General features: G+C 62.4%; 51 protein-coding genes and 1 pseudogene (2 of these 52 running past the window's edge). 17 read left to right on the top strand and 35 right to left on the bottom strand.

Annotated elements, in window-relative coordinates:
* The 7 genes from EYW45_RS04905 to nirB all read right to left on the bottom strand — a co-directional run.
* Positions 1 to 301: the beginning of a Bug family tripartite tricarboxylate transporter substrate binding protein gene (locus EYW45_RS04905; RefSeq protein ID WP_161134236.1), read on the bottom strand. The gene continues 680 nt to the left of window position 1, outside the view; the window shows 301 of its 981 coding nt (coding positions 1-301); it begins with the start codon at positions 299 to 301; its stop codon lies off the left edge, out of view.
* Positions 302 to 494: 193 nt separating this feature from the next.
* Positions 495 to 1184: a flavin reductase family protein gene (locus EYW45_RS04900; protein ID WP_161134235.1), complete on the bottom strand. Its 690-nt coding sequence runs from the start codon at positions 1182 to 1184 to the stop codon at positions 495 to 497.
* A gap of 240 nt (positions 1185 to 1424) precedes the next feature.
* Complete coding sequence (locus tag EYW45_RS04895; RefSeq protein WP_161134234.1) at positions 1425 to 2687, bottom strand: nitrate regulatory protein; 1263 nt, start codon at positions 2685 to 2687, stop codon at positions 1425 to 1427.
* A gap of 12 nt (positions 2688 to 2699) precedes the next feature.
* A complete protein-coding gene (locus EYW45_RS04890) occupies positions 2700 to 4451 on the bottom strand; it encodes a bifunctional protein-serine/threonine kinase/phosphatase (RefSeq protein WP_235938846.1) in 1752 nt (583 codons plus the stop codon).
* Between the two features lie 42 nt (positions 4452 to 4493).
* Positions 4494 to 5306 (bottom strand): formate/nitrite transporter family protein, encoded by an 813-nt coding sequence (locus EYW45_RS04885; protein ID WP_161134232.1) that lies wholly within the window; start codon positions 5304 to 5306, stop codon positions 4494 to 4496.
* A 29-nt stretch (positions 5307 to 5335) separates the two neighbouring features.
* Positions 5336 to 5689 carry a nitrite reductase small subunit NirD gene (nirD, locus tag EYW45_RS04880; protein ID WP_328703593.1) on the bottom strand — a complete coding sequence of 118 codons (354 nt, stop codon included), beginning with the start codon at positions 5687 to 5689 and terminating at the stop codon, positions 5336 to 5338.
* Positions 5686 to 8238, bottom strand: coding sequence for a nitrite reductase large subunit NirB (gene nirB / locus EYW45_RS04875; RefSeq protein ID WP_161134231.1), 2553 nt, complete (start codon positions 8236 to 8238; stop codon positions 5686 to 5688). The genes nirD and nirB overlap by 4 nt, the downstream gene beginning before the upstream one ends.
* A gap of 505 nt (positions 8239 to 8743) precedes the next feature.
* On the opposite strand from nirB, the gene EYW45_RS04870 reads away from it, so the two are divergent.
* From EYW45_RS04870 to pyk, 4 genes are all read left to right on the top strand, one after another.
* Complete coding sequence (locus EYW45_RS04870) at positions 8744 to 9937, top strand: MFS transporter (protein ID WP_161134230.1); 1194 nt, start codon at positions 8744 to 8746, stop codon at positions 9935 to 9937.
* Positions 9938 to 10000: 63 nt separating this feature from the next.
* Positions 10001 to 10300 carry an AzlD family protein gene (locus EYW45_RS04865; RefSeq protein WP_161134229.1) on the top strand — a complete coding sequence of 100 codons (300 nt, stop codon included), beginning with the start codon at positions 10001 to 10003 and terminating at the stop codon, positions 10298 to 10300.
* Positions 10301 to 10378: 78 nt separating this feature from the next.
* The gene (locus EYW45_RS04860) at positions 10379 to 11128 is read left to right on the top strand and encodes an AzlC family ABC transporter permease (RefSeq protein WP_407924901.1); all 750 of its coding nucleotides are present in this window, start codon (positions 10379 to 10381) and stop codon (positions 11126 to 11128) included.
* Positions 11129 to 11260: 132 nt separating this feature from the next.
* Positions 11261 to 12679, top strand: coding sequence for a pyruvate kinase (gene pyk / locus EYW45_RS04855; RefSeq protein WP_161134227.1), 1419 nt, complete (start codon positions 11261 to 11263; stop codon positions 12677 to 12679).
* Between the two features lie 43 nt (positions 12680 to 12722).
* Here the strand turns inward: pyk and ypfH are convergent, their stop codons facing one another.
* From ypfH to EYW45_RS04835, 4 genes are all read right to left on the bottom strand, one after another.
* Positions 12723 to 13397, bottom strand: coding sequence for an esterase (gene ypfH, locus EYW45_RS04850; protein WP_161134226.1), 675 nt, complete (start codon positions 13395 to 13397; stop codon positions 12723 to 12725).
* Between the two features lie 180 nt (positions 13398 to 13577).
* A complete protein-coding gene (locus tag EYW45_RS04845) occupies positions 13578 to 13895 on the bottom strand; it encodes an NIPSNAP family protein (protein ID WP_161134225.1) in 318 nt (105 codons plus the stop codon).
* Positions 13896 to 13929: 34 nt separating this feature from the next.
* Positions 13930 to 14904 carry a Bug family tripartite tricarboxylate transporter substrate binding protein gene (locus EYW45_RS04840; protein WP_161134224.1) on the bottom strand — a complete coding sequence of 325 codons (975 nt, stop codon included), beginning with the start codon at positions 14902 to 14904 and terminating at the stop codon, positions 13930 to 13932.
* A gap of 286 nt (positions 14905 to 15190) precedes the next feature.
* Positions 15191 to 16090, bottom strand: coding sequence for a helix-turn-helix domain-containing protein (locus tag EYW45_RS04835; protein ID WP_161134223.1), 900 nt, complete (start codon positions 16088 to 16090; stop codon positions 15191 to 15193).
* A 275-nt stretch (positions 16091 to 16365) separates the two neighbouring features.
* On the opposite strand from EYW45_RS04835, the gene EYW45_RS04830 reads away from it, so the two are divergent.
* Positions 16366 to 16851 carry a nuclear transport factor 2 family protein gene (locus EYW45_RS04830; RefSeq protein ID WP_202444580.1) on the top strand — a complete coding sequence of 162 codons (486 nt, stop codon included), beginning with the start codon at positions 16366 to 16368 and terminating at the stop codon, positions 16849 to 16851.
* 99 nt (positions 16852 to 16950) lie between these two features.
* Here EYW45_RS04830 and EYW45_RS04825 read toward each other — a convergent pair whose 3' ends face one another.
* The 4 genes from EYW45_RS04825 to EYW45_RS04810 form a co-directional block, all read right to left on the bottom strand.
* Positions 16951 to 17625 (bottom strand): RraA family protein, encoded by a 675-nt coding sequence (locus tag EYW45_RS04825; protein ID WP_161134222.1) that lies wholly within the window; start codon positions 17623 to 17625, stop codon positions 16951 to 16953.
* Between the two features lie 20 nt (positions 17626 to 17645).
* Positions 17646 to 18623 (bottom strand): D-2-hydroxyacid dehydrogenase, encoded by a 978-nt coding sequence (locus EYW45_RS04820; protein WP_161134221.1) that lies wholly within the window; start codon positions 18621 to 18623, stop codon positions 17646 to 17648.
* 2 nt (positions 18624 to 18625) lie between these two features.
* Positions 18626 to 19921: an alpha-hydroxy acid oxidase gene (locus EYW45_RS04815; protein ID WP_161134220.1), complete on the bottom strand. Its 1296-nt coding sequence runs from the start codon at positions 19919 to 19921 to the stop codon at positions 18626 to 18628.
* Positions 19922 to 20048: 127 nt separating this feature from the next.
* Entirely contained in the window at positions 20049 to 20948 is a 900-nt protein-coding gene (locus tag EYW45_RS04810; RefSeq protein WP_161134219.1) for a LysR family transcriptional regulator, read from the bottom strand.
* Positions 20949 to 21129: 181 nt separating this feature from the next.
* Between EYW45_RS04810 and EYW45_RS04805 the strand changes: the two genes are divergently transcribed.
* Both EYW45_RS04805 and EYW45_RS04800 read left to right on the top strand, forming a co-directional pair.
* Positions 21130 to 22098 carry a Bug family tripartite tricarboxylate transporter substrate binding protein gene (locus EYW45_RS04805; protein WP_161134218.1) on the top strand — a complete coding sequence of 323 codons (969 nt, stop codon included), beginning with the start codon at positions 21130 to 21132 and terminating at the stop codon, positions 22096 to 22098.
* Between the two features lie 13 nt (positions 22099 to 22111).
* Positions 22112 to 22996: an NAD(P)-dependent oxidoreductase gene (locus EYW45_RS04800; RefSeq protein WP_161134217.1), complete on the top strand. Its 885-nt coding sequence runs from the start codon at positions 22112 to 22114 to the stop codon at positions 22994 to 22996.
* 235 nt (positions 22997 to 23231) lie between these two features.
* Here EYW45_RS04800 and EYW45_RS24295 read toward each other — a convergent pair whose 3' ends face one another.
* Positions 23232 to 23402, bottom strand: coding sequence for a hypothetical protein (locus tag EYW45_RS24295; protein WP_202444579.1), 171 nt, complete (start codon positions 23400 to 23402; stop codon positions 23232 to 23234).
* A gap of 569 nt (positions 23403 to 23971) precedes the next feature.
* Here EYW45_RS24295 and EYW45_RS04795 point away from each other — a divergent pair.
* From EYW45_RS04795 to mqo, 3 genes are all read left to right on the top strand, one after another.
* Positions 23972 to 24394 carry a tripartite tricarboxylate transporter TctB family protein gene (locus EYW45_RS04795; RefSeq protein ID WP_161134216.1) on the top strand — a complete coding sequence of 141 codons (423 nt, stop codon included), beginning with the start codon at positions 23972 to 23974 and terminating at the stop codon, positions 24392 to 24394.
* A 10-nt stretch (positions 24395 to 24404) separates the two neighbouring features.
* Positions 24405 to 25910: a tripartite tricarboxylate transporter permease gene (locus EYW45_RS04790; RefSeq protein WP_161134215.1), complete on the top strand. Its 1506-nt coding sequence runs from the start codon at positions 24405 to 24407 to the stop codon at positions 25908 to 25910.
* Positions 25911 to 26359: 449 nt separating this feature from the next.
* Entirely contained in the window at positions 26360 to 28063 is a 1704-nt protein-coding gene (gene mqo / locus EYW45_RS04785) for a malate dehydrogenase (quinone) (protein ID WP_161134214.1), read from the top strand.
* 106 nt (positions 28064 to 28169) lie between these two features.
* Here the strand turns inward: mqo and EYW45_RS04780 are convergent, their stop codons facing one another.
* Both EYW45_RS04780 and EYW45_RS04775 read right to left on the bottom strand, forming a co-directional pair.
* Positions 28170 to 29486 (bottom strand): PQQ-dependent sugar dehydrogenase, encoded by a 1317-nt coding sequence (locus EYW45_RS04780; protein WP_161134213.1) that lies wholly within the window; start codon positions 29484 to 29486, stop codon positions 28170 to 28172.
* A complete protein-coding gene (locus tag EYW45_RS04775) occupies positions 29479 to 29922 on the bottom strand; it encodes a DUF2231 domain-containing protein (RefSeq protein WP_161134212.1) in 444 nt (147 codons plus the stop codon). Before EYW45_RS04775 ends, EYW45_RS04780 begins: the two co-directional genes overlap by 8 nt.
* Positions 29923 to 30087: 165 nt before the next feature.
* Here EYW45_RS04775 and EYW45_RS04770 point away from each other — a divergent pair, with 165 nt between their 5' ends.
* A complete protein-coding gene (locus EYW45_RS04770; protein ID WP_161134211.1) occupies positions 30088 to 30579 on the top strand; it encodes a luciferase domain-containing protein in 492 nt (163 codons plus the stop codon).
* A 63-nt stretch (positions 30580 to 30642) separates the two neighbouring features.
* Here the strand turns inward: EYW45_RS04770 and EYW45_RS04765 are convergent, their stop codons facing one another.
* From EYW45_RS04765 to EYW45_RS04740, 6 genes are all read right to left on the bottom strand, one after another.
* A complete protein-coding gene (locus tag EYW45_RS04765; RefSeq protein WP_161134210.1) occupies positions 30643 to 32682 on the bottom strand; it encodes a DUF4139 domain-containing protein in 2040 nt (679 codons plus the stop codon).
* 196 nt (positions 32683 to 32878) lie between these two features.
* The gene (locus tag EYW45_RS04760; RefSeq protein WP_161134209.1) at positions 32879 to 34009 is read right to left on the bottom strand and encodes a TIGR03364 family FAD-dependent oxidoreductase; all 1131 of its coding nucleotides are present in this window, start codon (positions 34007 to 34009) and stop codon (positions 32879 to 32881) included.
* A gap of 135 nt (positions 34010 to 34144) precedes the next feature.
* Positions 34145 to 35164: a putative 2-aminoethylphosphonate ABC transporter substrate-binding protein gene (locus EYW45_RS04755; RefSeq protein ID WP_161134208.1), complete on the bottom strand. Its 1020-nt coding sequence runs from the start codon at positions 35162 to 35164 to the stop codon at positions 34145 to 34147.
* 33 nt (positions 35165 to 35197) lie between these two features.
* Complete coding sequence (gene phnX / locus EYW45_RS04750; RefSeq protein ID WP_161134207.1) at positions 35198 to 36019, bottom strand: phosphonoacetaldehyde hydrolase; 822 nt, start codon at positions 36017 to 36019, stop codon at positions 35198 to 35200.
* Between the two features lie 59 nt (positions 36020 to 36078).
* On the bottom strand, positions 36079 to 37848 hold the full coding sequence (locus tag EYW45_RS04745; protein WP_161134206.1) for a putative 2-aminoethylphosphonate ABC transporter permease subunit: 1770 nt from the start codon (positions 37846 to 37848) through the stop codon (positions 36079 to 36081).
* 7 nt (positions 37849 to 37855) lie between these two features.
* The gene (locus EYW45_RS04740) at positions 37856 to 38929 is read right to left on the bottom strand and encodes a putative 2-aminoethylphosphonate ABC transporter ATP-binding protein (RefSeq protein WP_161134205.1); all 1074 of its coding nucleotides are present in this window, start codon (positions 38927 to 38929) and stop codon (positions 37856 to 37858) included.
* Between the two features lie 147 nt (positions 38930 to 39076).
* On the opposite strand from EYW45_RS04740, the gene EYW45_RS04735 reads away from it, so the two are divergent.
* The gene (locus tag EYW45_RS04735; RefSeq protein WP_161134204.1) at positions 39077 to 39940 is read left to right on the top strand and encodes a LysR substrate-binding domain-containing protein; all 864 of its coding nucleotides are present in this window, start codon (positions 39077 to 39079) and stop codon (positions 39938 to 39940) included.
* Positions 39941 to 39963: 23 nt separating this feature from the next.
* Here the strand turns inward: EYW45_RS04735 and EYW45_RS04730 are convergent, their stop codons facing one another.
* The 6 genes and pseudogenes from EYW45_RS04730 to EYW45_RS04705 all read right to left on the bottom strand — a co-directional run bounded on the left by EYW45_RS04730 (position 39964) and on the right by EYW45_RS04705 (position 46929).
* Positions 39964 to 40881 carry a DNA/RNA non-specific endonuclease gene (locus EYW45_RS04730; protein ID WP_161134203.1) on the bottom strand — a complete coding sequence of 306 codons (918 nt, stop codon included), beginning with the start codon at positions 40879 to 40881 and terminating at the stop codon, positions 39964 to 39966.
* Positions 40882 to 41081: 200 nt separating this feature from the next.
* Positions 41082 to 41321, bottom strand: a complete 240-nt coding sequence (locus tag EYW45_RS04725; RefSeq protein ID WP_161134202.1) for a hypothetical protein — start codon at positions 41319 to 41321, stop codon at positions 41082 to 41084.
* A 12-nt stretch (positions 41322 to 41333) separates the two neighbouring features.
* Complete coding sequence (locus tag EYW45_RS04720; protein ID WP_161134201.1) at positions 41334 to 42827, bottom strand: S8 family peptidase; 1494 nt, start codon at positions 42825 to 42827, stop codon at positions 41334 to 41336.
* Positions 42828 to 43072: 245 nt separating this feature from the next.
* Complete coding sequence (locus tag EYW45_RS04715; protein WP_161134200.1) at positions 43073 to 45274, bottom strand: FepA family TonB-dependent siderophore receptor; 2202 nt, start codon at positions 45272 to 45274, stop codon at positions 43073 to 43075.
* Positions 45275 to 45365: 91 nt separating this feature from the next.
* Positions 45366 to 45524, bottom strand: a pseudogene (locus tag EYW45_RS04710) (LysR family transcriptional regulator); the annotation flags it as partial.
* Between the two features lie 16 nt (positions 45525 to 45540).
* On the bottom strand, positions 45541 to 46929 hold the full coding sequence (locus EYW45_RS04705) for a GntP family permease (protein WP_161134199.1): 1389 nt from the start codon (positions 46927 to 46929) through the stop codon (positions 45541 to 45543).
* Between the two features lie 192 nt (positions 46930 to 47121).
* Here EYW45_RS04705 and EYW45_RS04700 point away from each other — a divergent pair, with 192 nt between their 5' ends.
* From EYW45_RS04700 to EYW45_RS04690, 3 genes are all read left to right on the top strand, one after another.
* On the top strand, positions 47122 to 48045 hold the full coding sequence (locus EYW45_RS04700) for a LysR family transcriptional regulator (RefSeq protein ID WP_235938845.1): 924 nt from the start codon (positions 47122 to 47124) through the stop codon (positions 48043 to 48045).
* An 82-nt stretch (positions 48046 to 48127) separates the two neighbouring features.
* Positions 48128 to 49105 (top strand): Bug family tripartite tricarboxylate transporter substrate binding protein, encoded by a 978-nt coding sequence (locus EYW45_RS04695; protein WP_161134197.1) that lies wholly within the window; start codon positions 48128 to 48130, stop codon positions 49103 to 49105.
* A gap of 57 nt (positions 49106 to 49162) precedes the next feature.
* A complete protein-coding gene (locus EYW45_RS04690) occupies positions 49163 to 50449 on the top strand; it encodes a M28 family peptidase (protein ID WP_161134196.1) in 1287 nt (428 codons plus the stop codon).
* An 82-nt stretch (positions 50450 to 50531) separates the two neighbouring features.
* Here the strand turns inward: EYW45_RS04690 and EYW45_RS04685 are convergent, their stop codons facing one another.
* The 3 genes from EYW45_RS04685 to EYW45_RS04675 are packed head-to-tail and all read right to left on the bottom strand — an operon-like array spanning position 50532 to position 53651.
* The gene (locus tag EYW45_RS04685; RefSeq protein ID WP_161134195.1) at positions 50532 to 51509 is read right to left on the bottom strand and encodes a Bug family tripartite tricarboxylate transporter substrate binding protein; all 978 of its coding nucleotides are present in this window, start codon (positions 51507 to 51509) and stop codon (positions 50532 to 50534) included.
* A gap of 52 nt (positions 51510 to 51561) precedes the next feature.
* Positions 51562 to 52437, bottom strand: a complete 876-nt coding sequence (locus EYW45_RS04680) for an enoyl-CoA hydratase/isomerase family protein (protein ID WP_161134194.1) — start codon at positions 52435 to 52437, stop codon at positions 51562 to 51564.
* Complete coding sequence (locus EYW45_RS04675) at positions 52434 to 53651, bottom strand: CaiB/BaiF CoA transferase family protein (protein ID WP_161134193.1); 1218 nt, start codon at positions 53649 to 53651, stop codon at positions 52434 to 52436. Before EYW45_RS04675 ends, EYW45_RS04680 begins: the two co-directional genes overlap by 4 nt.
* 95 nt (positions 53652 to 53746) lie before the next feature.
* On the opposite strand from EYW45_RS04675, the gene EYW45_RS04670 reads away from it, so the two are divergent.
* Positions 53747 to 54670 carry a LysR substrate-binding domain-containing protein gene (locus EYW45_RS04670; RefSeq protein WP_161134192.1) on the top strand — a complete coding sequence of 308 codons (924 nt, stop codon included), beginning with the start codon at positions 53747 to 53749 and terminating at the stop codon, positions 54668 to 54670.
* A 22-nt stretch (positions 54671 to 54692) separates the two neighbouring features.
* Here the strand turns inward: EYW45_RS04670 and EYW45_RS04665 are convergent, their stop codons facing one another.
* Complete coding sequence (locus EYW45_RS04665) at positions 54693 to 55661, bottom strand: Bug family tripartite tricarboxylate transporter substrate binding protein (protein WP_161134191.1); 969 nt, start codon at positions 55659 to 55661, stop codon at positions 54693 to 54695.
* A 42-nt stretch (positions 55662 to 55703) separates the two neighbouring features.
* The gene (locus EYW45_RS04660) at positions 55704 to 57035 is read right to left on the bottom strand and encodes an arylsulfatase (RefSeq protein WP_161134190.1); all 1332 of its coding nucleotides are present in this window, start codon (positions 57033 to 57035) and stop codon (positions 55704 to 55706) included.
* Between the two features lie 98 nt (positions 57036 to 57133).
* On the opposite strand from EYW45_RS04660, the gene EYW45_RS04655 reads away from it, so the two are divergent.
* Positions 57134 to 57671, top strand: the 5' portion of a protein-coding gene (locus EYW45_RS04655; RefSeq protein WP_161134189.1) for a LysR family transcriptional regulator. Its footprint extends 380 nt past the window's final position; 538 of the gene's 918 nt are visible here — the first part of the coding sequence; it begins with the start codon at positions 57134 to 57136; its stop codon lies off the right edge, out of view.

The raw sequence follows: 57671 nt of genomic DNA, 5'->3' as shown, positions 1-57671 counted from the left end.
GACCCGCAGACGTCCCCATCAGCAGCGTATATCCGTCGGGTTTGGCGCGGGCCACGAATCCGGTGCCGATCGTGGCCGCGCCGCCGGCCTTGTTCTCGACAATGACGGGTTGCTTCAGCCGCTCTTCCAGCGCCCGGGCCAGCGCTCGCGCCAGCACATCGGCCGGGCCGCCGGCCGCATACGGGTTGACGAGCGTAAGCGGATGCGTGGGGAAGGACGCGTCGGCCGCCATCGCCGGCGCACCCCCCAACGAGGCGCCGATCAAGGCGGCGCTGACAACAGAACGAAAGAACGCACGCATGGCATGTCTCCAGATCAATCGGGCCATCCCCAACTGCCGCAGTGGACGGCAGTCGGCCGCACGCGACCGCGCGCCGCTGCCGGTTCGTACAGGAAACGGGACAAGGCCTTCGGGGATAGCGATTAAGGAATAGCGCTTAAGGGATATCGACCGACTTAGGCGATATCGGGGTATTGGATTGCTGAAACCGGACTTATCGATCCCGCCCGCGGGAGGCGTCGGTCGCGCCCGCGGGAGGTGCCCAGCCTTCCGCGCCGGGCGGCTTCTGCAGCATGGGCCGCAGGAAAATCTCGCCCAACCCCGCATAGTACGGGCCGCCCAGGCGTGCAATCGGGCGCATCGAATCAGAATCGACGCGGCTGCCGTCATACACCTCGGACGACAGATGAAAGGCGACGACCTCGCCGATATAAAGCGTATTGACGCCGGTGCCCAGCACCACCGCCTGATCGAGTCGGCACTCCATTTGGACAGGCGACTGTGCAATGCGCGGCACCCGCACATGGCGACTTTTCAGCAAGGCGATATCCAGCGCATCCGTTTCGCTCACGCCCGGCGGATATTCCGCCGCGCTGCGGTGCATGACTTCCAGACTGGATTCGGTGGCCACGTTGACCACGAACTCGCGGGTGGCCATGATGTTGCGCGCCGTGTCCTTGATCGCACCGTCGCTGGCGCGCGCCGCGATGTTGATGGCCAGCATCGGCGGGCTCGTTGCCACGTAGTTGTAAGAACTGAAAGGTGCGGCGTTTACCCGCCCCGCTTCATCGATAGTGGTAATCCAGGCCACGGGCCGTGGCACCACGCATCCCACGAGCAGCCGATAGGCTGTCGCCGTGTCGAGGCGATCGCCATCCACACATGTAAAACGTTCGTCATCCACTGGCCGTCTCCTGCCGCGTGGGAGCGCGATCACAGCGCGGCCCCCGGTGTTATGCAGATGACTATAAGCAGATTGCGCGGCGGTCGGAAGCCCCGTTACACGCAAACGTGATTTGCGCCCGTGCGCATAGCTCGGCGTTCAGGTTTCAGAATTCGGGATTCGCGATGCGGGGCGCGGGGTGCGGGACTCGGGACTCGGGACTCGGGACTTGGGATCGGGAATCAGGTCATCGATCGGAGATCAGCGCTCGCCGAGCTCGGCCAGAATCTGCCGCGCCACCTCGCCGAACGACATGCCGCCGTCCATCGCGGCCTTCTGCATGCGTTCGTGGGCAGCTTGTTCGCTCAGCGCGTAGCGGCTGACCAGCAGCCACTTCGCTTTCTCGATGCGCTTGCGCTCGTCCAGCGCGGTGCGCACGGCGGCCAGCGCCTCTTCGGAACGCTGCATGTGCAGCGTCTGTTCGCGCATCACGTCCAGAATCGAGCGCTCCATGTCCTGGCCGACGCCGTCCGACGGCGGCACATCGACCACCCTCCCCTGCACATTGAAGAGCATGCTCGTCGTCTTGCCGCTGGCGTGCTCGGCAAAACGCTCGAGCAGCAGGCGCCGGTTGTCCATTTCCTCGCGTGTTTCGGCGATGCGCTTGTCGCACTGCAGCGCCAGCGCGGTGGCCAATGTGCTTTCAACCGCGCGCATGGCATCCATACGCTGCGTGCAGACGTCGAACCACAACTCGGCCAATCCGCCATCCACCCTGTGCGCGTCCGAGGTGTTGCGCGCCATCGCGCGCATCTGCACGACCGGCTGCGCCAACGGCGCGAGTGTCGACCAACCGGCCAGCGCCTCGTCGGGCGCGTATTGCGCGAATACATCGAAGCAGCGCGCCTGGCTGGCGTCCAATGCCTGCATGCGCGCTTTCATCGCATCGGTGAAGTATCCCGCGCGATAGCCGATCACACCGCACGCGCGCTCCTGGCCGCTCAGTTCCTTGCCCTGCATGAAGTTGAGCAGCGCCACGAGGATGCGCGTCACGCCAGGATCCAACGCGGAATCCGCCGCTTCGAAAACCACCGCCAGCAGACTCCCGATCAAACGCGTGAACGCGGCATTCGCCTCCTCGGCAGGGATGCGCCGATCGCGCAGCCGGCGGCGCATATCGGGCAGCTCATCGAGCCGAAAGAGCGCATGGGCCACGCAATTGAGCAGGCGCGCCTTCTCGGCGCTTCGGGCAGCGTCCGACTCCAACGCGTCGAGAAACCGCCGCACCCCTTCTTCCACCTCGATGGCGTCGCGGCTCAAGCCGGTCAGCGCGGCCAGCGGCTGCTCGTCGGCGCCGTAGAGATACAGGTTTGAATAGCCGCGCTCTTTCTGCAAGGCATGCACCAACGCGCTCACCAGCACCACGAGTTCACAGGTGCTCGCCAGCACTTCGAGACCATGCAACTCGCTGCGGCGGGCCGCCAGCAGAAAACGCAGCGTCGACGCCATGCGGTCCTTAGCCATGCCGCACGCCCTCTATTGCCGGGCGGCCATGACCGCGATCACGATGACGAGGATCAGGCACAGGCCTTTCCAGAAAGCGACAGGATGGCGCTCGATAAGGGGCAGGCGGTCGCCACGCGTGGCAAGTGTATCGGGGTGGCGCAAGTCATACGTCAACTCGGAAAGCTCCTGGTAACGCGCCTGTGGATCGGGGTGCAACGCACGACTGAGCACACGGTCGATCCAGGCCGGGATGTCGCGATCATGACCGACAACCGAGACATACGCCAGTTTAAGCTGCGCCGCGCGACTACGCGCACGCGCGACACTCGTGCCATACGGCAGGCGCCCCGACAGCATCTGATAGGCCATCACACCGAGCGAAAAGATGTCCGATCGCGACGTGCCCGACTCGCCCAGGAAGTATTCCGGTGCGCTGTATTGCGCGGTACCGAGAATGTCGCTGCGTTCGCCGTCGCGCGCGAGCTCGGCGATACCGGCCACCTGGATCGATCCCAAGTCAATGATCTTGACGACGCCCTTGCGGTCGATCAACACGTTGTCGGGCCGCAGATCCTGATGAACGATCTCGAGCCGATGAAACGCCTGCAGGCCGCGCGCGATCTGCTCGATGATGGGCAGCACTTGCGCCAGCGCCGGCGCGGGATGCTGGTGCATCCACTGCGTCAACGTGATCCCATCGATGTATTCGCTGGCGATATACAGAAACTGCCGCTCGCGGACGCGCGGCCAGGCGCGCACCACATGACGGCTGTCGATGCGGCGTGCAATCCACTCTTCCGTCAGCAGCCGTTCGAGGTAGGCCGGATCGTGCCGCTGATCCAGCGACGGGATCTTGAGCACCACGGGTGTGTCCGTGTCGATATCGTGCGCCAGATACACGTGGCTGCGATAGCTGGCGCGCAGTTCCCGCACGATTCTGAAGCCGTCGAATTCAGCGCCGTCCCGCTGCAAGGGCGGGCACGGCAGGGCCCCTGCATAGGCCGCGATCTCGTCAGGCTGACGGCTCGGTACGGCGTCGACACGCACGAGCTGGACCGTCAGGTTATCGTCGCTCCCCGCCTCATACGCCAGCGTCACCAACCGCTGCGCTGCGCGATCCAGCCCTTCCGGCGCTGCGGGCGTCACGTCAGGCGCACAGGTCAACGCATCGACGATCGCCTCAGCCGTCACATGCTCATACACCCCGTCGGTGGCCAGCAGGAACACGTCGCCCGGCGCCAAGGACTGCGTCTGATAGTCCAGTTCGAGATGGGGTGCGAAACCCAACGCACGCCCCAGATGGCTCCTGTCGCGCGAGACCCAGACGCGATGATCGTCGGTGAGTTGCTGCAGCACGCCCTCGCGCAGCCGATAGATGCGTGTATCGCCCACGTGCAGGATATGCGCCGTGGCCGACTTCAGCACCATCACGCTCATCGTGCACACATAACCGCGATCGGCGTCGTAGCGGTGCGGCCCCTGCCGGGTCTGCGCATGCAGCCAGGCATTGGTCGCGGCCAGCACCTGCTGCGCCGACTTCTTCACCGACCAGGTCTCGGGAGTGCTGTAGTAATCCTCCAGAAAACCCGCGACCGCAGTCTCGCTGGCGATGTGGCTGACGGTGCTGCTGCTGATGCCATCGGCCAGCGCGAAGGCGATCCCCTTTACCCCGAGAAGCGGTTCCCTAGGGATGCAGGCGCCGTGAAAGTCCTGATTGGTGGCTTTCCTGCCGGCGGACGTGCACTGGCCCACGGCAACGCGCAAGGCGTTGGCCGCAGTCATGGGCGCCGGACTATCCATGGCGCACGATGGCGACGCGCGGCATCAACTGAAGCTGCGCTTGGGCGCGGTGCGCACGTGCGTGGTGTACAGCGTGAGCCCCGTCAACGACAGGCCGCCGACCAGGTTGCCCAGCACCACCGGGATCTCGTTCCAGATCATGTAGTCCATGACCGAGAAGTTGCCCCCCATGATCAGCGCCGACGGAAACAGGAACATGTTGACGATCGAGTGCTCGAAGCCCATCGCAAAGAACAGCATGACCGGCATCCACATGGCGATGACTTTGCCGCTGACCGTGGTGGAGATCATGGCGCCCACCACGCCCAACGACACCATCCAGTTGCACAGCACGCCGCGGATGAAGATGGTGAGCATGCCGCCGGCACCGTATTCTTTGTAGCCCAGCGTGCGGTTCTCGCCGATATGCGAAATCATTTCGCCCACCTTGCTGGGCGGTGTCGAAAATCCATAGGTGAAGACGATCGCCATCAGGAATGCCACCAGCAACGCCCCGAGGAAGTTGCCGACAAACACGACGCCCCAGTGCTTGAGCACCGCGCTCAACGTTACGCCGGGTCGCTTGTCGAACAACGCCAGCGGCGTGAGCACGAACACGCCGGTGAGCAGGTCGAAGCCCATCAGATACAGCATGCAGAAGCCCACGGGAAACAATGCCGCGCCCAGAATGGCAGAGCCCGTTTGCACCGTCACGGTAACGGCGAAGACGGCCGCGATGGCGAGAATGCCGCCCGCCATGAACGCACGGATCAATGCGTCGCGCGTGCCCATGTAAATTTTCGATTCGCCCGCATCCACCATTTTGGTGACGAACTCGGCCGGGGCTAGGTAAGACATGATGTGTTCCTGTAATCAATGAAAGAGGATTAGCCGATCTCGACGGCGTCGCCGTTGAAACGTACGGGCCACGTGCGCAGGCGTTGCTCGGGAAACTGCACACACGTGCCGTCCACCAGCCGAAACTGTTGCTTGTAGAGCGGCGACGACACCACGAGATCGCCGCCAATCCGCCCGACCAGGCCGCGTCCAATCACGTTAGCGCCCGACCGGGGGTCCTGGTTTTCGACCGCATACAGTGTTTGCTCGCCGGCATCGGGCAGATAGAACAAAGCCACCTGCATGCCATCGATGAGGGCGACCACGCCCGAGTTGGCCACCAGATCGTGGCGAGTGCAGGCGTGGCGCCAGACGGGTGAGGCGTTATCTGCGGCCGGCATCATGCCATCTCCTCGGCAATGGGAATCACGCGCGAGCGGGCACGCATCGGGCTCGGACGGCGTTGGCCGCGTTCTTCCACGAATTCGATATCGGGGTCTGCGGCGCGGTCGTTCACGAACGTGCGGAACCGTTTGAGTTTTTCGGGATCGCTCAACGCGTTTTCCCATTCGCATTCATACCGCTCGACGATCAACGCCATTTGGGATTCGAGCTCCGCACCCATGCCAAGGCTGTCGTCGATGACGACGGCTTTCAGATAGTCGAGGCCACCCTCCAACGACTCGCGCCACACCGACGTGCGCTGCAGTTTGTCGGCGGTACGGATATAGAACATCAACACGCGGTCGATGTAGCGAATCAACGTGGCATCGTCGAGATCGGTGGCGAACAGTTCTGCATGGCGCGGCCGCATGCCGCCGTTGCCGCACACATACAGGTTCCAGCCGTTCTCGGTTGCGATCACACCGATGTCCTTGCTTTGCGCTTCGGCGCATTCACGCGTGCAGCCCGACACCGCGAACTTGAGCTTGTGCGGCGCGCGCAGCCCCTTGTAGCGGTGCTCGATATCCAGCGCCATCTTCACACTGTCTTGCACACCATAGCGACACCACGTGCTGCCCACGCACGACTTCACCGTGCGGGTGGACTTGCCGTACGCATGGCCGGTTTCGAAGCCTGCGGCGATCAACTCGCCCCAGATCTCGGGCAGCTCGTGCAACTGCGCGCCAAACAAATCGATGCGCTGCCCACCGGTGATCTTGGTGTAGAGGTTGTATTTCTTGGCAACCGCGCCGATGGCGATCAGGCCGTCGGGCGTGATCTCGCCTGCGGGAATGCGCGGCACCACCGAATAGGTGCCGTTCTTTTGCATATTGGCCATGAACGTATCGTTCGTGTCCTGCAGCGGCACGAGCTTGGCATCCTGAATCGAGCGATTCCAGCACGAGGCCAGAATCGACCCCACCGCCGGCTTGCAAATATCACAGCCCACGGAGCCCTTTCCGTGGCTGGCCAATACTTCTTCGAACGATTCCATGCCGCTCACGCGCACGATCGCGTACAGCTCCTGGCGCGTGTAGGCGAAATGCTCGCACAGGCTCTTGTCTACGGCCACGCCGCGGCTCACCAGTTCATGTTCGAACACCTGCTTGAGCAAGCCGGCACAGCCGCCGCACCCGGACGCCGCCTTGGTGCAAGCCTTGACACCCGCCAGATCCGTGCAGCCGTCGTCGATGGCCGCGCAGATCGCACCCTTGCTCACGTTGTGGCAGGAGCAGATCGTGGCGGTTGCGGGCAATGCGTCCACGCCCAAGGCCGGCGCGGCCTGCCCGGCCGGCAGAATCAAGGTCGCGGGGTCGGCCGGCGGTGCGATGCTGTTTTGCACGTACTGCAGCAGTGTGTCGTAGTAGCTGTTGTCGCCGACCAGTACGGCGCCCAGTACGCGCTTGCCATCGGCCGATACGACCAGGCGGCGGTAGCTCGCGCCGGCTTCGTCGATGAAGCGATAACTCAGCGCGCCAGGCGTCACGCCATGCGCATCGCCGATCGAGCCCACATCGACGCCCAGCAGCTTGAGCTTGGTGGACATATCCGCGCCGGTAAAGGCCTGCGCGCCGGCGCTGCATAAGGCGGCCGACACCGTGCGCGCCATCTGATAGCCGGGTGCGACCAGTCCAAACACACTGCCGTTCCAGGCAGCGCATTCGCCGATGGCATAGATCGCGGGGTCACTGGTGCAGCACTGGTCGTCGACGGCCACGCCGCCGCGCGCGCCCAGGTCGAGCCCGGCACCTTTGGCCAATGCGTCCTGCGGACGGATGCCGGCGGAAAACACGATCAAATCTGTTTCAAGCGACTCGCCATCGGCAAAACGCATGCAGTAGCGGTGCTCGGCACCCGCAGTAATTTCCACTGTCGAACGCGACAGATGCACACCAACCCCAAGTGCCTGAATGCGCGCCTTCAGGGCAGCACCGCCCAGATCGTCCAGCTGCACCGGCATCAGGCGCGGTGCGAATTCGACCACGTGCGCTTCCAGATGCAACGACTTCAACGCATTCGCCGCTTCCAGTCCCAACAGCCCGCCGCCCACTACCACGCCGCGCCGCGCGCCCTGCGCCGCGTCGCGAATCAAATCGAGATCGTCGATGGTGCGATACACGAGCCGGGAGGTGCCCTCGGCGCCCGCGATCGGCGGCACGAAGGGGTAGGAGCCGGTCGCCAGCACCAGCTTGTCGTAGCCATAGCGGCCGCCCGCCGTGACGACTTCCTGCTGCGTGCGATCGATCTCGAAGACGGGCACGCCCAGATGCAGCGTCAGCCCGAGCCGCTCATAGAACGCCGCTTCGCACATGGCCATCGATTCGGCGTCGCGGCCGCCCAGGTATTCGGACAGGTGCACGCGATCGTAGGCGCGCAGCGTCTCGTCGCCAAAGACGTGGATGCGATAGCGCTCGAGGGCGCCACCCGCGATCAACTGCTCGACGCAATGGTGGCCGACCATGCCGTTGCCGACAACGACGAGCGTTTGCAGAGGTTGAGAGGTGGTCATGAGATATCCCCGAAAGCGTGAAGCGATTTCAAATACAGACGACGAAAAGGCGCCCAGAACCATTCGGTTCAGGGCGCCTTTGCCGGTATTGCACACGTTGTCTGTTGCCGGTGTACTGCCGGCATCTCAACCAAAGCAATATCGATGCCAATTTTTGCCGCAAGTCTAGGCCTGCCTGCAGAGCCAGCATCAATGCGGGTTTTCGTGAAATCCCATGGCCAACATCGGCGCCATGGCTTGTGATGCCGTCGTGACGAGTGCATCAACTCAGTGCACAACGCTGTGCGCCACGCACTGTTATGGCACGCGCTCCACCGGCTCCCGGGTCGCTCGCCGTTGATTCACCAGGCTGCCTGCGCGAGCGCGCAATGCAGTCTGCGCCCAATGAAGCGGACCGATTACAAACAACTTCCAGTAATAAGCTTATGATCCTGGGCGATATGCCGGGGTCGCCATTTCCTCCCGGCTACCTGCCGCCAGCACAGCCTTACTGAAGGAACCCCCGGTGTCCGCCTCCGTCCTCGATCGCAACGTTATCCGGCTCACCGCCGCGCAGGCCCTGGCCGGCGCCAACGCCACCGTGGTGTATGCCACTGGCGCCTTGATCGGTGACATGCTGGCACCCGATAAGGCGCTGGCGACGCTACCGATCACGATCTTTGTCGTTGGCATGGCCACCTGCACGCTGCCGGCCGGCGCCATCGCGCAGCGCTACGGCCGTCGTCCCGTCTTCATGCTGGGTGCCCTGTGCGGCGTGCTGGTGGGATTGCTGGCCGCGCTCGGCATTGTGCTGTCATCCTTTCCCATCTTCTGCGTGGCCATGTTGTTCGGCGGCGCCTATGCCGCCGTGGTGTTGTCGTTCCGCTTCGCGGCCGCCGAATGTGTGGCACCCGAGCGGCGCGCCAAAGCCTTGTCGTTCGTGATGGCCGGCGGCGTACTGGCCGGCATCCTCGGCCCGCAAACCGTCACGCTGACGATGAACCTGTGGCCCACACATCTGTTCGCCGCCACGTACATTGCCGGAGCAGGCATCGCCGTGCTGTCCGCCATCGTGCTGGCCGGCGTGCGGCTCCCCGCCGTCAAAGCCTCGGATGCGGGCGGCGGTCGTCCCCTGCCTGAGATCTTTCGCCAGCCCCGACTCATCACCGCCATGCTGTGCGGGGTGATCAGCTACACACTGATGAACTTCCTGATGACATCGGCCCCATTGGCCATGCATCACCACGGTCTGCCGCTGGCTGCCTCCAACCTGGCGTTGCAGTGGCACGTGATCGCCATGTACGGCCCCAGCTTTTTCACCGGCAGCCTCATTACGCGATTCGGCCCTGGCAAGATCGTCCTTGCTGGACTGGCGCTCATCGCGGCCGCCGCCATCGTGGGTATCACCGGCATGGAAGTCGGCCATTTCTGGGTGTCGATGGTGCTGCTGGGTATCGGCTGGAACTTCGGTTTCGTGGGTGCATCGGCGATGGTGCTCGAATGCCACCGTCCCGAGGAGCGCACCCGCGTGCAGGCGATGAACGACTTTGTGGTGTTCGGCGCCATGGTGATGGGGTCATTCGCTTCGGGCGGCCTGCTCAATCACTATGGTTGGGAAGTGATTTGCTGGCTGGCGCTGCCGCCCGTGGCTGTGGCTGCGGCCACATTGATGGCCAGTGAAGCGGCGCGCCGGCGGGCGGGCGCCACGCGCGCGGCATAGTCGACTCACCGATCGGCCGGCGTCAAGCCGACTTATCATGTTGGGTTGAATGAGGTTTTCCGCATGATCGATTCTGCCAACCTGCTGACCATCGTGGCGATGGCGAGCGTGACCTACTTCACACGCATCGGCGGCTACATTTTGCTGCGCAATCGGCAGCTCAGTCCCCGCGCGATGGCGGTGATGGATGCCGCGCCGGGATGCGTATTGATATCGGTGATCGCGCCCAACTTCGTGTCGTCGAATCCCGCCGATCTGATTGCACTGGCGCTGACAGTGGCCGCTGCCACACGTCTGTCGCTCCTGCCCACGGTGCTGATCGGCGTGATCTCGGCGGGCCTCTTACGGCATGTGATGGGGTAGCCGCAGATGCACACCGATCAGAACGCCTGTACGCGCGTGCACCACAACATCCATGCGCACGCCGCGACATCGCAGCCCATAACGCCTGCCACCCCCGTAATCGCGGCCGAGCCCTCACCTGAGCCGCCCACCACCTGGACCGAAATCAAGCGTGGCATGCGCGCCATGTTGCCCGCGTTGGTCGGCATCGTGCCGCTCGGCTTGCTGCTGGGCGCACAAGCCACCACCAAAGGCTTGAGTGTGGTCGAAGTGCCGCTGCTCACCGGTCTCAACTTCGCAGGCGGATCGGAGTTTGCGGCGCTGGCGCTATGGACATCGCCGCCGCACCTGCTGCTGATTGCCGGCATCACACTTCTGATCAACAGCCGCTTCCTGCTGATGGGCGCCGCGCTCGCGCCTTTCTTGCGGCACCTCACCCAGCGCCAGGCGCTCGCATCGCTCTATCTGATGAGCGACGCCTGCTGGGCGCTTGGACTTTCCGACGCGCGCCGGCGGGCTGCGGCGGGTATCGCGCCCGCGTTCAGCTTGCCCTATTACCTGGGCGCATCGGCCATTCTGTATGTATCGTGGGTGGTGGTGGCGACCATCGGCGCACTGTGCGGCCCCCTGTTTGGAGACGCCCAATCGCTCGGCCTGCACATGGCGTTTCCTGCGATCTTCATCGTGCTGATCCGAAGCATGTGGAAAGGCATGCGCGCCGCGCGTCCCTGGCTCGTGAGCCTGATCGTGGCGGCGTCGACGTACCTGTTCGTGCCCGGTGCCTGGTACATGGTGGCCGGTGCCGCATCGGGCATGCTGGCCGCGTACGTGCTTGCGGCTAAGGTGTGATGCTTCGTGTACGCATTGGTTTCCTGACGCGCTGCAACAAGCCTTTGGTAGCCGCGGGGTGCGCATACGCCAAATTCGCCATGGCTTCGTAGTATGGTCATACTCTGCTGTTCAACCCCTAAAAGAGAAACTATGCGCCGTACACGCAAGGCTAAAGTTGTTGCAACGCTTGGACCCGCGAGCGCCGATCCCCAAATGATCGAAGCATTGTTCGATGCGGGCGCCGATGTCTTCCGTCTGAATTTCAGCCATGGTGTGCAGGCCGACCACGCCGAGCGCGTAAAAACGATTCGCGAAATCGAACACCGCCGCGGTCGCCCGATCGCCATCCTGCTCGATCTGCAAGGCCCCAAGCTGCGCATCGGCACGTTCGCCGACGGTCCGGTGATGCTGACGGCGCACAGCACCTTTCGCCTGGATCTCGATGAAACGACGCCGGGATCGGTCGAGCGCGTTGCGCTTCCGCACCCGGAGATCTTTGCCGCACTGACGCCCGGCGCGGATCTGCTGCTCGACGACGGCCGCATCCGCTTGAAGGTCGTGTCCTGCAATGCGACGTCGGCCGTTACAGAAGTGGTCAACGGCGGGCCCCTCTCCAATCGCAAAGGTGTGAACGTGCCGGGCGTCGTCCTGCCGCTCTCGGCCCTCACCGAAAAAGACCACGCCGATCTGGCCTTCGGACTGACGCTTGAGATCGACTGGATTGCGCTCTCCTTTGTGCAGCAGGCTCGCGACATCGAAGAGATCAAGGCGATCGTGGGCAACCGTGCCAGCATCGTCGCCAAGCTGGAAAAGCCGTCGGCCATTCACTCGTTGGCTTCCATCGTGGAAGTCGCCGATGCGATCATGGTGGCGCGAGGCGATCTCGGGGTTGAATTGCCCGCCGAGCAAGTGCCATCGATTCAAAAGCGCATCGTGCGCGAATGCCGTCGCGCCGGCAAACCGGTGATCGTGGCCACGCAGATGCTGGAATCGATGGTCAACGCACCGGTGCCCACACGTGCCGAAGCGTCCGATGTGGCCACCGCCATTTACGATGGCGCCGATGCCGTGATGCTGTCGGCTGAGTCCGCCGCAGGCGCCTATCCGATCGAAGCGGTGAAGATGATGGACAGCATCATCCGTCACACCGAAGCCGATCCCTATTATCTGCAAAGCATTGCTGCGTCGCATACCGCACCGCGCGCGGAAGCCGCCGATGCCATCGGTCTGGCGGTACGCGAGATCGTCGATGTGCTCAATGTGCCCGCCACGGTGGCATATACGAAGTCCGGCTATTCGGCGCTGCGGCTGGCGCGCGAACGCCCGGCTGCCGCAATCGTCGGTTTGACGCCGGTCGCGGCCACCTCGCGCAAATTGTCATTGGTGTGGGGCGTGCACGCCGTGCTGTCGCACGAGGTGACGAACGTGCTCGAGATGAGCGCGCTCGCCTGCGAAACGGTCAAGAAGGAAGGCTTCGGCCAGAAGGGCGACCTGATCGTCATTTCGGCGGGCGTGCCCTTCGCCGTGTCCGGCACGACCAATCTGCTCAAGATCTCGACCATCGAGTAATTAAGTGCCGTCACGCCGCAATGGCGTGACGGCACGCGCGACCTCAGTTTTCTGATTGCGCAGCCGCCTGCGCGGCTTGCCACACGTGTTGCGGCACATGCGTCTTGAGCCGCTCGACCACCAACTCCAGCGCTTCCTGCGACACGGTGTGACCCAACTCGGTAAAAATATCTGCCGTCACATCGGCGCCTCGGTCGAGCAAGTGCTCGGCCTGGCTGATCGCATAGGTATGCGCGATCACAGTGTCTTTCTCGCCATGGATCAAATGAAACGTGACCGTTGCCGGCGCCACCGCCGGCAGTGTTGCGAACCGACCTGACAGCGCCACGATTCGGCCAGCCAACGGTGCGCCTGACTGCGTGGATTCGAGCGACATGATCGCGCCTTGCGAAAACCCGATCAGCGCCGTCATCGCGGCCGTCGCACCTGTTTTCGCTTGCCAATCCTCGACCACTGCACGAAAGTCCGGCATCGCAGCCGCGATGCGCGCCGGCCGCGACGCTTCGGTCACATCGGTGGCCGAAAACCACTGGTAGCCGCGGCCCACATCGCTGGGATGCGGCGCCTGGATGCAAACGATCGCCGCCTGCGGGAATTCGGTCGCCAGGCGGCGGCCGATCGGCGCCATGCTGTCGGACGTGTTGCCCATGCCGTGAAACAGCAGCAACAGTTGCTGGGCACCGTCGGACGGCATCTGCAAAATGAGGGGGTCGGACATGATGTGCTTTGAAAACGTCAAAGCACAAGATTAACCGCTGACGCCGGAGGTATGCATCGACCACATCACGACTGCCGAGCGTCGGCGGTCGGCCTATGCTTTTAATGCGCAACGCCCAGCGCCCCACGCCCCAACGCCCGGCCGCCCGCCAAACGCCAAAACGCCACCCCTCCAAACACGCTACGGCTGGAAGAACGCCGTCGGCGTCATCAAACGGTTCTCCTGACGGATCAGATACGCCGCGTCGGCGCTCTTGGTCAAGTAACCGGCCCATTCGGGATCTTTCTGCAAGGCCAGGCGTTTTGCTTCCCGATCGGCCGCGCTGTCATACACCCAGATGTGCATATAGCTGTTCACGTCTCCGGCATCTGTTTGCATGTAAGCCAACGGTTTGCCCAGGTGGCGGCTCTGCACGGCGTACCCGTGCTCGGCGTAGAGCGCGAGATGTTTCTTGATGGTGCCGGGACGGCAGGTATAGGTTCGAACGTCGTAAAGCATGCTGCATCCTTTTGATGATGATTGAACGAAAGGCCTATTCGGCCGTCGCGCCGGACTGTTTGACGAGAACGCGCCAACGCGCCACTTCCTGGATCACATACGCTTGAAACGCGGCATGGCCATCGCCGATCGGATCCGCGCCCAGCCCTTTCAGTTTGTCCTGCACGCTGGCATCCGCCACGCTTTGCGTGATCGCAGTGGACAAGGTATCGACCACACCGGCGGGCGTGCCGGCCGGCACAAAAAGCCCGAACCAGGACCGGGCGTTCATCTCGGCGTAGGGCGTCTCGGCAAAGCTGGGCACATCGGGCAGTGCGCTGTGACGTTGCGCGCCCGTGACCGCCAGCGCCGTCAATCGGCCGCCCTGCACCTGCGACAACACCTCGGGCAGGTTGGCGAACATCAACTGCACCTGCCCACCCATGACGTCATTGAGGGCCTGCGCGCCGCCCTTGTAGGGCACATGCGTCATCTTGGCGCCCACCAGTGCATTGAACTGCTCGCCCGCCAGATGCGACGCCGTGCCCGTGCCCCCGGAACCGAAGTTCACGCGGTCGCCATTGGCCTTGGCATACGCTGCGAGTTCCACGGCGGTGGCCGCCGGCACCTTGGGGTTCACCACCAACAGCAACGGCACCGACGCCAGGTTCGACAAGCCCACAAAATCCCGCGTCAGGCTGTAGTCCAGTTGCGGATAAAGCGACGCGTTGATCGCATGTGCCGACGTCGCCATCAGCAACGTATAACCGTCCGGCTCAGACCGTGCCGCCGTGACGGCGCCGATATTGCCATTGGCGCCCGCCTTGTTTTCCACCACGACCGCTTGCCCCAAACGGGTCGACATGGCCTGCGCCACGGTGCGGGCAATCACGTCGGTCGCGCCGCCCGCAGCAAACGGCACCACGATACGTAGCGGCCGATCCGGAAACGCCGCATGGGCGGCGCCTGCGGTCCACGTCAGTGCGAAAGCCAAGCCTAGCCGTGCGCCCAAGCGAACGAATGTCTTCATGTCTCACTCCTCTTTTTTGGTTTGTTTTTAGTCTCGCCGGCATCCTTTCGTGCCGGGGCAATTCGTTTCGACGCGGGGCGTGCGAAACCGCAAAAGACGAGTGAAGATTACGCAAGCCCGACCGGGCAGCGTGAGGACAGAACCGACGTTGTATTGGACTTTTTCGCAGACGCGTCGAGCGCGCTGATCGCGCGATGCGTTCGAGCGCCGCATCCGACCGCTGCATTTGAATGCTGCATTTGAGTGCTGCGTTCAAGCCCTGCGTTCAAACGGCGGATCGACGCGGCTAGTCGAGCGGGCTGCAATGCTTCTTGCGAAAGTCGCCCGGCGTATGCGCCGTATGCTTCTTGAAGAAACGTGCGAAGTAAGCGGGGTCGTCGATGTTCAATTGAAAGGCTATTTCGGCCACGCCCAGATCGGTGTTGGTGAGCATCCGTTTGGCTTCCAGCACCACCCGCTCTTGAACGAACTGGCTGGCCGTACGGCCCATCGTGCGCTTTACCGCGTCGTTGAGCTGCCGTTCGCTGACCGACAGCGTATCGGCATACTGACCGATGGCCGCGAAGTCCAGATAATGCGTTTCCACCAGCAGCGCAAAACGTTTGGCCAGCGCATAACCAGGACCTGCACGCTGCGTGCCCTCACTCTCCGGATACAGGCGCCGCAACTGCGTGAGCAGGATCAGCAAGTAGGAACGCACCACGTCGAAACGCCCTTCCCGTTTATCCGCCATCTCGGCTTCGATGGCATGCAGCAGCGGCAGCATGCCATCGTGCTGCGCATGCGTGAGATACATCGCCGGTGTGCCGCGCGTCATCTGAAAAAAAGGAAATTTGGCGATATCGTCCGCGCGCGGAAACATCTGCGCAAAGAAATCGGTGCTGATATTCAGCACATAGCCACTGGGCTTCACCGAGGACGTCCACGCATGCACCTGCCCCGGCGAGAGGAAAAACACCGAATGGTCGCGCACGTCGAATTGCTCGAAATCGAGCACGTGCGTGCCACGGGCTGTCGTCATCCACAGCAGGTGATAGTAGTTGTGCCGATGCAGAAACGCGCGCGGAATATCGTCGCGCTGCTGCAGCCGAACGAGATCGAAATAAAACGATCCGGCGCCAGAGAAATCCGAGGATTCAAAGGTGGGGAACGCTGCAGCGGATGGCGCGGACGCCCCTTCGGACACGGTACGAGTCTCCTTATTATTTTTTGCCGAGGCTTATGGCCGTCATCATAAAGGCAAATACGCGACGCAAATCGACGCGTCGGCACACGCGGCGCCCGGGCCAGACAGGAATAGGCAAGCATTGCACAGTTCTGGGTCTATTGATGAAGCGATGCAGTCAATAGCATTCCCTCATCGTCCGCACCGCGGCCGACACGATTGCCCAAACCGCCAGCACCGCCACGTCGCGCAATGTGCGACGCGCGATCGCTAAACGATTGATCAAGGAGATCGCCATGAGTATCCGATTCCGCCGCGCCCCACTCATCTTTGCGATGTTGGCTTGCGCCTCCATCAGCAATGCGGCCAACGCGACCGGCCGCACGCACACGCCCGAGAAGCGCAATACGGCGCTCGTTCAACAGGCGTTCGAGAACTGGCAGCAGGGCCGCGGCAGTGTGTTCGATCTGCTCGCCGAAAATTCGGTGTGGACGGTGGCGGGCACAAGCCCATACTCGGGCACCTACCGCACCCGCGAAGAGTTCATGACGCAGGCGGTACTGCCCATCAATGCCCGCCTCGCCACGCCGATTACGCCCGATGTGAAGCACATCGTGGCGCAAGGCGAGCAGGTGGTGGTCATGTGGGACGGGATGGCCACCGCAAAAGACGGCAGCCGGTATGAGAACAGCTATGCGTGGCACCTCACCATGCAAGACGGCAAGATCACGCAGGTGAATGCGTTTCTGGATACCTGGAAGCTGGCGGAACTGATGCGCTAGCGCCAACCACTCGCCAGCCCGGCGCCGCAGCCGTCTGCAGGGGCTCAGCAGCGCCGGATGCGCTTTACCCTCCCGGCACAGCGGTGCCAGGCGCGATCATCACGCGTCCAGTGGCGCGAGGCCCGCTTGCTTCAGTGCATCGTTGAGCCACGGCGACACCAACTCGCCGCGTGCAATCTCGGCCAGCCGCTGCTGCTCCGCTGCGACCTTGGCTTCGGCCGCGGTCAATACCGCCTCCACGTCGGCGCGCGGGATCACCACCACGCCATCCACATCGCCCACGATCAGATCGCCGGGATGCACGGCCACGCCACCCGCGGAAATCGGACCGCTCAATCGGCCCGGCAGCCCCTTCGTGGGGCCGCACGGATTGGTGCCGGCGGCAAAGATGGGAAACTTGCCGTGCATCAAGGTCTCGCTGTCGCGTGACGCCGCATCCACAACGAAGCCGCCCAATTTGGCGGCCGCCCCCTGCGTGACCATCAGCTCGCCAAACAATGCGCAGGTGGTGTCGGCCTTGCCGTCCACCACCAGCACGTCGCCGGGCTTGGCCACGGCCAATGCCACGTGAAACATAAGATTGTCGCCGGGGCGCACTTCCACGGTGAAGGCCGGGCCGCACACCTTCATCTCCGGATGCAGCGCACGCACGCGTGCATCGAGGGTGCCACGCCGGCCGGCCACATCGCACAGAATGGCGGCCTGGAAGAGGCGCGCGCGCTCAATCTGCTCAGGCGTTACGCGATCGAACTCAGCGGTTTTTCGGTAAGACATCATCACTCCAGAAACGACAGTTAACGCGCGAGCGGTGCGTGCACCACATTGCGCGGTGCGCCTTGCAGGAAGGCGTCGATGTTATCGATCAATTGATCGGCGAGGGCCTGAACGGCCTCGTCGCTGGCCCAGGCCACATGCGGCGTCAGGATGAAATTGGGCGCATCCATCACCTGCATGAAAGGATGGTCCGGCGGCGGCGGCTCGGTCGACACCACGTCGAATCCGGCACCTGAGATTTGCCGGCGCTGTAGCGCGTCCACCAACGCGGCCTCGTCCACCAGCCCGCCGCGCGCGGTGTTGATCAGCAGCGGACGGCGATGCATACGGGCAAACTCCGGCGCCGCGATCATGTTTCGGGTTGACGGCAGCAGCGGGCAATGCAACGTAATGATGTCGGCCTGCTCGAGCACATGATCGAACGGGGTATAGAGGTCGCCCATGCCGGAGCTGCCCTTGTGCGCGGCAAACAGCGTTCGCATGCCGAGGGCTTGCCCGATCTGCGCCACCTCCCGGCCCAGCACGCCATCGCCGATGATGCCTAAGCAAGCGCCAGCGAGATCGCGGATCGGGTAGTCGAAGAAGCAGAACTGATCGGCCTCCTGCCAGCGCCCGCGCGCCACCGCAGCGTGATAGGCCAGGATGCTGCGCCGCAAGGCGAAGATGAGCGCAAACGTGTGCTCCGGCACCGTGTGGCGGGCGTAATTGCGGATATTCGACACCACGATGCCGCGCGCGGCACACGCCTGCAGATCGATGTTGTCGGTACCGGTGGCGGCGACCGCAATGAGCTTGAGCCGTGTTGCACCCGCAATGGTGGCCGCATCGAGCCTGACCTTGTTGGTCACCACGATATCGGCATCCGCAATGCGTGCCGCGATATCAGCGACGGCGGTGCGGGGGTGATCGGTCCAGGTATGCGCCGAGGCCGGCGCGCGCAGAGTCGTCTGCGGCGAGAACGTGTCGTGGTCCAAAAAGACGATGTTGCAGGGGGTCATCTTCAGTGCCTGCGCTCGATCAAAAATGTGTCGTTCAATTCGTTCAGCGAGGCGATGCCCATCATGCCCATGTCGCGCAATATCTCGCTCTTCATCAGTTCAATGCCATGTCGCACGCCCTGCTCCCCGGCCACCGCAGCGGCGTAGTTCAAGGGCCGGCCCACAAACGCGCAGCTCGCGCCCAGCGCCAGGGCTTTCATGACGTCGGTGCCGCGGCGCACGCCACTATCGATCATGACGGTCATGCCTGCCGCCTGCGCCACGATTTCCGGCAGCACCTGCAGTGGTGCAGCGGCGCCGTCGAGTTGTCGTCCGCCATGGTTGGACACGATGATGCCGTCCATCCCCGCCTGTCGCGCACGTAATGCATCCTGCGCGTCGAGGATGCCCTTGATGATCATCGGTCCCTTCCAGCGCCGGCGGATGCGAGCGACGTGCGTCCAGTTCAAATGCCCCCGCTCGGCCAGATCGCGCATCACACGTTTGGACAAGATCGGCGCACCGCGCGTGGCGTAGTTGTTCTCGAAATGCGGCATGCCATGCTTGATCAGCGTGCGCAGAAACGTGCCGCACAGCCAGCGCGGATGCGTTATGCCCTGCACCGCGAGCGCCAGGCTGGGCTTGAGCGGCGTGCTGAAACCGGTGCGCACATTGTTTTCCCGATTCGCCTGCACTGGCGTATCTACCGTGAGCACAAGGGTTTCGACGCCCGCTGCAGCCACGCGATCGATCAACGCGGTGATCTGCGCTTCATCGCCTGGCAGATAGGCCTGAAACCACGTGGCGGGCGCCGCCGCCATCACTTCTTCAACACGAATCAGCGACGACCCGCTCATGATGCAAGGCACCTGCGCGGCTTGTGCCGCGCTTGCCTGAACGATGTCGCCCCGGTAGGCAGTGAGCGCAGAGATACCCATGGGCGCCACGCCCACCGGACTGGCGTAGTGCCGGCCAAAGAGCGTGATGCGCTGCTCGCGCTTTGAGACATCGACCAACACGCGAGGACGAAAGCCATAGCGGGCATAGGCCAGCCGATTATCTTCTTGCGCCGTGCCGTCTTCGACGAATCCCGCCACGTAACCGAAGATGGGCCTCGGCAGATAGCGGCGTGCCGCAGGTTCGAAATCGCTCAAGCTGAGAAAACGCGCCAAATGGGCCGGCGCGACGTACGCCGCAGACGCACCTGCCGACTGCGAGGGCACGCCGTCCGGCACGGACGCGTCTGCCGGATGGGGCGACTCGGCGCAATCGATGGCATTCGCGGCACGCGCGGATGGGCTGACATGAGAGGCGGACATGAGGCGTTGTGACGATCACGTAGGCGAGAACTCGCGACCCCACGAAATATATCGACCGCCATCGCATCGAAAAAGCGCAATTAAACGATGGAGCTTCATCGCTTTTTTCTGCGTCACGCCTCGCAGATCACCACAGCACGTGGGGTGCCTCGAAATCGACTTCAAGCATCACCCGCTCGCGCATGGCTGCCACCAACGGACGAATGTCTTCGCGTCGGCTTTGAAAAGCGTAATGCAATGGGCGCAAGGGCGGTTCGCCCACGATGGCACGCAAACCATGTTTTTCGCGCAGCGGCGTCAGCCACGCATTAGGGAAAAATGCGATGCCTACACCCGCGGCGACCATGCCCGCGATGGCGCCCATGTTGTTGCAGATCAGTTGCCGCGACACCGCCAACTTGTTATCCACCATCCAGGCTTCGAAGATACGCGTCGAACCGGCGCCTTGCGGCATCGTGATCACCGTCATGTCTTTCAGCGATTCCGGCGTGAGCACCTCAATCTCACCCAATTGCGCATCGGTGCCCACCCAGTCATAACGCACCTCGGCGATCGTGTGCGAGGCGATTGCGCTGCGCGACGACCAGCCGGCGACCACCGCGAAGTCCAGTTCGCCGGCTTCGACCTGGCGCTCGAGGCTTTGCCCCACATCCACATGCGGTTCAAGCCGCAGATCCGGAAAATCCCGCCGGCAACGGGCGACGAATCTGGGTAACCAGGTAACGGCGGCGAGTTCGCCCATCCCGAAGCGACACACGCCTTGCAGACCCGTGTTCTTGCCGATAGTGTCGCGCGCATGGCGCGCAGCCTGCAACATATCGCGCGCCAGGGGAAGCAGCGCCTGGCCGGCCGAGGTCAGCACGGAGCGGTGACCCGTTCGGTCAAACAGGACTTCGCCAAGATCGGCTTCCAGTTCACCCAAGCGTTTGGACAAGGACGATTGCGACAGATGCAGCTGTGTGGCGGCTGCGGCAAAACTCGATGCCAAGGCGGCCGCGTAGAAGGCTTCCAACTGCTTGAATGTCATTGCAACGCTCTAGAGAAAATCGCTGACGCGGAACACGTCGCACGCGACCGGCTGAGTTCGGAAAAAGCGATGGAGTTTTGTAGAAATTTATCACTTTCTTCTCTGAATCCGGATTGCTACAGTCGGCCACACACCTGGAAAGCCTTACACGCGGTCTTAGAAACCGCATGAGGAGACAAACATGAACACCACAATGAAATGGCTGGCGGCTGGACTCGCCTGGGCGTCGTTCGCCGGTCCTGCCGTTGCGCAGGAATGGAAGCCGGAGCGGCCCATTGAAATTCTCGTCGGCTTCGCCCCCGGCGGGTCGGCCGACCAGATCGCCCGCCAACTCGCCAACGCCGTGAAAAGCACGGTGCCGGTGCCGGTGATCGTGATCAACAAACCCGGTGTGGCGGGCGTACTCGCCGCTCAAGAGGTCGCCAATGCCAAACCGGACGGCTACAAACTGTTCGTCGGTGGCGGCAGTGAGACGACATCGGTGGGCAATCATCAGAAAATTTCGTATGACGCCCGCCGCGATTTCACGCCGATTCTCAAAGCGGCTCGGCTGCCGTCGGTCCTCGCCGTCAACGTGAATTCGCCCTACAAGACGATGCAGGAATTGATCGCTGCCGCCAAAGAAAAACCTGAAGGCCTCTCGTACGGCTCCACCGGCGAAGGCAGCTTGTTTCATTCCACCATGCTCGCGTTCGAGGCCAATAGCGGCCTGCGTTTTCTTCATGTGCCCTACAAGGGCGCAGCGGAAGCCACGTTGGCGCTGGCCGCGGGTCAACTCGACATGGCGTTCGGCGCGCCCGAAGAAGTGAAAGGCCTGATCGACGGCGGCAAGATCCGGCCGATCGCCGTGTTCTCCAAAGTGCGTGTGGCCTCCCTCCCCAACGTGCCCACCGTGGGCGAGCTGGGCTACCCGGTGGCGCTGGACAATATGAAAGGCTTGATGGCGCCCGCTGGCCTGCCCGAGCCCATATACCGGTATCTGAACCGCGTCTTTCACGAGGCGCTGGACAGCCCCTCCTGGAAAACGTACGCCCAGAGCAGCGGCCTCACCACCGACTACGCCGACGGCCCGGCGTTTCAGAAGGAGATCAACGAAAGCTACACCTTGGTCGGCGATTCGCTGGCCAAGATCAAAAGCGCAAAAAACTGAGGAACAGACAGGCATGACCACCACCGTCGCTAAAACCATCGGTTTCATCGGGCTTGGCATCATGGGGCGCGGCATGGCCGCATCTCTGCTGCGTCGCGGGTTTGAGGTTCACGTTCACAACCGCAATCGTTCTGCCGAGGGTGCGTTGATTGACGCCGGGGCGCATGGCGCGGCGTCGCCGGCCGAGATCGGCGCACGAACGGACGTGGTCATGTTGTGTCTCTCGGATACCGAGGCCGTCGCCGCCGTGCTGTTTGGCGATCAGGGGCTCGCCGCCGCGCTCAAACCAGGCAGCTTCGTGATCGATGCCAGCACGATCTCGGCACAGGCCACGCGCGATCACGCACTGCGCCTCGGGGAACTCGGCATTACCTTGCTCGACGCCCCGGTCAGCGGTGGCGAGGCGGCTGCAGCAAAAGGCGAACTGAGTTGCATGGTGGGGGCCCGCCGCGACGCTTTCGACCATTGCCGCGAGTACCTGGACGGCATCGCCAGCCGCGTGGTGCACGTGGGCGATCCGGGTGCCGGGCAAATCGCCAAGGCCTGCAATCAGATCGCCGTAAGCAGTGTGATGTTCGGTGTGGTCGAGGCATTTGCCTTGGCCCGCGCCAATGGCGTCGATCCTGCAGCGGTGCGCGAGGCCCTGCTTGGCGGCGCGGCACGCAGCGCCGTTTTGGAAAAAAATGCCGTTCGCCTGCTCGAGCAGGACTTCGAGCCGGGATTCAAGGCGGAACTTATGCGCAAGGATTTGCGCCTGGCGCAGGCCGCCGCTCAGGCTTCACGCGCCGACCGAGAAATGGCCGTGGCGCAAGTCATTCTGCAACGCATCGAGGCGATCTGCGAGCGCGGCGATGGTGCAAAAGATTGGAGCGTCGTCGGCAAATTGAACACGGCCTGATCGCCGGTCGCATTCACGCCGGCTACGTGCATCGCGCCCAAAACAAGGGCCACTCCTCACCGGAGTGGCCCTCAACTCGCTGTCACGACCAAAACCTGCTCGTGACCCATATAGGTCGCGACTCATATGGGTCACGACTCATTTGGGTCGCGGCTCATTCGGGTGGCGACCCATGCCGCCGTCGATCATCTAAGTCGCCCCCGTCAACGGGCCTTGCACGGCCCGTCTTCCAGCTTTACTTCTCAGACGTATCGTCTTTGGTGTCGTCCTGGTCATCATCCGTCTTCAGACGCGGCTTCTTGCCGGGCTGAACGGCATGCTCGGCATCCGGCGCAATCTCCTCGCCCTGATGCTTCTTCTCTTGAATGACTTTCTTGTCGTGCGCAACGTTGCGGGGGTCAGTCATGGCAATCCTCTATCGGTCGTCAAATCGGCGCCGCAATCACGGCGGGTTGCCCACCCCTACGCAATGCCTGTGCCGAGCGTGATGGGCCGATCCTAGGGAAAATAGCGGGTTGCATTAATACATCACGTCATGATATTTTTCATCCCAGCCATATGTGAGCCCCGCCGGAAGATCAACTGACTTCCGTCACGAGGATGCCCCACGATGGGTTGCAGCAACCGTTACGTGCAAGCGCGCATCGCGCCAGCGCGGACAGGGGTGGCGGCGGCCTGCAAATGCAGGCGGCAAGCCACTCTCAGCACGATAGAGGTCGATTCGCCCAGGCGCGTCTGCCTGTGCCGTGCTTTCGATCGCCCGGGATTGACCCCCGAAATTTCCTTCACTTTTTTCATCCAGGAACGCGGATTCAGCACATCCATAAGCTTTCATTTTGCTTTCTTCGTGCTGTCGAAATCGACAGTCATGATCAGAATCGACAAGGGCGTGCATGACCTATCCAGTCGCGACGCGCCCCGTTACAAGGAGACAACCGTTTGGTTAAAAACAGACAAGACTTCTGGTCTGGGGCGATGTTCATCGCCATAGGCGGCGCCTTCGCGCTCAAGGCCACCAGCTACAGCATGGGAACCGCAGCCCGCATGGGCCCGGGCTACTTCCCCTTCTGGCTGGGCATCGTCCTGGCGCTGATGGGGGCAGTCGTATTGATGACGTCGCTTGCCAAGCGCGCGCCCGAGACCGAGATCACCCGCTTTGACTTCCGCATCCTGCTGCTGGTGGTCGGTTCGGTCACGCTTTACGGCTTCGTTCTGCGGCCACTGGGGCTGTATCTCTCCGTGTTTCTGCTGGTCGTTGTCAGCAGTTTTGCCAGCCACGAGTTCAATTGGAAGGTCGCCGTCGCCAACGGCCTGTTCCTGGTGTTGTTCTCCTATGTGGCGTTCATCCGCGGATTGGGATTGATCTTCCCCCTCTGGCCCGCTGCACTGAGCAATTAAGGAAACCACCATGGAATTGATGGATAACCTCATGCTGGGGTTCTCGGTGGCGTTTACGCCCGAAAACCTCACCTATGCCTTTCTCGGCTGCCTGCTGGGCACGCTGGTCGGCGTGCTGCCGGGCCTGGGCCCCGTGCCCACCATTGCGATGCTGCTGCCGATCACCTACGTGCTGCCGCCGATTGCCGGGCTCATCATGCTGGCCGGCATTTATTACGGCACACAATACGGCGGATCGACCACTGCGATTCTGGTCAATCTTCCAGGTGAGACATCGGCCGTGGTGACCGTGCTCGACGGCCACCAGATGGCACGCAATGGGCGCGCGGGTGCGGCGCTTTCGATTGCGGCCATCGGTTCGTTTTTCGCCGGCAGTGTCGCCACCGTGTTGATCGCCGCCTTCGCGCCGCCGTTGGCTGAAGTGGCGTTTGCCTTCGGGCCGGCCGAATACTTCTCGCTGATGGCGCTGGGCTTGATTGGCGCTGTGGTGCTGGCCTCGGGTTCACTCTCCAAGGCGATCTGCATGATCCTGCTCGGCTTGCTGCTCGGCATGGTCGGCACTGACGTGAACTCGGGCGTTGCCCGCTACGACTTCAGCATTCCTGAACTGCAAGACGGCATCGACTTCGCCATCGTCGCAATGGGTGTGTTCGGGCTGGCCGAGATCATGGCCAACCTGGAGCTCAAAGAGCAGCGAGTCGAGATCGCCGACAAGGTGGGATCGCTTTATCCCAGTAAGCAGGAATTCAAGGAGTCGTGGCCGGCCGTCGTGCGTGGCACGGCGCTGGGTTCGGCACTCGGCATCTTGCCCGGTGGCGGATCGGTGCTCTCGGCGTTTGCGTCTTACACGCTGGAGAAGAAGCTCTCTGCGAATCCGGAACGCTTCGGCAAAGGCCACCCCGCCGGCTTGGCGGGCCCGGAGTCGGCCAACAACGCCGGCGCGCAAACCTCGTTCATTCCCTTGCTCACGCTGGGTATCCCGGGTAATGCCGTGATGGCGCTGATGGTGGGTGCGATGACGATTCACAACATCCAGCCCGGCCCGCAAGTGATGACCAGCCATCCGGAATTGTTCTGGGGCCTGATCGCATCCATGTGGATCGGCAACCTGATGCTGGTGATTCTCAACCTGCCGCTGATCGGCATTTGGGTGAAGCTGTTGCGCGTGCCCTACCGCATGCTCTTCCCCGCGATCCTGGTGTTCTGCACGATCGGCGTGTATTCGCTGAACTACAACGTGTTCGACATCTTCATGTTTGCGGTGTTCGGCGTGGTCGGTTATGTGTGGAGCAAGCTCAAATGCGAAGGCGCGCCATTGCTGCTCGGTTTGGTGTTGGGCCCCATGATGGAAGAGAACTTCCGGCGGGCGCTCCTGCTGTCGCGCGGCGAGTTCTCCACTTTCGTCACGCGACCGCTGTCGGCGTCGCTGCTTGCGGCCGCCGCCGTTCTGCTGGTGCTGGTGACGCTGCCATCGCTGCGCAAGAAACGCGATGAGGCGTTCGTCGAAGAAGACTGACCCCTCACGCGAAAAGTTGGCTCTTGGCCTGGTCTCGCTCACGCGAGTTCCAGGTTTTTTTTGCCCTTGAATATCGCTTTGTATGGCGAACATCGATCTCGCGACAGTCATTCCACCATTTCCACGGTTGTTGCAGTCAACCCATTCAGGTCCGCCCGCCCCGATCCCGGCTAGCATGGCCGCCACACCCAGGGTATACCCCTACAGATAAAGCGTGTTTTCGAGGGATTAATTTCACTCTTGCTAAAATGTTGCGGCGCAACCTAAAGGTTGCCTGATCGAACGCATTTTTTCTGGGCGCTGCTGTTGCACGATTCGACGTCTTGTCTGCTGTGCGACCTACGTGCGCCGCCTATGGATAGTCGTTTCTGCGAGCCGTCGTCGGCTGCGGATGCCATGCGCCCGCGTGCAAAGCCACGCCCACTCTCTTTCTAGACCTCCCGGAAGTTATGAAAAAAATCCTCAAAACACTAGCGGGGCTCATCGTGGTCCTCGCGGTGGTCGCCGTGGTTTTCCTCTACTGGCCTCTGTACAAGGGTTCGCCCCCGAAAGCAGATAACGAACAGCCCGTGGATGTGGTTCTGATCGGCGGCGGCGTGATGAGCGTCACGTTGGCGACGTATCTGCAAGAGCTCGAACCGGGCTGGAAGATGAAGCTGTTCGAACGCATGGACGGCGTCGCCATGGAAAGCTCGGACGGCTGGAACAACGCCGGCACGGGTCACTCGGCATTTGCCGAGCTGAACTACACGCCCGAGCTCGAAGATGGTTCGATCGAAACCAAACGCGCCGTCGGCATTGCCGAGCAGTTCGAGGTGTCGCGCCAGTTCTGGTCGCATCAAGTGAAGCGCGGCCATCTGCAAGAGCCGTCGGCTTTCATCAATCCCACGCCGCACATGAGCTTCGTCTGGGGCGATGAGAACATCGAATATCTGCGCAAGCGTCACGCGGCGCTGATCAAGAACCCGCTCTTCTACGGTATGGAATTCACCCAGGATCAAGAACAGATCCGCAAGTGGGCGCCGTTGATGATCGAAGGCCGCGACCCGAAGCAAAAGCTCGCCGCGACCTATATGCCCTTGGGCACCGACGTGAACTTCGGCGTGATCACGCGCGAACTCACGAAGTCGTTGCAGACCAACCCGAACTTCGAACTGCAACTCGGCCACGAAGTGCGTGGCCTGCATCAGAACGACGACAAGACCTGGAACGTGACCGTACACGACCTGAAGTCGGGTAACGACACGACGATCAAATCGAAGTTCGTGTTCATCGGCGCCGGTGGTGCCTCGCTCAAGCTCCTGCAACTGTCCGGCATTCCGGAATCCAAGGACTACGCCGGCTTCCCGGTGGGCGGTCAATTCCTGGCCTTTGAATCGCTGGAAATCAGCGCCCGTCATAACGTCAAGGCATACGGCAAAGCCGAAGCCGGCTCACCGCCGATGTCGGTACCGCACCTGGATGCCCGCAAGCTCGACGGCAAGCCGGTCACGCTCTTCGGACCCTTCGCCCTCTTCAGCACCAAGTTCCTGAAGGAAGGCTCGTGGTTCGATCTGTTCTCGTCGGTCAACCACAACAACGTGGCAGGCATGCTCGCCGTGGGCTCGGAAAACCTGGATCTGGTGCGCTATCTGGCGCAGCAAGCCGCGCTGACCGACGAAGATCGTCACGCCGAATTGATCAAGTATTTCCCTGAAGCCAAGCGCAGCGACTGGAAACTGGTCACGGCCGGCCAGCGCGTGCAGGTCATCAAGCGCGATCCGCAAAAAGGCGCCATCCTGCAATTCGGCACGGAAATCGTGACCGACAAGGAAGGCACGATCGCGGCTCTGCTGGGCGCATCGCCCGGCGCGTCGACCTCGCCCCCCATCATGCTTAACGTGTTGGCGAAAGCGTTTCCGAAGGAAATGGCCGCCGGCTGGGAAACGCGTCTGAAGGAAATCGTGCCCTCCTACGGTCGCAAGATCAACGAGAGCCCCGCCCTCACGAACGAGATTCGCCGTATGACGAGCGACGCGTTGAAGCTGCCCTACCTGACGGTGCCGGACGCCGCCTCGGCAAACTTGACGCCCCAGCCTTCGGCAGATCCCAAGATCACGCCGAAGCCCTCGGATAAAAGCGATCGCACGAATGTGGAACTGCAAGCGCTCTGATACTGACGCGTAAGCCCCGGGGATAAGTTCACTGCCCCAATGAAATCGGCCCCTTCGATATGAAGCGGCCGATTTTTTTATGCCTCGGTGCGGGTGCCGATCGGCGTCAACTGCCGTCGCCAGTAACGCTCCAGACCGCGTTGCCCACGTCGTCCGCAATGAGCAACGCACCTTCGGCGCTTTGCGTCATCCCTACGGGTGCACCATAGAGATCCTTCTGGTCGGCAGAATAGAAACCACTCACCACCGTTTGAGCAGGCCCTGTGGGCACGCCATTGGCAAACGGCACGTACACCACTTCGTAGCCACTTAACGGCGTGCGATCCCAACTGCCATGCTCGGCGACGAATGCGCCACCCTTGTACTTCGCCTGCAAACCGGAGCCGGTGTAGAACCACAGGCCCAGGGGTGCCACGTGCGAGGCCAGCGCATAGTCTGGCTTGAGCGCTGTCTTCACCAGATCGGGGCGCTGCGGCATCACCCGCTCATCCACGTTCTGCCCGTAGTAGCTGTAGGGCCAGCCGTAGAATCCGCCCTCACGCACCGCGGTCATATAGTCCGGCACCAGGTCCGCGCCGATTTCATCGCGCTCATTGACGATCGCCCAGAGCTTGCCGCTCTGCGGCTCCCACTGCAGCCCGGTCGGATTGCGCAAACCGGACGCGTAGACGCGACTGCCGCGCGTGGCGACGTCGACCTCCAGGACAGCCGCGCGCCGGTATTCCACCTCCAGGCCATTCTCGGTGATGTTGCTGTTCGAACCCACGCCCACATAAAGTTTGCGTCCATCCGGGCTCGCCAGCAGCGCCTTGGTCCAATGGTGATTGATCGTGCTCGGCAGATCGGTGAATTCCGTGCCGGGATCGGACATCTTCGTTTCACCCGGCGTATAGCGGTACTGCATGATGCTGTCGGTATTCGCCACATACAGCGTGTTGCCGATCAACTGCACGCCAAACGGCGAATGCAGGTTTTCGATGAACACGTGCTTTTCCCACGCGCCACCGCCCGGGCTCTTGCGCAGCAAGGTAATCCGGTTCCCGCCTTTGCCGCCCTTGCCGGATTGGTTCTTCACCACCGTGGCGATCAATTGCTTGGGTGTGGTAACGGCTTCGGTACCCGGCCCGTTGGACTCCACGACAAGCACGTCGCCATTGGGCAGCGTGTAAAGCATCCGGGGATGCAACAGATCGGCCGCGATTTTCTCGATCTTCAGCCCGGTCGCCACTTTGGGCGCCGCCCCGGCCGCCCACCCTTTGCCATCCGGCACCTGCATGGGCGGCACCAGAAAATTCTGCGCCTTCGGCAAGGTGGGATTAGCGCCCATCTGCTTCACGGGATCGACCTGCGCTTTCTCACTGCAACCGCCTACCAGCACGACCAACGCCACCGATAGCGCGCCCAACGACTTGGATTTATTCATGGCCACGCTCCTGATCATCGAACCGGTGCAAGGACAGAACGACATGTGCCCCACACAACAACAACACGGTTATCGCAGAAAGCCAAACGCCTTGCGGGATGACCGCGTAGGCGTCGCGACTGTGCACGAACGCATTCACGATGGCTGCGACGATAGCCAGCAGGTTCAGCCAGAAGTGCAGCTTCTCGGCCCCTGCGGCCACGCGCGACCGCACGAACCACACCGAGACGAGATTGATCAATCGCGGAACGATCGCAAGGATCAGTCCGAACACGATCAACCATGCGGCGGCCTTCATCCACAGGATCCCGGCCGTGCGCATGTACAGCACGTCGAAAATGAACGCGGCGGCGAAGAAGCCGAACGGCAATGGGTCGAGCAGGGCATACACGACCGTGGCGAGCCGCGACCGGTGGCCTTCGGCATGGGTTTTCATAGACGTCCTTTGGGCGGATGACGAAATAAGGGGGAGCGATGGATCGAGACAGGTTACAAACTTACTGTACGAGGGTGCTGCTGAACGGCGGTTGAACTCCGTATGCTTGGCTGGGGCGGGAAAGCGCCTGCCTTCACCTCGTCGCCTCATCAGGAGTCAGACCCCATGCCGGAATCGACCATCCCCTCGCCCGATGCACTTCCGCAGCGCGCCGGTCCCGCCCCCAAGGTATATCCGGGGCCGCCCCAGCATCAGCTCGAGCAACATCCCGAGCACGCGCAGTGGCAAGCCCTGCGCACGTTGATCGAGCAATGGGAATCGGCGGATAAGGCGCCTACCTTGCGCGGCACGCCCGGCACGCTGGGCCTTTTTCTACCGAAAGCGCGCGCAGGCGTGGGCGAGTACGGTTTCCTGATCGGACGCGAATTCGCACATCATCATCCCGATGATGGCGGCCTGCACATGACGCTGCCCAGCGCCTGGTGCAAGGCGGTGATCGCCTGCGGCTGGGGCGAGCCGCATGTGTGGGCCGGGCGCCCTACGGTGTCGGCCAATACGGTGCTGGTGTATGCACCACGCAATGCAAAGGAGATCGATGTGGTTCGACGCCTGATCGAGATCTCCGAGGGCTTTGCAGACGGCACCATTGTCGACTAGCGCGGCGGTATCGGGCGCGTCGCCGACCGGCGCGACGTTCATCCCGATGGACGCTCACTTGCGCTAAAGCGCTGCGATCGCGCGCAAGAACGCTTCCTTCTGCTTCTCGTATTCAACACCCACCTGATCGCGCTGCGTGGCCAGATCGGCCATCGCATTTTCGGATTTCGCGAGGAGATCCATATAGCGGCGGCCAAGCTCGCTATCGGGCGGCACGGCACTCAGGTTGTCGCGCAGGCGCGATTGCTCGCCATTCTGCTTCTCGATCCTGGTGTCGATATCGGCCAGCTTGCGCTCGGTAGCCGCCCACGTGCGGCGCTGCTGGGCAAGTGCTTTGAGCTTGGCGCTCAACGCCGGTGCCGCAGGCGCATTGGCCAGCATGATCAGCACTTGTTCGTCGGTATCGGTCAACGCAAAAGTATCCGTGCCCGGCAGTTCGTCCGTTACACTCACTTCAGCGGTCGCCCCGGCCGCCACATCGATCCGCAGGCGGCGATGCGTGGCCGTTTCGCTATCCAGACGATCTGAGCGCGTGGTCCAGCCCGCTTGCTTGGGATGTTCGATGACGATCACCCGCGGCGCATCGCTTGCGCCTTTGATGCGATATGTGGTCACCGTGCGCGACAAGCTCCGGATTTGCGCCACGCCCTCGCTCACCTTCACATCCACCATCTGCTCTTCGGGTTTCACCTCCGAAGTAATCTCGACCTTGCGATCCGCTGCAAAGCTGGCTAGGCGCGATTCGCCCGCCGGCAATGCAGGCATCTTGGCGTCGCCCACAAAGCCCGACGCACCGTCATACACCGTCAGGATGCCCGGTGGCAGCGTGCTGGGCGACGTGTTCTTGAGCATCACAGCCGACACCGGATTGAACGATCGCATCTCGGGTTGGAACACCGCCAGGCGCTCAGCCGGCAGCGCCACATCCACGAAAGGCACGGATAATGTTTGACCGCGCGCCAGCGTCACGGGCTGCGGCAAATGAAAGCTCACGTTCGTCATGTTCTCTTGCGCGCTCGCCGCCTGCGTGGGCGCGGCGGGCGTGGCCATCGGTGCAGGCATGGGCACCGCCGCCGGACGCGGCCGGGCCATGTCGGCCGACATCATCGCCGACGATTCAGCGCGCGCACCGGCTCCCCTGCCGCCTTGTACCTCGGCTTGCTTGCGTGCCACCGAGACGCCGGCCGAGTTATCGGCGCGTGGCATTTCGCCGACCCCGACTGTCACGGGCAACTCGGGCCGCTGGCGCCAGTACCGGTCATGCAGCTTTTGCGTCAACGTGACCGGTGCGCCGGACACCAACGTCAAATCCACATCCTTCCAATCCTGACCCGTTGCGTTTTCGAGGACGGCCCAGCCTTGCAGGCGTGCGTCGCCGGCATTGCCGATCACCAAACGGAATGCGGGCTTCCATACCGGCGCGGCGGTGATGTAGCTCAAACCGACGGCACGTTGACCTGCCCCCTTCACGTTGACCGCAAGCTCACGCAGTTGGTCGTTGCCGGCACGCCCCAACGATTGAACGGCATCGGCGAAGCGATCGCGCATCGCGGCGTCAAGAATATCGACGGTGGCATCGGCGCCCAGGCGCAGCACATCGATGCGCTTATCTTGCGTCAACACCGACAACCGATGCTCAGCAATCGTCTCGCCCTCCGGCGTTTTGACGCGGTTGCTGTCGGTGCCCAGGACCGCCCCTTCGATGCTGCGCCCACCCGACGTCGCACGCACCTGAATGCCTTTCAACCGTTGCAGCAACGCGGGCAATGACCCGATGGTTTTGGCATCGAACGGCAGCGTCGAAAACGTTTCTTCAACTGGCGACAGGCCGTCCAGTGTGAGCGAATCGAGCGTGCCGCCCGCGTCGCTCACCAGCAGGCTCTTGAGCACATCGTTGACGTGCGTTAACGGCACCTCGATACGCACCGTGCCATTGCCGTCGACGTTGGCCACGCGATGCACTTCGGCCACCCCGCCCGACGACAGCGTGATGCGATCGATACGCGCGGCGTCGGCGGGTGCCCCGGCCGATTGCGCGGCATGGGCCGCAGTGGTCGAGATCAGCGCAAAACCAAGCACGGTGGAGAAAGCGTTCGAGCGCATGAGGCATCCGCGAAGTTTGGGGGTCGTTGGACTGTAGCGGGCAAGGCCACCGGCTGCAAGCGCTGGCACATTGCCTCACGTCTTGCTTCCCCTATTCCTTCACCTATTCCTTACGTATTCAGCTCGCAGGGCCCGGCCGCCGTCTGGTACGGCGTCCGGTAATTCACGTATTCATTCAGGTATTTCGTTCGAGCATTTACGCCGAAAACACCGCCGCCACCGCGCGCTCGCCGATCGCCAACCCCACCGTCATCCCCACGCCGGAATGCATGACTGCCACCGTGGTTGCGGCATCCACCGGCAACACGGAGAACGGCGCAGGACCATGCGCGCCGTACACGCCCTGCCAGCGCTCCACCACGCGCAGGCGACTGCCCAGCGCTTGTGTGGCCAGGCCCAGCAACGCCTGATCGATGGCCTCGTCGTTGAACGGCGGCGCGTCCTGACCGTAGTGATGCGAGTCGCCGATGATCAGGTCGCCATGCGGCGTGGGGCTGATCAAGAGATGGATGCCATGGTCCAACAGCATCGGCGTGGTGGCCTGGATGCGATCGCGAAGCACCTGGGCCGTGGGCAGATCCGAAAACGCGCCATAGTGCACACACGACAGACCGGTCAACACCGGCCGGTCGAGTGCGAAGCCCGCACCCTCGAAAGCCACGCGCAGCATTTGCAGTCGGCTTACCTCCAGGTTCATGGCGGCAAAAAGCGCGGGCATCAGCGTCAGATAGTCGTGTCCTGGGCACACGAACACATGGCGCGCCTTGAAGTCGCCCGCCGTGGTGTGCACGTCACCGTTTTCGGCGGCTCGCGCCAGCGTACCCGTGATGAACGTCACTCCCAACGTTACCGTCAGATATTGGCGAATGGCGGGGAGCGCCTCGCGCGAGTAGATCTGCAAGTCGTCAAACCCCTGCAGGGCCGCGTGGTGATGTGCAACCTGTCCATCGAAGAGCTGGCTCAACTCACGGCTCGACAGCAGCGCTGCGCGATACCCTTCGCGGCCAAGCCGGTCGCCCGCAAACTCTTCCAGCACATCGGCTTCCACGGCCGAACGCGCCAGCACCAGGCTGCCGTTGGCGCGTACATGAAAGCCGGCTTCACGCGCCAGCGCCAACCACAGTTCCCGCGATTGCGTGGCGTGCGACAGCATCATGCCCGGCGCTTGCCCGGTCACCAGCACCTGACCGAAATTGCGGATGGTGGCACCATGCGCCTGCTGGCTGCGTTCGATCACCGCGACCGAAAGGCCTCGCTTTGCGGCCGCCCAGGCGTGCGCGACACCGAGCATGCCAGCACCCACGACGATGACATCGTATTGCTTCATTTGTGTTGATTCTCTTGAGGAAAATGCGTGCTCATCGATGCCGGTCGGGACCTGCAGAAGATCGACTTCGTCTGCGGCACGACCAGCATGTCGACGCTGATACCGTCACCAACATCGATACCGATACCGACCGAATTATTTCTTCGGCTCGGACTTGCCGTCGTAACGCTGCGTCCACTGGGCGATGATGCGTTCGCGATTCGTGGCGGCCCACACGAAATCGTTTTTGATCAACCGTGCGCTCAGGTCTGCGGGCAGGTTGGGATTGACGGTGGCAATCGAGGGAATCGCGAGCACGGCAAAGTTGGCTTTGTAGAGTTCGTTGGCTTGCCGGCTGGCCGAGAAATCCGCCAGCTTGCGCGCGGCGGCCTCGTGCTTGGTGCCCTTCATGATCGCCGTCGCTTCGATTTCCCAGCCCAGTCCTTCGGAGGGAAACACGCCTTCGATCGGCGCGCCATCCGCCTTGAGCTTGGCCGCGCGATAGTCGAACGACACGCCGATGGGATACTCGCCTGCAGCGGCCATATTGCACGGCTTGGAGCCCGAGTGCGTATAGGCGCCGATGTTCTTGTGCAACGCATCCATGAACGCCCAGCCCTTCTCTTCGCCGAACAGCTGCAGCCAGGCGCTCACATCAAGAAAGCCGGTGCCGGAAGACGCCGGGTTGGGCATGACGATCTTGCCGGCGTACACCGGCTTGGTAAGGTCCTGCCAGGATGTGGGCATCGGCAGGTTCTGCTTCTTGGCCTCGATCGTATTCACACACAAGGCGGCCGCGTAGCCGTTCATGCCCACCCAGGTCGGTTCCGGCTTGGCGTCGCGCATATTCGCGGCGATCTGATCCAGCCCTTGGGGCGCATATGGCTGCAGCATGCCTTCTTTGTCCATCAGGCCCAACGCCGTACCGGCCAGACCCCATACGGCGTCGGCCTTGGGGTTGTTTTTCTCGGCCAGCAATTTGGCGGTGATGATGCCGGTCGAATCGCGCACCCATTGGATGCGGATATCGGGATTGGCCTTTTCGAATGCCGCTTGGTAAGCCTTGATTTGATCGGCTTCCAGTGCGGTGTACACGGTAAGCGTGGTGTCGGCGTGTGCGGTGCCCATCAGGCCACCGAGCGTCAAGGCGATCAGGAGGGTGTAGTAGCGATTCATGTGCAAACTCCGGGGTCGATTGAGTGTGAAGGTTCAGGGGCGTTGGCCGGCGGCCAGGCGTTGTTCGATATCGGCGATCACGTCGGGCAGATCGGCGATTGTGTCGATCGAGTAGTGCGGATGAGTAGGAGCGAATTCGGCATGAGCGCGTTGTCGCAGTGTCTCCTTCTCGTGCTCGTCCGAGGCGTCGAAGGCAGCCAACGTCAGGCCAGCGGCATTGCCCGATAGCAGCAAGGCCACGGTCCACATGCCTGCACGCCGGCCTTCTTCGATGCCGGGCGCCGTGTCGTCCACCTTCACGCAGCCTGCAACGTCATTCAGGCCCAGCATGACCACGTTCTTCAGTGCCATGGCTGGTGAAGGGCGCGCGCGCGGCACCTCGTCGCTGGCGACGATGCAGTCCGGTGCAATGCCCTCAGTCGCGGCTCGCTCGGCCACGCGCGCCATGATGCTGGCCGGATAGCCCGAGCATGAGCCGATCTGCAGTCCTTGGTCGCGCAATCGTTGCAGCACTGCAACCGCACCGGGAATCGGTGCCGAGTATTGCGCCACCTTGTCGCGCTGCATCGGCAGAAAGCGTTCATAGATCGCGGTCACATCGTCATCGGTCGGCAGATGACCGAATCGTTGCTCGTATTGCTGCGCAATCTCGGGCGCATCGCACAAGGTGCGGATGTGGTCCCACTTGCCCAGCCCCATGGGGCCGCGCGCCTGTTCGAGCGACATCGTCACGCCGAACTGGGCAAACGCTTCGACAAACACCTGGGTAGGCGCAAACGAACCGAAGTCGACCAGTGTGCCGGCCCAGTCGAAAATCACGGCTTCGAGTTGTGCGGGCAAAGGGGAGGTAGTCATCAAAGTTGTCCTGAGAAGATCGGAAGGAATGAAGCATGGCGGGGGCGTGGCGTGCGTCATCACGCGGCCGGCAACCGCCAACGCTGCGAGCGTGCCACCAGCGTGCGACTGGCCAGATGCAGCACGATCGACGCGGTGGCGGAACTGGCCATGATCACGGTACACATCGCTGCGGCCGGGCCGATGAAGCCAGCGTCGTCCATGTTCAGCACGGCGACCGCCGTCAGCACGGTGGATGGGCTATAGAGAAAGACCAGGGCCGACACAGTCGTCATGGCGGACACGAACAGATAGCGCGCCACATCCAACACGGCCGGCAGGCACATCGGCAGCGTCACCCGAAAAAAGGTGGTGATCGGCGGCGACTTCAGCGAACGCGAGGCCGCTTCGAATTCGGGATCGAGACCGTTCAATGCCGTGGCGGCGGTCAGATGCGCACTGGTATAGAAGTGAACGATCGTGCAAACCACGAGCAGCGCCAGGCTGCCATATAGCGCAGGCACCGGGTTCGCAGGGCTGTTGAACACGAAGATGTAGCCCAGGCCAAGCACCAGGCCCGGCACTGCCATCGGCGCCAATGCCAGCATGCTCACCAGCCCACGAAGCCCGCGCGCCGTCGGCGTCACAGCAGGCATCTTCTCGATCATCCACGCGCCGACAAACACCACCGCGGTGCCGATCGCAGCCGTCCAGAACGCCAACTGCAGACTATTGCGCCAGGCCAGCCAACCGCCGCCATCCATGTTGCCGAAGTCGTATGACCGCAGCGACATCGACAGGTTGTACGGCCACATTTTGACGAACGACGCCCAGACGGCAACGCCGATCACCAGGAGAACGCCCGCTGCCATCGTCAGCATCAGGATGAGGAAAACGCCATCACGCAGACCATGACGCCCCGCCACATAGGGCTGCGCCCGACCGCTGATCTGCGCCCCCTGTCGCGCGCGCAGCTTGCGATCGAGAAAGAACGTCAGCAATGCCGGCAGCAACAGCAAGATCCCGATCGCCGCCCCTTTAGCGAAATCCTGCTGCCCTATCACGGCCTTGTAGGCCTCCATGGCGAGTACGTTGTAATCGCCGCCCACGACCTTCGGCACGCCAAAGTCCGTTACGGTGAGCGTGAACACCACACAGCACGCCGAAAACACGGCGTAGCGCGTGCCCGGCAACGTGACGGTCATGAACGTGCGCCACGACGAGGCCCCCATCGCGCGCGCCGCGTCGTAAAGCCGGCCGTCGGCCAAGGCCAGGCCGGTCAAGAGAATCATCACCGCATGCGGGAACGTGTAAAACGCCTCGCCCACCACGATGCCCCAGAACCCGTAGATGGTTTGGCCGCCCACCAAGTCTTTCAACAACCCCTGATTGCCCAGGAGATAGATCAACGCGATGCCGGGCAGCAGCGATGGCGCGAGCAAGGGAAGCAACGCCACCACGCGCAACGCGCGACGGCCCGGCAGACACGTGCGCGTCAGGCCATAGGCGAAAACATAGGCGCACGGAATGACGAGCAGCGTCGTCACCAGCCCGACAGTCAGGCTGCGGCCCACCATGGCCGGAAAGCCTTCAGCCGCAACGATGCCGGCCAGCCGCCCCACCCCTGCCCAGTCGCCGTCGCTATCGAGCAATGCACGCACCAGGATGGCGCCCAACGGCAGCGCGAGGAAGAGTGCCAGCCACAGCACCAACGCGCCTTGCCCAAGCATGAGACCCAGGCCGCCCACCCAGCCGGGCATCGGGCGACGGCCCAGGGACGTGGGTGCCACGAGGGACGCGTGCAAGGCGTGAGCGGCTGGCGTGGGCGTGGCGATCGCGGCAGCGGTCATCAGGGGCTCAGGCGTAACCACGCAGCGCCTCACTGGGAAGTTCGATGCGGCAATGGCGCGCGGCCTGCGGCGACAGCAGCGCATCCCCGGTCTCGGGCGGCACGATGGCGTTGAGCGTCACCCCCGACAACCCTTCCATCCGCAAAGCCACGCGATAGCTGCGGCCCAGAAACACGCCATCCAGCACTTCAGCCAGCAGCGTGTTGGACATCGCATCGCGTCCTGGCACCACGCGCACCGCTTCCGGGCGCACGAACAGCCGGCGCGTGCCGTTCATCAACGGCGAGTGCACGCGCAACTCGTGTGCGCCAATACGTGCACGGTGTTCGTCTATGCGCTCGCAAGGCAACCAGTTGGCCTCGCCCACGAAGTCGGCAATGAACGGTGAAGCCGGTTGACGATAGAGTTCATTCGGCGTGCCGAACTGTTCGATGACGCCGCCGTTCATGACCGCGATCCGGTCAGCCATCACCATCGCTTCTTCTTGATCGTGCGTCACCATCAGCGTCGTAATCGAGAGCCGCTTCTGCAACGCCCGCAGCTCGGTGCGCAGATGCTCCCGCACCCGCGCGTCCAACGCCGACATCGGTTCGTCCAGGAGCAAGAGCGAAGGCGACGGCGCCAGGGCGCGCGCCAGCGCTACCCGCTGCTGCTGTCCGCCTGAAAGCTGCCCCGGATACTTGCTCGCAAAGCCGACCATATCGACCAGGCTCAGCATTTCTTCCACGCGCCGCGCAATCCGGTCCCGCAAGCCCCGCTTGCCGCTCAGGCCATAAGCCACGTTTTGCGCCACGGTCAGATTGGGAAACAGCGCGTACGACTGGAACAGGATGCCGTAGTCGCGCGCTTGCGGTGGGGCGAGCGAAATATCGCGCCCGCCCAGGACGATCGTTCCCCGATCCTGACGTTCCAGTCCGGCGATAATGCGCAACAGCGTCGTCTTGCCGCAGCCCGACGGACCCAGCAAACACACCAGTTCACCCGGCAGAATGTCCAGCGACACATCGCCCAGCGCGGCATGCGCGCCGAAGTGCTTGACGATGTGACTGACCGATAAGAAGGCGGTTTCGCGCTGGGGCATGATGCCTCCGGCTGGTGGAAAACGTGCTCAGTATGGAAACCTGTCATGGAACCGTCATGACACTTTCCCCAAGTTCCGTGATGCCACGATCAGATTTTTCGCGGTACGGTAGCGATCGTCGCGCGCTCAACCACAGGCCCTCATGTCATGCTCGTTGCCGAACTGAAATCGTTTTATGCCGTTGCGCGTTGCGGCAGCGTCACCAAGGCCGCCACGTTGCTGGGCGTCAGCCAACCCACGGTAACGGGCCACCTGCGCCAGCTCGAGGCGCGCTATGGCGTCGAGTTGTTTCATCGCCAAGGCCGTGCGATGAACCTGTCGGACATGGGGCGCAGCCTGATGCCGATGGTGGAAAAACTCGTCCAGCAGGAAAACGAGATCGATTTCCGGCTGCGTGACGCCAGCGAGCTGCGCGAAGGCATCCTGCGCGTGGGCGCCACGGGCCCCTTCTACATCATGGATACCGTGCGGCGTTATCACGAACGTTATCGCGGCGTGGAACTCTCACTCACCATCGGCAATTCGCAGAGCATGCTGCGGGCCCTGCAGGATTACCAGATCGACATCGCCACGTCTTCATTTCTCATGAGCGACAGTCATCTCTACCGACGCATGATCGCCGCCGATCCCTTGCGTGCCGTGGTCCATCGATCCCACCCATTGGCCGAGCGGGATACCGTCACGCTGGAGGCGCTCGCCGCGCACACGCTTTTGCTGCGCGAGTCCGGATCCATGACGCGGCAATTGACCGAACAAGCCTTTCAAGACGCGGGCATCCCAGTGCGCCACACCATTGAGATCGGCAGCCGTGAATCCATACGGGAGGCCATCCTGTGCGAGATGGGCGTCAGCCTGATCCCGTCACGCGAGATCCCGGCCCACGATGGCTTGGTCACGTTGCGGGTCGCCGATGTGGAGATCGAGATGCACGAATTTCTCTATTGCCTGCAGGAGCGTCAGCCTGTGCAGGTGATCGCACGGTTTCTGGAGATGACGCCGATCGTGCAGTGAGGCAGGTAGGCACATCACCCGCCTTACACCAGCATGATGTCCCGTACGTCTTTCAACGCCACGGCAAACTCGATATCCGCGCCCGCCAGCACATCGCGTTGCGCGAGGTCGCCGAACGTGAGCCCCGTCAGGGCTTGGATCGCACCGATCGGCCGCTGTTGATCCTGAAACTCGCCAAACACGAACGTGGGCTCCAGGTCCGCAACGGCGCGCGCTTGCGAGCACAGGTAAGCGATGGCGGCGAGCGCCCCCGATTCGTCGTGCACAAAGGCCACGATTTTCCAGAACTGGCGCGGAATCTTTATCCCATGCACGACGGGATCGTCGGCGCGAAAAACCGGCCCGGTAAACACGCTGATACGCATCCGGTCGCGTTGGGTATTGGCCAACACGTAATCCTCGACCTCGTTCCACAATCCGCCATTGAAGCCTTGCACTTGCGGTGCGGCATTGGTGGCATGGAACGTATCGGCATCGGCTTGGCGCGCCGTCTTCTTGCCACCCCAATTCGGATCCTGCCTGCGCGTCATATGACCGCGGCTGAAGAAGCCCGCCTTCTGATCGCCATAAACCTCTTTCAGAATCTGATATTTCTGATCGATGCGCGGGTCGTACTTCCAGATATTGGTGCGTGGCACGTCGATCGCCTGCGCCCCATCGATATTGCAGGCACTGTAGATCGGCAACCGGCGCGACTTGGAAACCGCGACGGAGAAATGGGTGTAATCCAGCACATGCGTTTTGCGTCCCCGCCATGTGTGAGTCGCCACATCGCGCGCCACAGTAGCGGCCAGACGCGGCAACGGGACCGCCATAGCGGGATCGATGAACAAAGGATCGAAACCCTGACGATCGTCGTAGGTATCGATCGGGTCGGGCGTGAGACGAACGCGTTTGGGTTCAAGGGCGGCATCGGCCGCAAAACGGAAGCGAGGTTTCATATGCGCAGGATCGCCGATGAATATGACAAGCGCCCGACACCTCTCGGACGCGCTCACTACCCTGGACACGCTTGCCGCGCGCCAATGCCGCAACCCTGACCGCTGACCGTATCAGGTCCATATCAAGTGGATGCTAGATCAAAGCGACGCGGATTCAAATGCAATTCACGGCCCACGCACGGGCCAACACGAGGTCGATGTCAGGCTGGCGCTTTCAGACGACGGCGCGGCGGGCGAACGCTTACCACGCGCTCGGGTGAGAACGTCCATTGCGACATGCCTTTGACCACGGATGCGATTTCGGCCTTGGGGCCATCCACCAGAAGGGTGCCCGGCAAGGTATCGATCACCTTTACGCGATCGAAACAAGACAACAAGCTGCTCACCTCCTGTTGAGAAGGATCGTTTGCACCTTGATAGCAAATGACGTAGCGGCTCATGATGTTTTCATCCTACATCAAAATTCCAGCACCCTCAAAGTTTACGCCGAACCCTAATTTTTGCGCTTCGTTGAGCGCCAGTCTGAGGATCTCGTCCGAGCGCTTCTGGTTGCGCGCCATCCCCAGCAGACGGGGATGTTTTGCCAATAACCGCGCCACAGCGCCGCTCATTACCGGGCACGCCATGGATGTGCCATCCATCACGGCATAGCCGTCGAGATAGGTCGACACAATGCCCACGCCGGGGCCAGTCAAACTCACTTCACTCCCGACATTGCTGAATGCCGCCACGAAATTCTTGCGATCCACGCCAAACGGTTTGGCGACTTCGAGCGTTTGCAACGCGCCACGAGGAAACGTGCCGCGCCGCCCCATCGCTGTAACGGCCATCACCTGGCTGTAGCGCGCGGGGTAGCTCACCGGCGCACGATAATCGTTGCCTGTGGCGGCCACACACACCACACCGAGCGCACGCGCCCGCTGGATTTCGCGCAGCACATCCGGCACATCGCCCGCACCACCCAGCGACAGATTGATCACGTCGCAGCCATCGTCCACCGCTTGCCGAATGCCCTTCGCGATGTTGAACGATGTGGCCGTTTCCTGGCTGCGCCCAAAGACGCGATACACGTTGAGCGCAGCGGCTGGCGCCACGCCGCGCACGCCCTTACCCGGCGCTGCGCGCCCCGCGATAATGCCGGCCACGTGCGTACCGTGCCCGACCTGATCGGCCACGTCGCCCGCCTTCTCGCCCTGCACCACGTTCACGCCCCGTGCAATCTTCAAATCGGGGTGCTTGGCCACGCCCGTATCGATCACGGCGACCCGCACCCCTTCACCGTCACCCTCCGCGCCTTCAAAGCCAAAATGCCGCCGTGCGTCGCCGGTGGCGAAGTCGATCGGGCGGCACGTGATGCGCAATGTCTCGGCGCCCACCGCAGCCTTCGCCACGTAGGCCTGCCAATATCCGCTGGCGGGGTAAGCCTCCACCGACTCGAGGGCGGTCACGTCCTGCGGAAACATCAACCGGGCACGGCCGCGCGCGTTGGTGCGGCTGCTCGCCCCCACCCGCTCGGCCCGATTCACGTAGCCCACCACATCCACGTTGGCGAGCGGGGCGCCGCTGTCGGCGTCGACCACATCCACCGTCAAGGCCACGCGGGCGCGCGCTTGCAGGCCGATGAACGGGATGACGATGGGACGCCGCAGCCACAAGGGCGCCAACTCACCCACCGGCAGAATGCGCAAACCGGGTTGCTCCAGCAGCAGGGCCAAGCGTTCGTCATCGGTCATGTTGACGAGCACCGTATCGCCGGGGGCTACGCGATCCACGATCTGCATACCGGCCAACAATGCACCCTCGGATGGGCGCGTCCGGCTGCCTTGCCGATACGTGCCCATCTGGCGCACGAATGCCGGGCTGGCACCCGGATTGTCCACGTTCCACATATTGGTGCTGGGCAAAAGCACATACGCCGATCGGCGTTTGGAAACTGCGGTCGTCATACGGGCGCCTCCTGTGGAAATGGCGGATCGACGCAACGCCGGGCAAATCGCCGGCACATCGAGGGTCGAGTCCCATTACACACCGGTCGTATTTCACGGCAAAGATGCTGTCCGTCGCATCGACCGGCTGTCAGCTTCAACCATACCCCGAATGCACGCGTGCGATCGACACGATCCAAGCGTGCGCCAGCCGCAGCGCGCATTCCGTGAAGCCCTCGCGGTGGCGAAGGCTCACCGCAACCCCCTCAAAACGACGCGGTGACACTCGCGTAGTAGGCGCGGCCCACTTCGTTATAGGTTTGCGCGCCCGCATAATCTGCCACACCCGCGCGATACAGGCGCTTGTCGAACACATTGCTCACACCGACCACCAGGCGCAGATTGTCGTTGATGGTATAGCGAGTGTTCAGGCCCAGCAGCGCATAAGGCGAGATATCGCGCTGGTTGGCTTCGGCAATCTCAACGTTGCGCCGCGCGCTGTAGCTCGGCGACTTCTGTTTGCCGTACCACGTCACGTTTGCCTGTACGCCCCATTTTTCAGTGGCGCGCCAATCGAGCACCGAGTTGACGGTGAAGCGCGGAATCACGCTGAGCGGCTCGCCTGTCGTCTTGTCTTTCGACTCGATCATGTAGGTAAAGTTCGTGGTCCAATCCCATGCCGTTGTCAAGGGCACGAAGAGATTGCCTTCGAGACCCTGCACCACCGCGCGGTCGGCATTTTCCCATTGCAGCACGCGCTGCCCGGTGCCCGGCAGGATGGCGACAAACTGATTGCCCGCCACGATCTTGTTTTTGTAATCGTTGCGGAAATAGGCGCCGCTGGCGCGCCAGGTGCCCGAATCGTAGGCCAGACCGATTTCCTTGTTGACGCTGGTTTCGGGCGACAGGTTTTCATTGCCTTGCAGAAAGCAGCCGCCGCTATTGGCCTGCGCCTGATTGCAGCCGAAGCCCCGGCTGAACAGCAGATAGTTCGGGTTGGACTGATACAGGTTGGGCGCCTTGTACGCCCGCGCCACGCCGCCCTTCAAGGTCCAGCCGTCGGCCACCTTGTAGGACGCGTTCAGGCTGGGGCTCCAGTTGCTGCCGAATTTGTTGTGGTGATCCAAACGCACGCCGGGCGTCACGATCGTGCGTTGAGTGGCCTCGATGTTGTCTTCGATGAAGAGCGCATAGCTATTGGCGCGCGTATTGGTTTGACCGCGATTGAACCCGTCGATCAGCCCGGGGCGGGGTTCCCACGGCGTGGTGCGCAACGCGCCGGGGTCATCCAACGTTTCGCGCAAATACTCGGCGCCCATCGTGACGACCTGATCCACGCCGAGCGTCAGCGGCACGTTCACTTCACCGTTGAGCCGCCAGTTCTTCAGCTCGGCGGTGTACCACCCCTCGCCCTCTTGCGGCGCGCCTTCGGGGCCGCCGGCCAGGCCTTCGTTGAGCCGCGAGTTGCGCGTGTAATCCTGCGCCGCCGAAAAGCGCGAACTGCCCCATTCCCATTCCCCGCGATGCGTGAGGCTGAACGCACTGCGGTACATGATGTTCGTCTCTTTGCCGTACAAACTGCTGATGAAAGCAGGATTGCCGCCATCATTGTTCAACATCGTGTCGCCGGCAAAACGGTTGCCCTGGCGGCTATACGACGCATCCAGATCGAGCGTTTGCGTTTTGGTCAACGCCCACCGCAGCAACGCGCTCAGATCCTGATTCACCACGCCCTCGCGACCGGCCAGGCCACTCGAATCGACGGTGATGTTTTGCGCGTTGATATCGCGGGCATCGGGTTTCGTGTCGCTGTAGTTGCCATAAACGCGAAACGACACCTTGTCGGTCACCGGGCCGCTCAATCGAAAATTGGTGCGATAGGTTGCGCCCTCGTCACCGTCTTCAGGTTGATTGGTGTACGTGGTGACGGAGCCGCTGATCTTGTCAGTGGGCTGCTTGGTGATGATGTTGATCACGCCGCCCATTGCTCCGGAGCCATACCGGGCAGCAGCCGGTCCGCGAAGCACTTCGATGCGCTCCACTTCTTCGGCCGGCACCCAGTTGGTTTCGCCGCGCGTATCGCGATCGCCATTCCACCCATAGCGAACAGAATTTCGCGACGTGGTGGGTTTGCCATCGATCAGGACGAGCGTGTTTTCCGGCCCCATGCCGCGAATATCGATCTGACGGTTGTTGCCGCGATTACCGCTTGCGCTATTGCCGGTGAGGTTCACACCCGGTTCGCGCCGGATGATCTCGGAAAGATCGTTGGCCGGTGGGTGCTTGGCGATCTCGTCCGCCGTGATGACGGACACGCCCAACGACTCCTTCACTTCCTCTTCCGCTGTGCCGAGCACTTGCACCGTTTGAAGTTCCTGGACGGGCGCCGTCTGCGCGGCAGCCACCGGGGCGGCCAAAGACAGCAACACGGCATAGGCGTAATGAACACGGCATGTGACGGCAGACACGGCGACTCCCTGGATAATTGGTGTTGCGAATTATTCGCATTATCTTTCAAGTCGTCAATGAATATTTCAGGTGGCTGTCAGGTCGATGCCCTCAATCCTCCTCCAGCTTCTTGAACTCCTCACCCAGAAAATCGATCAACGTGCGCACCGAGGGCAACAGCTCCCGCCGCGACGCAAACACCGCGTGCACAATCTCGCGGCGCGGTGCCCAGCCGGGCAGCACTTCGATCAGATCGCCGCTGGCGAGTTGAGCGGCCGCCCATCGTTCATCCGAACGCCGGCAGCATGTTGAAGAGCAGCACCATCAACAGCCCCACCACCGAGACGATCGACTGCACCACCGAGATCGTCTTGGTGGCTTCGCCCATGGTCATGCCGAAGGATTCCTTCACCATCCAGAAGCCGGCGTGGTTCGCGTAATTGAAGAAGAGCGAACCGCAGCCGATCGAGAGCGCGAGCAGCGGCAGATTCAAGCTGGGATCGGTGCCAGCCAGCGGCGCCAGCAACCCTGCGGCACCCACGATACCCACCGTGGCGGATCCCGTCGACACGGACAGCAGCATCGCAATCAACCAACCCAGGATCAACGGCGGAAAGGCGAACTGATGCGTAAGGTGCACGATCGCATCGCCCACTTTGGCGCTCGTGAGCACCTGCTGAAACGCACCGCCGCCCGCGATGATGAGCATGATGCCGGCCACCGGCTTCAAACTCTGGCCCAGCGACTCGCGCAGCTTTTCTGCGTTGTTGCCGCGCATGTAAACCAACGTGATCGCCGCGAACAGCACGCCGAGCAACATGGCCACAAGCGGATTGCCCAGAAATGCCGCTACGTGCATCAGACTCGATGTCTTGGGCAGCACCATCTCGGCCACGGCGTGCACCAGCATCAATAGCGCCGGGAGCAACGCGGCCAGCACGCCCAGCCCCACGCCGGGCGGATTGTGCCCGGCCGCTTTTTCCTCGGCGGTCGTGAACTGGTCGATCAAAGCCTGGTCGGGACGCGTGGTCATGCGTGGCGCGAGGAAGGCGCCATACAACGGCCCACCCAGAATCATCGCGGGCAGCGCGGCGATGAAACCGTAGATCATCGTGGGACCCACCGTGGTCTTCAAAGTGGCAATGGCGGTGAGCGGACCCGGGTGCGGCGGCACCATGCCATGCATCGCGGCGAGCGCGGCGATCACGGGCACCCCCACATACACATACGCCGAGCCCTTGAAATGCTCGCGGCTTTCGAGCTTGCGCGCCACGCTGAAAATCAACGGCAGCATCACCACCAGGCCCACTTCGAAAAACATCGGAATGCCGACGACGAACGCCACCAGCGTCATCGCCCACGGAATCATGCGATCCGGTGTGTGGCGCAGGATCGCGCTCGCCAACCGTTCCGTCGTGCCGGAATCGGCCAGGATCTTGCCCAGCATCGCGCCGAGTGCGATCACCACACCCACGGCGCCCAACGTTTTGCCCGCGCCATCGGTCAGGTTCTTGACGATGTCGGTAGGCGCCATCCCCGTTGCGATCCCCACGCCGATCGACACGATCAACAGCGCCAATAGCGGATGCATGCGAATGCGCGAAACGATCAATGCAACAAGCACCAGCACGCTCACCAATGCGGTGACGAGCAACTGAATATCAAACGAAGACATGGCGGACTTGGAGAGCAAACGAGGCGTCGTGAATCTGGTACCCCGCGGCCATGGAAACCCGACGCTCGGCAATTCTAGCGTCGAATGCGCGCGAGCCCTTCTGGCGCCTGACGCTGCGCTGAATCGCATGGCTGATGCCGCGGCGACGTCTTACACTCGTCCTCTGGTCTTCTCCAACGTTTCATTAAAGCCATGAAAGGCACTCGCAACTCTTTATCGTCGCTCCGGATTTTCCTCGTGGCTGCCGAAACGCTGAACTTCAGCCGTGCCGCCGAGGTACTGAATCTCTCGCAAAGTGCCGTGAGCAAACACGTCGGCGCACTGGAAGATCGTCTCGGCACAGCGCTCTTCAAGCGGCTTCCCACCGGGCTGCGGCTAAGTTACGCCGGCGCGTTGTACCTTGAACGCGTCAGCGCCGGCGTGCGCCTGATCGATGAGGCCGATGCCCTGGTGTCGCATCCCGCCTCGCGCGTCGCGCTGAACATTGCGGTGTCGCCATCGTTCGCGCAGTTCTTTCTCCTGCCCCGCCTGGGGAAATTCTTTGCCGCGCACCCGGAGATTCGCGTCAACATTCGCCCGCGGCTGCTGCACGGCCGCGAGCGTGCCGAGCGGTTCGATGCCGAGATCCAGTTGCATACCGGGCATGTGTCGGGCATGAGCGCAGCGTATCTGCTAGGACGCGAAATGACGCTCGTGGCCGCACCCGCTCTGCTGGCGCGTTGCCCCGTGAAGTCGCTCGACGATCTGGACCGATTGCCGTTACTCAAGCGCGACCAGCGCGGCTATGGCTGGGACGAATGGAAAGCGGATGTGGCACCGCTCTGGCGCGGGCCTGCCGACACGGCGTCCGAATACGAAGGCTTTTCCATCCTGCTGCCTGCAGTGCTCAATGGCCTGGGCGTAGCCGTCATGCCGATCAGCATGGTGCTTGAGCATCTGCAATCCGGCGAACTGGTGCGCCCCTTCGGCGAATCCGTCGAGGGCCGCTACGGCTATTACCTGATGCAGCCGCGACCCAACGTGGGCGGGCCGTATTGCCAGGCTTTTTGCGAGTGGGTGATCGACGAGGCGCGGGTGCTGGACGATCGCACACGGCACTATGCCGCAATGGAATAGCCCATGCACATACATCCTTTGCGCAGTGTGTACCGCTTGCTCAGAATGCGAGGCTGTCATCTACGAATGAGCCGAACTCATCATGATCAAGTGGAAAAACGTTTTTGGCGCTCTCGCGCTGCTCAATGGCCTGCTTGCCGCAGGTCCGGCCTCTGCCGCCTATCCCGATAAACCCATCAAACTGGTCGTGCCGTACGCCGCAGGCGGCAGTTCCGATGTGGTGGCGCGTGCCATCAGCGATCAACTGGGCGCCGCCCTGGGCACATCGGTGGTGGTGGAAAACCGCAGCGGTGCAGGCTCGATGATCGGCACGGCATACGTGGCCAACGAAGTCCCGGACGGCTACACGCTCCTCTTGGCCGATGTGCCGTTCACGATCGTGCCTGCGCTATACAAAGACCGCGTGAAGTACGACGCCCGCCGCGACTTCGCACCGCTCACATTGCTTGGGCTCTCGCCCATGTACCTATTCGTGAACCCGGCATTTGAAGCGCAGGATGTCAGCGCCCTGGTCAAAGCCGCCATGGCCAAACCAGCATCGATTTCGATCGGCTCAGGGGGCAATGGCTCACTGACGCATCTAATGGCCGAACTCTTCATGCAAACCACCAAGACCCGGCTGGTACATATTCCGTATAAGGGCGCGTCGGCGTCGGTGAACGATCTCGCAGGCGGTCAGATCCAGACCAGCTTCACCACGATGCCTACGGCGGTCGCGCTCTATCAAGGCGGCAAGATCAAGCCGCTTGCCGTGTCGTCACCGGCGCGCCACCCCGATACGCCGGACGTGCCCACCTTCCAGGAGCTGGGCTATGCAGGCCTTACCGTGCAAAGCTGGTGGGGCCTGGTCGCGCCCGCAGGCACCCCAAAAGCCGTGCAGGACAAGATCAGCGCCGCCATGACGAAAGTGATGCAGTCGGAGCCGGTCAAACAACGTCTGTCCAGTGTAGGCATGAGCCTGCCGCCCGACACCAGCGCAACGGCCTTGCAGACGCTGCTGGATCAAGACTTCGCACGCTGGGCCGACGTCGTGCAGCGCGGCAACATCACATTTGAATAATACGTGTTGGGTCCCGCGCGGCTATCTGCGCGCGTGGCACACAAGCTGGAGACATCGATGACCCCATGGCAACGAGCAGCCGCCGACGACGCGGCCTTGATGAACGATTTTCAGAGAATATGCGCGTTCGGCGGCCGCCTGTCCGGCACCGGGCAGGACGTGGCGGCGATGGATTGGGTCGTGAGCCGCCTGCGCGAGATCGGGCCTGAGGTGCGCGTGATGTCTGTGCCCTACGATGGCTGGCGCTCGGTTGCCGCGACGTTGACGCTATTGGGTAACGCACCCGTCGAACTGGACTGCGTGCCGCTGCTGCGGTCTGCGTCGACGGCGCTCGCAGGACTCGAAGGCACGATCCTCGACCTGGGTGCGGGACGCTCGGAAGACTTCGAGCGGGCCGGTGACGCGGTGCGAGGAAAAATCGTGCTGGTGCGGCACGAGTACCCCTTCGCTCAAACGCATATGCATCGTCGCCGCAAATACGATCTGGCAGTGAAGTATGGCGCTGCGGCCTTCCTGATCGCCAATGCCACACCCGGTGCAGGCCCGCTTTCGGGTTCGTCGGGACGTCCTCGAGACGGGGCCGGCATTCCCGCCGCCTACATCGATCATGAAGGGGCGCTGGCGCTCTCGGCACAGCCCAATGCACAGGTGCAGCTGACGATTGTGGGTGAAGAAGTACGGGACGCGCTGGCGCCCGTCGGCATCCTCGATCTGCCGGGTGGCCGAGACAGCCGCATCGTCATCAGCGCGCATCTGGATGGCCATGATCTCGGCACCAGTGCGCTGGATAATGCCACCGGCGTCGCCGTGGCGCTTGCCGCGGCGCGCATTCTGGCGCCGCACGTTGGCCCGGACACCCCGGGCTTACGCGTCTGTTTCTTCACGGCCGAAGAATGGGCCTTGGCGGGATCGGCGCGATACCTTGCCGACATGGCACCCCTTGAGCGCGAGGCGTTGAAACTCAACATCAACCTCGACACCGTCGCCGGCGATGACTCGCTGTGTGCCCTGATCAGCGAGTATCCGGCGTTGGCCGAAATCGTCGATCGCACGGCAAAGGAAGCCGGTGTGCCTGTATCTCACTGGCTGCCGTTCATGCCCAACTCGGATCATGCCAACTTCGCCAAGCACGGCATACCTGCGCTGCGTCTGGTTGCGGGTTTCGACAAACCGCAATCCCGCGTGCAGCACATCCTTTCGCGCCAGGACCTGCCGGAGATCATTCGCGAAAGCGAATTGCGTAATGCGTTGGCAGTGACCTGCGCCATGGCGGCCGTGAGCCTGGGGATGAGCGACGGCGCGTTGAGCGCGCTGACGCAGGGCGCGACCTGCCCCCGCGTTTGATCGACAAGACGACGATCGACCTAGTGGCGGTGATATCGGTGCATGCTTGAAGCAAGTATGCACCGGTACGTCGCGCCGTGCCTCAATTGGCCGTCGACTCGCTCTGCTTGGCCAACCGCAATCCCTTGTCGCCTTCTTCACGCGCGAAGGTGGCGAATGCGGCTTGCGATGTAGCGGGTGTCACTTGCTCGTATCCCGTCTCCATCCCTTGCTGCACGCCGGGTTGCTTCAACGCTTCGTTGGTAGCCTCGAACAATTTCTGCACGACCGGCTGCGGCGTGCCCTTCGGCGCAAAGATGCCCCACCAGTTCGACAAGTCGTAGCCCGGCACCGTCTCGGCGATAGGCGGATAAGGCAACAGCGGCGAAGGTTTGCCCGACGTCACCGCCAGCCCGATCGCTTTGCCCGTATCGATGGCCGTGCGGGCCGACGGCGCCGTGGCAAACGAAATATCGGTGTCGCCTGCAGCCACCGATTGCGTGGCCGCAGCACCGCCCTTGAACGGAATATGCATGAGCTTGGTGCCCGTCATCTGCATGAACTCCACCGCAGCAAAGTGCGTGACCACACCATTGCCGGACGACGCCACGTTCAGTTTTCCAGGTTGGCTGCGCGCGCGTTCCAGTACGTCTTTCACGCTCTTCAATCCTGAGCCTGCGTTGGCGATCAACACCAGCGGGCCGGTGGTGAGTTGCGCGACCGGGATGAAATCAGAAGCGGTGTAGTCCACTTTGTAGAGCGCGCCATCGCTACCCATCACGCTCGAATTACCGAGATAGATGGTGTAGCCATCGGGCGTGGCGCGCGCGGCATAACTGGCGCCGATCGTCGATCCTGCCCCGGGTCTGTTCTCCACCACCACCGGCTGACCCAATACCTTGGACAAACTGTTGGCGTACACCCGGCCCACCTGATCGGCGCCACCGCCGGGCGGAAAGCCGATCACCAACGTAATCGCTTTGGCGGGATAGGGTGCAGCAGCCTGGGCCACCGTGCTCGTGCCTGCGAGCGCGCCGATCAGCACAATGGCCGTGGCGCTTATTGCATTGTGAATATGCATGTTGTTGTCTCCTCGTTTTTATTCCGCACGGCTTAACCGGGCGGTTGCGCTGCTATTGCCCCGTAAAGTCGGGTTTTCGCTTCTCCTTCCAGGCGCGCGCGCCTTCCACCATGTCTTGCGAGCGCTCCGATTGCCGCACCGATGCTTCGATGGCCGCGACATCGACCTGTCCGCGCGCGATCAGATTCAACTGACGCTTCACACCGATCAAGGCAATCGGCGCCATTTCCGATAACTGTGTCGTCAGCGCCCGCAGGCGTGCGTCCAACTGATCCGGCTCGACCATTTCAGTCAGCATGCCAATACGCAGCATTTCTTCCGCACCGATCTTCTCGGCGGTTAGAAACAGGTGCTTGGCCGCATTAAGCCCAAGACGCGTCACATAACGCACCATGCCACCCGGATAGAAATGCAGCCCCAAACGTGTGGCGGGCATAAACATATCGGCCTGTGGCGTGCCCACACGAAAATCGCACGCCAGGCAAAGATCGGTACCCCCGCCATACACGCCGCCTTGTATGGCCGCGATCGTGACGGGCCGAGCCGCCTCGATCAGATCAATGGTCTCGCCGAAATATAATGAGCTGGGCGCACTATCCGCAGCCAGCGACGAGATGTCGTAACCGCTGCAGAAGTATTTGCCTTCGGAGACGAACCGCAGCACCAGAATGCGCGTATCGGCGTTGACGGTGTCGAGATGCGCGCGCAACACCTCGAGATCCTGCGGGCTGAGCCGGTTGGCGTAAGCGGGCTTACGTAGGGCAATCGTGGCCACACGGCCGTCGACGGTGAGTTGCGGTGTGTGGTCCGATGTGTCGCTGGGTTGGTGGACTTGGCGATCGTTCGACGTGTCGCTGCGTTTATCAGCCGACGCACTTTGCGATGCGCCGGCAGGCGTGCCGGTGTGCGGGTTCGTGAATGCATTCATGACACCACCACCGCTTCGCCAGCCTGGAACAACACCCGCTGCGCCATCAGCCGATCGATCTCGTCGGCGTTCACGCCGAAGCTTTCAAGTACCTCCCGCGTGTGCTGGCCAAACACCGGTGGCGCCTGCTGCGCTTCACCCGCCTCCTTGCCTGCAAGATCCAGCGGCAATCCCACCTGCTTGAGGGCACCCAGCACCGGATGCTGCAGGGTCTGCACCAATCCGCATGCTTGCACCTGAGGATCGGCAAACACATCGGCCAGATTATTGATGGGCCCGGCCGGGATCCCGTTCTCGATCATGATCGGCGTCCATTCCATACGCGTCTTGCGCTTGAGTGCCACTTCGAGCTCAAGCTTCAACGCATGGCGATGCTGCATCCGCTCGGCATTCGTCACGAAGCGCGGATCCGACGTCAAATGCGGCAACTCGAGAATGCCGCACAAGCGTGTCCACATCGCTTGCGTGGCAGGTGCCAGATTCAGCGGGCCGTCTGCCGTATCGAACGTACCGTACGGCGCGATCACCGGATGCACATTTCCCACGGGCTGCGGAATCTCACCCACGCTCAAATAGCGCTGACCCTGCACGCTAAGCAGCGCAATCAGCCCGGCCAACAACGACGTTTCCACATGCTGGCCCACGCCGGTTTGATGGCGCTGTACCACGGCCGACAAAATGCCGATCACCAGCCACATCCCGGCGGTCAGATCGCCGATGGCCGTGCCCACTCGCGTCGGCCCCGACTCCGGCGTACCGGTGAGACTCATGAAACCCGAATAACCTTGCGCGATCTGATCGAAGCCTGCCCACTCTTTTGCGGGGCCGCGACTGCCGAAGCCCGAGATCGACGCCATGATCAGCTTGGGATTCTCGGCCGCCAGCTCGGCGTAGCCCAGGCCCATGCTCGCCATCGCGCCCACCTTGAAGTTCTCGACCACGATGTCGCAATCCAGCGCCATCCGGCGCAGCAACGCCAGCCCTTCAGGCTGCCGAAAATCGATGCCGATGCCTTTCTTATTGCGGTTGGCGCTAAGATAATAAACACTTATATCTTCGTCGAACGGCCCCCACTGGCGCACCATCTCACCTTCCGGCATGGGTTCCACCTTGACGACGTCCGCACCCAAGTCGCCCAGCGTCATGGTGCTGAAAGGCCCAGACAGCGCACGCGTTAGATCCAGCACTTTCAATCCGGCAAGCGGCAAGCTCATCTTTTTGTCTCCTCGGTATGCAACCCATTCTAGGCAGACCCTCCAGGACATAAAAATACGCATTACCGATCGATCCATAAGAAACACTTATCGCTATGAATCTGCGTCAGCTCAAGTACTTTGTACGGATTATCGAATTGCGCAATATGACCCGCGCGGCGGAAAGCCTGCATGTGGCCCAGCCTGCGCTCAGTCAGCAAATGGCGCTATTGGAAGAAACGCTTGGGGTGTCGCTGCTGGTGCGCGGCGTCAAAGGTGTGGAGCCCACTGCAGAAGGCATGCTGCTCTACAGGCACGCGCAAACGATCCTCAGGCAGGTCGATACCACCCGCAGCCTCTTGGCACGGACGGCCGACCAGGTCACCGGCACCGTCTCCATCGGCCTGGCGTCGAGCACGGCGCGCATTCTGTCGTTGCCGCTGATGCAGAAGGTAAAAGACACTCTGCCTTCAGTCGTGCTGGAAATCGTCGACACGCCCAGCGCCGACCTCACCAAACTCGTGCAACAAGGCCGCATCGATTTTTCGTTATCGCCCGATCAGCAATCCGTGCAGGGATTGCTCTGCACACCGCTATTGCTTGAGGACCTTTTCCTGCTCACCCATGCCGACGTGAAACTGCCGCAGGGCCGGCTAACCATTCCCGACTTTCACCATGTGCCGCTGATCTTGCCCAGCCTGCCCAATACGCTGCGCGCACGGGTGGACCATGCATTTCTCTCCTCGCGCCTGGTGTGCAACCTGTTCGCGCAGGCCAGTTCATCGGCGATCCTGATTGCCGCCGTGCGCGAGGGGATGGCCGCCACCATCCTGCCCTACTCGGCCGCCGGCCCGGATATCGTTGCCGGCACGATCGCCGCACACGCGCTGGATATGGGGCCGGCGCGGGAACTCGTGCTGTGCGCAAGTGCCAGCATGCCGCTCACGGTTGCGGTGGAACGCGTGATTGCGCTGTGCAAGGAGGAAATCAAAAGGCTGGTGACGACAGGGGTGTGGAAAGGGTGCAGCCTGCTGTATTGAGATCAGCGCTGCCCTTCCAGACCTAATTGACGAGCTTCACCGCGCCGCTGTCGACCAACGCTTTCCATTTCGCATCGTCGGCCTGTATGAATTGCGTCAGCGCCTCCCGCGTGCCGTCCCCAGCAATCATGCCCGCATTGTCTACGGCTGCCTGAAACGCCGGCGTGCGCACGGCCGCTTGCAGGGCCGCATTGATCTGCTCGAGTTGCGGACCCGGGATGGCCTTGCTCGCCGCCACCGCGAACCACTGCGTGGCGGCGTAGCCCTTGAACCCCAATTCTTCCACTGTGGGCACGTTCGGCAGGCTATCCAATCGGTAGGGCGTGGTCACCGCATAGGCTTTCAACACCCCGGCTTTGATTTGCGGCATCACCGGCGCCGAACCCAATATGGCCAGCGGAATCTGCCCGCCCGCAACATCCGCCACCGCTTGCCCACCGCCTTTGTACGGGATGTGAAGCAGGCGCGTGCCGGCATATTGATTGAGTAGCTCGCCGGCAAGATTCTGCGAGGTGCCGTTTCCCGAACTCCCATAGCTCCAGTTTTCAGGATGACGCCGGGCGTCGGCAAGCACATCCAATAACGAAGCTTTCGCGCCCGCGGCAGGCCCCACCACCACCATCGGCCCCTGCGCCATCAGCATAACGGGCGCGAGTTCGCGGCCGATTTCCGGCTGTGGGGTGGGATAGATCAGCGGGCCTGGCACCGTCAATAGATAGCCATCCGCGGGCGTGCTTCGCGCCACGAGCTGAAGCGCAATGGCGCCCGATGCGCCAGGCCGGTTTTCGACCACCACATTCAAACCGGTTTCGCGAGCCACCTCACGGGCGGCGATTCGCGTCAACACATCGGCAGTGCCGCCGGGCACAAAGCCCACCACCCACGTGATCTGCTTGCCCGGCCAATCAAGCTTGGGCTGCGCCGCCCCGGCATTCGCGACAGGCAATGCCAAACTCAACACCACAAACCAGCGACGAATAGCAAACGTCATTTTTTTCCCCTTGTTGTGTACTGCAAGCGTTTTACGTGGGTGCTATTCAGGATCCATCTTGCCAGGTGGCGTATTTGGATGCGCCACGCAGGATTGATTGAACGCCTGGACCATTTTCAGAATCGGCCCCAGCACCCAGGTGTTGAATATCAAAATGTCGCTTTCCTCTTTGGGATCTTGCTTCAGATTGAATAGATAAGGAGACTCCAGCTTTCCCTGGCCTTCGTTGACCTCGGGCTCCCAATAAAAATGCAGCTTCCAATCACGCCACTTCACTGCCCGAAGATCGTTCTTGATGTAGAAGAGAAAGCCTTCTCGCAGCGACCGAGCGCTCTCGCCGGTGAAGAAGCTTGTTTGATCGATGCCGTCGATGGGCCGGTCGTCGGGTATCGGCGCGCCGCCGATCAGCGAGAGCGTGACAAACAGATCGGTCACGTGAACCATCTCGTTGGAGATCTGTTCGGGCGCGACCTTGCCGGGCCAGCGAATAATGAAAGGCACGCGCAAGCTGCCCTCCATGGCCGTGTGATACGTGCCGCTCCAGGGCCCAGCCGTTCCACGGTAGGGCCTGCGGTATTCCGGACCGTTGTCGCTGCAGAAGATAAATACGGTGTTGTCACGCAAGCCCATCTGATCGACAGCCTGCACGATCTGTCCGACCCGATGATCCATCTCGACCATCGAATCCGCGAAGTCACCTGCACCCGTGCGGCCCGCAAACTCGGGATGCGGTAGCGTGGGGAAATGCAGATGCACCAACGGCAGATAAAGAAAGAACGGCCGGCCGGTTTGGGCGTGAGTGCGCATGAACGCAATCGATTTATCGGTCAGATCGGCGTCGATACCACGGCGGCTCTCCAGATCGTAGAGCTTGACGTTTTCGGACGGGGCACCGGCCTGCCCCCTCATGATGTAGGGCAAGTCCGCCACCGACGGATCGAAACCGATCGATGACGTGAATTGGCTTTCATCCGTGGTGCGCGGAATCCCATACCATTCATCGAATCCCCGGTCCGACGGATAACGCCCCGCAACATCGCCCAGATGCCATTTGCCGAAATGCGCCGTCGCATAACCGGCACTCGAGAGTTGCTGCGCGAGCGTGATTTCGTCACGCATCAAGCCTTGCGGCAGCCCCGGCGGTACCGACTGCAGGCACCCCGTACGGATCGGGTGTCGCCCGCTCATCAACGCCGAGCGCGTGGGGACGCAGTCGCTCTCCACATTGAAATTCTGCAGCAGCATTCCTTCGCGAGCCAACCGATCGATGTGTGGCGTGGGTGCGCCGCGCAGAGCGCCGCCCCCATAACACCCCAGTTCGCCCCACCCCAGGTTATCGGCCACGATCAGGACGATATTCGGCTTGTTGTCCACGCTTGGCACTCCGCCATGTTGAATGAGAGATGCCTCATTCTAGGAAGCCGCACACGGAGTAATATTCCCAAAGACGCTTCCACGCATCACTTATGGTTATGAATCTATCGCTGCGGGATATCGAATACTTCCTGGCTGCCATCGAGCACGGCAATCTCGAGCGCGCGGCCATCTCCTGCAGCGTCAGTCAGCCGGCCTTGTCCAAAGCGTTGCAGCGGCTGGAGGCGGACACGGGTCTGCCCCTGCTGGATCGTGGTGGCCGATCCCTGCGGCTGACCTCCGCCGGCGAGCTCTTTCTGGAGCACGCCAGAAAGCTGTGGACCGAATATCAGGACGCCGTGCGCCATGCCATGGAACTGCGCGTGGGCCAAGCCGGCCTGCTGCGCGTTGGCGTAACGGGCGCCACCGTGGACAGCGTGATCATGCCGGCGATGGCAAGATTGCTTCCTCGCCGCCCTGCGTTGAGGGTGCAATTGATGCAGGGTCTCTCTGACGAACTGCATGCGCACGTGGCCAGCGGCAGGCTCGATCTGGCGGTGACGCCGGTGTATTCAGATGTGCTGCCGCCGCTGCACCAGCAGCCGATCATGGAAGACCGCCTGTGCGTGGCGGCAAGCGCCCGCCATGGGCTAGCCA

Origin of the sequence: Schauerella aestuarii, assembly GCF_009866805.1 — a bacterium.
GTDB lineage: Bacteria > Pseudomonadota > Gammaproteobacteria > Burkholderiales > Burkholderiaceae_B > Schauerella > Schauerella aestuarii.
Note: the sequence above shows the minus strand (reverse complement) of the source record. Positions and strands in the feature narration are given on the sequence as shown.

Excerpts from the sequence above, each read along its gene's own strand:
- mqo (WP_161134214.1), top strand. The coding sequence starts at position 26,360 with ATGAAAAAAATCCTCAAAACACTAGCGGGGCTCATCGTGGTCCTCGCG.
- nirB (WP_161134231.1), bottom strand. The coding sequence starts at position 8,238 with ATGACCACCTCTCAACCTCTGCAAACGCTCGTCGTTGTCGGCAACGGC.
- EYW45_RS04700 (WP_235938845.1), top strand. The coding sequence starts at position 47,122 with ATGAAAGGCACTCGCAACTCTTTATCGTCGCTCCGGATTTTCCTCGTG.
- EYW45_RS04845 (WP_161134225.1), bottom strand. The coding sequence starts at position 13,895 with ATGCTTTACGACGTTCGAACCTATACCTGCCGTCCCGGCACCATCAAG.
- EYW45_RS04825 (WP_161134222.1), bottom strand. The coding sequence starts at position 17,625 with ATGTCTTACCGAAAAACCGCTGAGTTCGATCGCGTAACGCCTGAGCAG.
- EYW45_RS04690 (WP_161134196.1), top strand. The coding sequence starts at position 49,163 with ATGACCCCATGGCAACGAGCAGCCGCCGACGACGCGGCCTTGATGAAC.
- EYW45_RS04730 (WP_161134203.1), bottom strand. The coding sequence starts at position 40,881 with ATGAAACCTCGCTTCCGTTTTGCGGCCGATGCCGCCCTTGAACCCAAA.
- EYW45_RS04810 (WP_161134219.1), bottom strand. The coding sequence starts at position 20,948 with ATGACATTCAAGCAGTTGGAAGCCTTCTACGCGGCCGCCTTGGCATCG.
- EYW45_RS04665 (WP_161134191.1), bottom strand. The coding sequence starts at position 55,661 with ATGACGTTTGCTATTCGTCGCTGGTTTGTGGTGTTGAGTTTGGCATTG.
- EYW45_RS04695 (WP_161134197.1), top strand. The coding sequence starts at position 48,128 with ATGATCAAGTGGAAAAACGTTTTTGGCGCTCTCGCGCTGCTCAATGGC.
- EYW45_RS04740 (WP_161134205.1), bottom strand. The coding sequence starts at position 38,929 with ATGCCCCAGCGCGAAACCGCCTTCTTATCGGTCAGTCACATCGTCAAG.
- EYW45_RS04755 (WP_161134208.1), bottom strand. The coding sequence starts at position 35,164 with ATGAATCGCTACTACACCCTCCTGATCGCCTTGACGCTCGGTGGCCTG.
- EYW45_RS04725 (WP_161134202.1), bottom strand. The coding sequence starts at position 41,321 with ATGAGCCGCTACGTCATTTGCTATCAAGGTGCAAACGATCCTTCTCAA.
- EYW45_RS04705 (WP_161134199.1), bottom strand. The coding sequence starts at position 46,929 with ATGTCTTCGTTTGATATTCAGTTGCTCGTCACCGCATTGGTGAGCGTG.
- EYW45_RS04680 (WP_161134194.1), bottom strand. The coding sequence starts at position 52,437 with ATGAATGCATTCACGAACCCGCACACCGGCACGCCTGCCGGCGCATCG.
- EYW45_RS04780 (WP_161134213.1), bottom strand. The coding sequence starts at position 29,486 with ATGAATAAATCCAAGTCGTTGGGCGCGCTATCGGTGGCGTTGGTCGTG.
- EYW45_RS04670 (WP_161134192.1), top strand. The coding sequence starts at position 53,747 with ATGAATCTGCGTCAGCTCAAGTACTTTGTACGGATTATCGAATTGCGC.
- phnX (WP_161134207.1), bottom strand. The coding sequence starts at position 36,019 with ATGACTACCTCCCCTTTGCCCGCACAACTCGAAGCCGTGATTTTCGAC.
- EYW45_RS04770 (WP_161134211.1), top strand. The coding sequence starts at position 30,088 with ATGCCGGAATCGACCATCCCCTCGCCCGATGCACTTCCGCAGCGCGCC.
- EYW45_RS04720 (WP_161134201.1), bottom strand. The coding sequence starts at position 42,827 with ATGACGACCGCAGTTTCCAAACGCCGATCGGCGTATGTGCTTTTGCCC.
- ypfH (WP_161134226.1), bottom strand. The coding sequence starts at position 13,397 with ATGTCCGACCCCCTCATTTTGCAGATGCCGTCCGACGGTGCCCAGCAA.
- nirD (WP_328703593.1), bottom strand. The coding sequence starts at position 5,689 with ATGATGCCGGCCGCAGATAACGCCTCACCCGTCTGGCGCCACGCCTGC.
- EYW45_RS04745 (WP_161134206.1), bottom strand. The coding sequence starts at position 37,848 with ATGACCGCTGCCGCGATCGCCACGCCCACGCCAGCCGCTCACGCCTTG.
- EYW45_RS04735 (WP_161134204.1), top strand. The coding sequence starts at position 39,077 with ATGCTCGTTGCCGAACTGAAATCGTTTTATGCCGTTGCGCGTTGCGGC.
- EYW45_RS04890 (WP_235938846.1), bottom strand. The coding sequence starts at position 4,451 with ATGACTGCGGCCAACGCCTTGCGCGTTGCCGTGGGCCAGTGCACGTCC.
- EYW45_RS04775 (WP_161134212.1), bottom strand. The coding sequence starts at position 29,922 with ATGAAAACCCATGCCGAAGGCCACCGGTCGCGGCTCGCCACGGTCGTG.
- EYW45_RS04795 (WP_161134216.1), top strand. The coding sequence starts at position 23,972 with ATGTTCATCGCCATAGGCGGCGCCTTCGCGCTCAAGGCCACCAGCTAC.
- EYW45_RS04830 (WP_202444580.1), top strand. The coding sequence starts at position 16,366 with ATGAGTATCCGATTCCGCCGCGCCCCACTCATCTTTGCGATGTTGGCT.
- EYW45_RS04790 (WP_161134215.1), top strand. The coding sequence starts at position 24,405 with ATGGAATTGATGGATAACCTCATGCTGGGGTTCTCGGTGGCGTTTACG.
- EYW45_RS04820 (WP_161134221.1), bottom strand. The coding sequence starts at position 18,623 with ATGACCCCCTGCAACATCGTCTTTTTGGACCACGACACGTTCTCGCCG.
- EYW45_RS04865 (WP_161134229.1), top strand. The coding sequence starts at position 10,001 with ATGATCGATTCTGCCAACCTGCTGACCATCGTGGCGATGGCGAGCGTG.
- EYW45_RS04685 (WP_161134195.1), bottom strand. The coding sequence starts at position 51,509 with ATGCATATTCACAATGCAATAAGCGCCACGGCCATTGTGCTGATCGGC.
- pyk (WP_161134227.1), top strand. The coding sequence starts at position 11,261 with ATGCGCCGTACACGCAAGGCTAAAGTTGTTGCAACGCTTGGACCCGCG.
- EYW45_RS04895 (WP_161134234.1), bottom strand. The coding sequence starts at position 2,687 with ATGGCTAAGGACCGCATGGCGTCGACGCTGCGTTTTCTGCTGGCGGCC.
- EYW45_RS04760 (WP_161134209.1), bottom strand. The coding sequence starts at position 34,009 with ATGAAGCAATACGATGTCATCGTCGTGGGTGCTGGCATGCTCGGTGTC.
- EYW45_RS04675 (WP_161134193.1), bottom strand. The coding sequence starts at position 53,651 with ATGAGCTTGCCGCTTGCCGGATTGAAAGTGCTGGATCTAACGCGTGCG.
- EYW45_RS04885 (WP_161134232.1), bottom strand. The coding sequence starts at position 5,306 with ATGTCTTACCTAGCCCCGGCCGAGTTCGTCACCAAAATGGTGGATGCG.
- EYW45_RS04815 (WP_161134220.1), bottom strand. The coding sequence starts at position 19,921 with ATGTCCGCCTCTCATGTCAGCCCATCCGCGCGTGCCGCGAATGCCATC.
- EYW45_RS04840 (WP_161134224.1), bottom strand. The coding sequence starts at position 14,904 with ATGAAGACATTCGTTCGCTTGGGCGCACGGCTAGGCTTGGCTTTCGCA.
- EYW45_RS24295 (WP_202444579.1), bottom strand. The coding sequence starts at position 23,402 with ATGACTGACCCCCGCAACGTTGCGCACGACAAGAAAGTCATTCAAGAG.
- EYW45_RS04805 (WP_161134218.1), top strand. The coding sequence starts at position 21,130 with ATGAACACCACAATGAAATGGCTGGCGGCTGGACTCGCCTGGGCGTCG.
- EYW45_RS04765 (WP_161134210.1), bottom strand. The coding sequence starts at position 32,682 with ATGCGCTCGAACGCTTTCTCCACCGTGCTTGGTTTTGCGCTGATCTCG.
- EYW45_RS04800 (WP_161134217.1), top strand. The coding sequence starts at position 22,112 with ATGACCACCACCGTCGCTAAAACCATCGGTTTCATCGGGCTTGGCATC.